The sequence below is a fragment of the Pseudomonas sp. A39 genome, assembly GCF_058145955.1.
Window position 1 is genome coordinate 1 of record NZ_JBYVMD010000034.1, and the last position, 57671, is coordinate 57671.

Sequence of the window (57671 nt, forward strand, 5' to 3'; positions counted from 1 at the left end):
TGGCCAACGACTTCAAGTCGAGCATCGTCGACATCCCGCTGCTGGAGTCCTACCCGGACCCGCAGGACCAGGGCAAGCTGCTGGCCTTGGACTACCGCAAGTTTTCCCATGAACTGGAAGACAAGATCCGCGACAAGTTCGAAGTCCAGAACCCCAACGTCAAGATCCACATTGTCGGTTTCGCCAAGAAAGTCGGTGATTTGATTGATGGGCTGGTGATGGTGGTGCTGTTCTTCGGCGTTGCATTCGTCATTACCTTGATCCTGTTGCTTTGGTTCACCAACTGCCTGCGCAGCACGGTCGCGGTGTTGAGCACCACGCTGGTGGCGGTGGTCTGGCAACTCGGCTTGATGCACTTTTTCGGTTTCGGCCTGGATCCGTATTCGATGCTGGTGCCGTTCCTGATCTTCGCCATCGGTATTTCCCACGGTGTGCAAAAGATCAACGGTATCGCCCTGCAATCCAGTGACGCGGACAACGCGCTGACGGCTGCGCGGCGCACCTTCCGGCAACTGTTCCTGCCGGGGATGATTGCGATCCTGGCCGACGCGGTGGGCTTCATCACACTGCTGATCATCGACATCGGCGTGATCCGTGAACTGGCCATCGGCGCGTCCATCGGTGTCGCGGTGATCGTGTTTACCAACCTGATCCTGCTGCCGGTAGCGATTTCCTATGCCGGCATCAGCCAGCGCGCCATCGCCCGGAGCAAGAAGGACGCACACCGCGACCATCCGTTCTGGCGCCTGCTGTCGAAATTCGCCAGTGCCAAAGTGGCGCCGGTCTCGATTCTGCTCGCGCTGGTCGCCTTCGGCGGCGGCCTCTGGTACAGCCAGAACCTGAAGATCGGCGACCTCGACCAGGGCGCGCCGGAACTGCGTCCGGACTCGCGCTACAACAAAGACAACAACTTCATCATCAGCAACTATTCCACCAGTTCCGACGTGCTGGTGGTGATGGTCAAGACCAAGGCCGAAGGCTGCTCGCGCTATGAAGCCATGGCGCCCATCGATCAGTTGATGTGGAAGATGCAGAACACCGAAGGCGTGCAATCGGCGATCTCGCTGGTGACCGTGTCCAAGCAGATGATCAAGGGCATGAACGAGGGCAACCTGAAATGGGAAACCCTGTCGCGCAACCCGGATGTGCTGAACAACTCCATCGCCCGTGCCGATGGCTTGTACAACAACAATTGCTCGCTGGCGCCGGTGCTGGTGTTCCTCAACGACCACAAGGCCGAAACCCTCGACCGCGCCGTGCATGCGGTGCAGGACTTCGCCAAGGAAAACAACAAGGACGGCCTGGAATTCATCCTCGCCGCCGGTAACGCCGGCATCGAAGCCGCCACCAACGAGGTGATCAAGGAGTCGGAGCTGACTATCCTGATCCTGGTGTACCTGTGCGTGGCGACCATGTGCATGATCACCTTCCGCTCCTGGGCGGCGACCCTGTGCATCGTGTTGCCGCTGGTGCTGACCTCGGTGCTCGGTAACGCGCTGATGGCGTTCATGGGCATCGGTGTCAAGGTCGCGACCTTGCCGGTGGTGGCCCTGGGCGTGGGGATCGGCGTCGACTACGGCATCTACATCTACAGCCGCCTGGAAAGCTTCCTGCGCGCTGGCTTGCCGCTGCAAGAGGCGTATTACCAGACGCTCAAATCCACCGGTAAAGCCGTGCTGTTTACCGGCCTGTGCCTGGCAATTGGCGTGTGCACTTGGATCTTCTCGGCCATCAAGTTCCAGGCCGACATGGGCCTGATGCTGACGTTCATGCTGCTGTGGAACATGTTCGGCGCGCTGTGGCTGCTGCCGGCGCTGGCGCGGTTCCTGATCAAGCCCGAGAAGCTGGCGGGGCAGAAGGGCAACTCGTTGTTTGCCCACTGAGCCCTGTGGTGAGGGTGTTCACGCCCTCACCACAGAGAGGCCGTATCACTGGCTTGCGCGCTGTCCTGGCGCGATCGCCAGGAAAATGCTGTCGACGGGTGGGGTGATCAAGACGTAGATGATACGGCTGAGCGGCACGCCGCCGGGTTCTTGCTGGTGGCGCAAGGCGTCTTGGACGTGTTGTTTAAGCAGGTCCTTTTGCGTGTATTTGCGCTGCTCCGGCAGTTTTAGGTGCGCACGGGTGTAGCGATTGGGGGCTGCGTCGGCGGTTGCGTAATGGAAGTGGGCGTACCACAACACCTGCGCGGGTTTTTTGGCTGTGTCGTACACGGCGTATTCGGTGAAGAAGTCGCCACTGAGGGTCGGACGTTCCGGGTCCGCCCGGCTCGTCAGGTTGATATCGATCTGTTGATGTTCCCACAAGTAATTGAGGCTCTCCTGCGTCGGCCATTGCCGCTTGTAGGCCTCACTGCACACGCGCTCCGCCAGCCGCGTGATGTCCCGGGCTTGCGCCAGGTACTCATCGATCAGGCGCTGGACCGCGGGTTTGCCGGCAAGGTGATCCCGTTTCAGTTCATCGGCCAGGGCCGTGAATTTATTCGCGTGCCGGGTCAACAGTTCATCCCAGTCTGCTGGGTTGACCTGTTGTCGGGTGAGCTGGGCGTCGAGTTTCAGCTGGTCTGCGCTGATCACCTGCTCAATGCCTTTGCGTTGCGCTGTCAGGTCCTGCGCCAGACCTTTGAGCGTGGCCAGCGTGCGGGCCTGCGGTTGGGGTTTCGCTGGAGGAGAGGGGGCATCGGTCTTCGCTGCCCAGCCGTCTGCATGTGGGCTGAATGAAGCAATGGTTTCGCCGGTCAGCGTATCGGTGAGGGTGAACTGTTCCTCGGCACCCGGTGTATCGGCCGGCTTGAAGTCACCGATGAGGTACGCCTTTTTCCTGGTTTTGAACACCCGCTTGGCCGGACTTTTGGGCCGTAGGGTTTTTGACAACGGCAGCTCGACGTCCAGCGCTTCCTGCTTGCGCACCACTGACTCCAGCTCGCGTTGCGCCAGCGCCTGGGCGTATTCAAGCCCCTCCAGCAGGCGGTCGGCCTCCGGGCGCAGACGCCGTGGGTTGAGGGCCTTGAGGGCACGAATGGCATCCTCATAGCGGCGGTACTGCTCGAGGATGGTCTCATACACATTACGCTGCTCGGCCAGCGTGAATTCGACGCCGCTGCGTACTTCGACGTGAGACTGCAGGGCTTGGATCAGGTCGGTCTGCTCAAGGCGATTGAGGTAAAAGTCTTCTTGGGGTGGCAGCAGCCGATCGGCGGTCGCCACACTGGCGGCGGCGAGATAGTTCAGCGCATTGAGTTTCAGGTTGTCGGAGAAAAAATTCTGCGGGTACTGGATCTGCGCCAGGCATTCCTGGCGCAGTGCGCGGCCTGCCGACGAGTCTTGCTCCAGTTGTTCAAGGGTGGTTTCCATCGCCGCGGACACCTCGGCCATGTGTTGGCGGATGTTCGCCGACTCCACGGTGTTGCTGATGTATTCGTCGTAGATCGTGGAGTCGCCCAGCAAATGGTCGATAAACATTCTGCCCCCCATCTCTGCCATCGGTTCACCGGCGATGGAAAAACGCATGGAGTTCAACCGGCCCAAGAGCAGGGTACTGATGAGCAATTGCTGGTCCCAGATGGTTTTGAGGATTTTCGCCCGGTCATGCACATGCACGCTGGCGCCTCCGACTCTTTCCAGTTCCTGGCCAAGCTTGACCATTTCCAGGCGTGGGGTCAGCGATTGGGCAAATTGCACTTCCAGGTTGTGCAGCAGAACCTGAAACTCGGTACGCAGTTCCCGGTGCTTAAGTGCCTCCTTCATGTGGCGCGATTCAAGGGCCGGCTGTTGTGCTTCAGTGGCTTTTTGCAGCAGATTCCACACCAGTTGCGCGGTTTTACGTTGCTTTTTCAGGGCCTCAAGCGCCGGTGATATTCGGCTGATTGACGACTGGAACGGCGCCATCACTTCCGTCATTTCGGCGTTGAGTGCGTACATGTGTGCGACCAGTTGGTCCTTTCTACGCAGGTTTTCCTCGCGCAACGCCGCCATTCGCTTCGGGCCGCCGCCTATCAGCTTGATCCCACGGTCCAGGGACCAGTGGCCTTTGCCATCGGATTTAAGCTTGATGCCCGGATGGTCTATTTTCTCTGGATGAATGATGAAGACTTCGTTGAAGCCCGGAACAATACTGACCCTGAACAACAGCGCCGCGACCGAGGCATGCCATCGGCCGTTGATAGTGTACAAACCCTGATGGGGGCCGATTTGGATCGGCTCCGGCGCCGGCACAGGCCAGGGGACGTTGACCGCCCGCAGCTTTTTCAGCAGTTTTGCCGAAGCGCCGTCGCCGGCCAGGGAGTGGTCAAAGTCCAGCAGCGTGCGGCCGCCGCCCGGCGGTTCGGCGGGCAGGCCGACGGCGCCCCGTTCAACCACCGGCGCCCGGCTCGCTCCCTGGCCGGGCACGGGCTGGCGAATGAGGGGCTGCTCATCGAGCGCGGCGCTTTCGTGGGGCGTGCTGGGGAACCCATGATGCAGCATCAGCATGCCAATGTTGAGCAGCAGATCGACCCACGCCAGCTCCCGAGCGGTGGGGTCGTGACTCTCGAGTGCCGGCAGGTCGTGCTGCAGGCCTTGCGCCAGTTGCATCAGCCAACCGACGGCCGCGAGCGGTCCGCGCACGGCGATCAACAGCGTGTTGAACCCTAACTGCATACCTTCGAGAATCAATGCCCAGCGGCTTTCGTTGTTGGACGTTGACTCACGTGCGGCCTGGTCCAACAGCTGCCGGGTTTCACTGCCAAACAGGTACTCCATGAGTGTGCCATTGCCGAGGGCCTGACGGATTTCGTCGCCCGTCTCGTCATCCGCCTGGGCCAGCTGTGCGGGCGCCGGCACCCTGGGCAGGCTGTCGAAATCCGAACCGATGCCGACACGTACGTAGTGGGGCTGGGTAAAGCCGCCGTTGCTGTAGATCGCCCTGGCGAGGTCCGGCAGCCACGTCAGGATACTGTCCTGCAGTGGGCCAGGTTGCACGATGGCGGCGAGCAGTTGCTCGCGGCTGGCAAACTCCTGCAGCGAATCGCGATAGGCTGGGCGATAAAGCAGGTGCGGCCCCTGCCGGGTATCAAGCGGCTCGATGATGAACATGTTTTGCACCACGTCCGCCGTAGCGCCGGGTTTGCGCACAAACGCCAGCGGGCGGATGACGATGTCGTCGCCGTCGACCTGGCGCTCAGCGGGGTCCAGGTTGACCACGGCATTCACACAACGAACCCCGCGCAGCGTCAGGCCCGCTTCGGCCTTGATCTTGTGTTCCAGTGCCTGGGTTTTCAGGTGCACAGGCCGCTGCTGCTGAAACAACTGCCGGCGTTTTTGCGCCGCCTCGGTGTCGCTCATCAATGCTTGGCGCAGGTATTCAGGGTAGTTTTTGCCGATGTCGACACGCTGTATCAACCTCAGGATATAGTCGGCGGTCAACCACGCTTCCAGCGCTCTGCCGGTGCGATGGCTGAGTGTCAGGCGGCCTTTGGGTTTCCCTGAGAGGTTTTTCAGCGCCAGCTCTACCAGGCTCATGGAAACCGGCTCGACATAACCGCCTTCAAGGCTGCCCACTGCAACGTGAAAGGTCAGCACCAGGTCGTCGGCACGGTACCCGCTGGACAGTGCGCCGGCATCGCAGGTGCGCTGGCCGCGCAGGGCGCCGGCGCGGTCCAGGCACAGTTGGTGGTCCAAATGCTGGGCTGCATAGCTGCGCAGTGTATCCAGGCCATCGAAGTCTGAGTCGCCGAGTGTCAGGCGCCGGATACCGGCTTGTTCAAGCACGCATTGGCGGTAGGCAATGCGGTCACCGGCGCTGGCGTTTTTCAGCCAGTCGGGAAGAGCTGCCTGGAGGCGCGGCAGGCCGGACAGGGGCAGGGCGGATGCTTGGGTGAGCAGCCGTGCCGGATCAGTGACCCGCGCAAACAACTGCTCCAGCGCCTCTACGCTGGAACGCGCCGGAAGTTGGAGGGCCGCGAGATCTTCCAACTGCTGGTTCAGTATCAGCCCGGCTTGGACTTCGAAAATATCGCCATCGGGTTCGTATTGCTGCCAGGTGATTTTGTCGGCGCTGAAGCGCTGTTGCAGGGCGTCGCCCCATGCTTTGCCGAAGGCATCCAGGTCGGGGAATGGCGTGACTTCCCCTGATAGGCGACACAGCAAGACGTGCTCGCGGCAGACCAGCAAAAGGTCGCAGGCTTGCCGGGCGAGTTGAGTGCCCGCCTGAGTCACCTGCGTTTCCAGGGTATAGGCGCGGACCGCGTTATCGGGCCAGGGTTGGCGGGCGCGTGTGCTTCGGTCAGGGTAGCGGTTCAATGCGCTGATGACGTTCAGGTACTTGGCGTTGGCGCCCACCTGGCGAATGGCTGAGTCGAGCAGCGCGCCTTGCAGCACCACGGCCAGCCACTTCCAGCGGCTGCCACCGGCGTCGCTGTCCTGGCTCCAATAGTTGGCCAAGGCGTCTTGGAAGCTGACGAACAGAATCAGTGGCAGCTCTCTGATGACCGCTTCGATGACCTCCAGATCATAGTCGCGAGGTCCATTGGCGTCGTAGCGGAGCCGAGTGCCGGTGGCGTCGCTCAAGTAGCTGTCCAGGCCACCGCGTGGCGACACGTCGGGAAAGCTGCCGTCCGCCATATGGGTGAGCGCCACGTCCAGCAGCGGAAGCAGCGCCCGGCCGCCACCCTCCCGGGGCACGGCCAGCCGCAGGTCATCGAGGAGAGCCGTCAGGGGAGGGTATTTTTCCGCCAGGTGGAGGGCCAGCAACTGCGTGGTGACGGAGCGCACTGTCGGTCGCGTGAGAAATTGAGCCTCAACCACTTGTCGGGTTGGGTGTGCAGGCGGGAACGAGTTCGGGTCTGTCATGGGTATTCCTTTACAGGGGATAAAGACGCGCCAGCCCAAAGTAAAGGGTTGCGTTGCCGCGAGGCGGTAGCCCGTTATGGTCTTAGGCCTTGGCGGCAAACTGGCCTATGATTAGCCCTTTGAACCTGATGAAAGACTGTGATGACTGAGAATTTGCCTGCCGTCCTGGAAACGTCCGACATGCTTGAAATCGACGGGCTGTACGCCTTCGACTTCGAACTCGATAACGAAAAACTGCTGATCACCGCCATGGACGGCCGTGCGGAAAAACGTTGGCGCTTCAGCCTGGAGCAGGTACAGGCCGCCACCTTCGATGACACCTTGCAAAGCTGGACCCTTACCGGTGAGTCGGGCGAGCACCGCCTGATCTGCATGAGCGCGTTCACCGGCAACAATAACGACGAGGATCAAGCGGATGATGATGCGTAAATTCTGGCCCCTGCTGATGGCCGGCAGTGTAGGTGCCATGTCGGTGCAGGCCGCGCCGGTCGACACTTATGAACTCTTGGTGGGCAGCTACACCGCCGGCAGCAGTGAAGGGATCTACCGCCTGCAATTCGACAGCCGTACGGGTAAGTTCAACGGTCAGCCGGTATTGGCCGCGAAGGCCGCCAACCCATCGTGGCTGACGGTCTCCAAGGACCAGAAGCATCTGTTCGTGGTCAACGAGAATGGCCCAGGCCAAAAAGACGCGGTAGGGCGCGTCAGCAGCTACCGCATCGACCCGAACAGTCACCAACTGACCCTGATCAATCAGGTGCAAAGCCTGGGCAATGAGCCGACCCATTCCAGCGTGGCCGCTGACGGGCGCTACCTGTTTGTCGCCAACTATTCGGTACTGGAAGATCCGGGCGGCAGCCTGGCGATCCTGCCGGTGGATGCCGAGGGCAAGCTGTCGGCGCCCGTTCAGTTGAGCGGGCACCCGGCCAGCCGGGTGAATCCTGAACGCCAGGCGTCCAACCATGTGCACTCGGTGGTATCGTCGCCGGACGGCAAGTACGTGTTTGTCCAGGACCTGGGGGCGGACAAAGTGTTTGCCTATCGCTACGACCCCAAGGCCAACCACGAGCTGCCATTGACCCCGGCCAACCCGGCCTCGGTGCAACTGCCACCGGGCAGTGGCCCGCGTCACCTGTTGTTCAGCAGCGATGGCAAACACGCCTGGCTGACCACCGAGATGAGCGCCCAGATTGCGGTGTTTGATTACAAGGACGGCCAACTGACCCAGACCCAGTTGGTGGAGTTCGCCGCCGGGCAGCCGGTATCAGATAAGGCGGGCGCGGCGTTGCATGCGTCCAGTGATGGCAAGTTCTTGTACGTGAGCAACCGTGGTACGGCTAATCAGCTGCTGGTGTTCAGCATCGACCCGGCTACCGCGCACCTCAAGGAACTGCAACGCCGTTCCGTGGAAGGCGACCACCCGCGCGAGTTCAGCCTGGACCCGAGCGGCAGGTTTTTGCTGATCGCCAACCAGAAAAGTAACGAAATCGTGGTGGTTGAACGCGACCCCAACACCGGTCTGCTGGGTAAAACCGTGCAGAAACTGGCGATCGACGCCCCCAGTGACCTCAAATTCCTGGTGCGTCAATAAGCCACAGGCCCCGCACTGCGGGGCCTGACCCGGAGTATTAATTCTATTAATAGCGGCTAATGTTTCAAAGCATTTCTAAGGTTCAACCCTCGGGCGTAAGTTGGGTTCCAAGGCCTTCCCAGGCCACCCAACCAAACGAACACAAGGGTTACCGACATGAACTTGAATCTCTTCTCCATCATTGCCGCTTCCGCTGTTTCCGCCACTGTCGCCCTGCCAGCGGCGGCCAGCGTGGAAGTTTCCGGCAAAAAATCCAGCACCAGCGCCTACACCCAGAAATACCTGCAACAAAGTGCCAACTTCTACGCCGCACTGGATCACAAGACTCAGCAATAACCTGCACAAAAGCAGACGCCAAACCACTGGAACGAAGCCTGGCTCGTTCGAGTGGTTTGGCGTTTGTGCATCTGCAGAATAAAAATGATTGATATCACATTGCCATGTGTTTAAATTTGACGCTCAAATATTGACGCATTTATTCCTGGAATCGACAGCATGGCACTCCGACTCGCCGCACTCATCCTGGTTCTCTACTCCGCCCCCATCCTGTCTTCCGTACAAGGGGTGGACGGTGAGCCGGAGATTGCCCGTGAGCGGTTGCTTAACCTGGTTGAAGGCTAAACCGAATCCCAGTAGTGAGCGGGCTTGTCCCGCGCTGGGCTGCGAAGCAGCCCCAAACCAGGCGCCGAGGAATACCTGACACCGTGCGGCGTTTTCGATGGGGCCGCTTCGCAGCCCAGCGCGGGGCAAGCCCGCTCACTACAGAGCCCTGTCGGGTCAGGTCTTTGCCATTACGGCAATGAACAGCGGCGATTGCAGGAAGCACTCCAGCCACTGCTGTAACCGGGGATACGGTGCACCGGCAAACCATTCCCGATCCACATGGGCGAACTGACGCACAAACGGCGCCAGGGCCATGTCTGCCAGGCTTGGGTGATCGGCGAATAAGTACTCGCGATTCGCCAATAATCCCTCAAGTGTGCGCAAGAACACCTCGCCCTCGGCCCGATAATGTTCCATCGGTTGTTCCGGGTAGCGTTCGGCATACTTGTATCGATTCAAGTGATACTTGAAGCCCACATCGTTCTCGGCAATCAACGCCAATACCGCCGGGTCACCCTGCAGCAGCCAATCATCCGGGTCGTGCTGCGCCAGCGCCCACTGCATGATCGCCAGGCTTTCATCGATCACCACGCCATTCACACTCAACACCGGCACCGTGCCTTTGGGTGACAGCGCCAGCATTTCGGCCGGCTTGGCCTTGAGGCTCACTTCGATAATGCGCACGGGCACGCCGCAATAGCGCAACGCCAGGCGCGCACGCATCGCATACGGGCAGCGTCGAAACGAATACAGCAGCGCCTCGCTCACTTGACCTCCAGGGTGCTCAAGCCATTGCCTTGGCGCTTGACCTGGATCTGCACCGGAATGCGCTCGTGCATTTCCTGCACGTGGGAGATCACCGCCACTTTGCGGCCCTGGGCCTGCAAACCGTCCAGTGCGTCCATCGCCAACTGCAGCGACTCGGGGTCCAGGCTGCCGAAGCCTTCGTCGATAAACAGCGACTCGATCTTCAACGTGCTGGAGGCCATCGACGCCAGGCCCAGCGCTAGCGCCAGCGACACCAGGAAGGTTTCACCACCGGACAACGAATGCACCGAGCGCAGTTCATCGCCCATTTCCGTGTCCATGACCAACAGGCCCAGCATGCTGCCGCCGCGCTTGAGGCGGTAGCGGCGCACCAATTGGCGCAGTTGCACGTTGGCGTGGTGCACCAGCAGGTCGAGGTTGTAAGCCTGGGCGATCTTGCGGAAGGTGTCGCCGGTGGCTGAGCCGATCAGCGCATTCAGGCGTGCCCAGCGTTGCCATTCGTCATAGGCCTTGGCGATCTGTTCGGCGAAGGCCTGATTGGCATCCTGGCGGCGCTGGTCTTCGGACTGGCGCGCGCGCAATTCGGCGCAGGTTTTTTCTCCCTCAGCCAACTGTTGGTTGAGCGTAGCCAACGCGCTGTCCAGTGCTTCGGCTTCAAGGTTGCCGTTGTGCAGGGCTTGGTGCTCGGCCAGGCGTTGCTCGCGTTCTTGCAGCAGGACCTTGGCTTGTTCAACGGCTTTTTCGCTGTGCTGCAACTGCTGGCGCAATTGGCTGACCTGGGCGTCATCGTAGGCCAGCAAGCGGTTGAGGCCATCGTTATCGAGCTCCGGGTGCCGGGCTCGCCACTCGCCGAGGCGTGTGTCCAGCGATTGCTGTTCGGCCTGTAACGCTTGCTGGCGCTCCTGCTGGGCCTTGAGATCGGCGGCCAACTGGATCAATGCGTTGTGGATCTCTTGCAACTGCTTGTTGGCGTCGGTTTCACTCTGGCGTGATTGGGTCACGGCCTGATCCAACTGCTGTTGCCAGTGTTCGGCACTGCCGTGCTCGCCAAGCAACGCGCCGAGTTTTTCCTGAGCTGCTTGTTGCTGGGCGGCCAACTCGTTGACCTGCTGATTCAGCGCATCGAGTTGCTGCTGGCGGTGCTGCTGATGCGTCTGTTCTTTCTCGATCGCCTGTTGACGCTCTTGTTGCTCGGCCAGCTCATCGCGTTGATGGCCCAGCTGTTCGAGACGCTGGCTGACCTGTTGGTCCAACTGCATGAAGGTGGCGGCGGGCTCGGCGCGTAAACCCTCCAGGGTGTCGGCGGGCAACAGGCTGGTAAAGGCATTCAGTTCCTGCTCAAGACGTTCACGGTCGCTGGCCAATTCGCGTTGCTGATCCACCAGCAACTGACGGGCCTGCTGGCTCGCTTCCTGGGCGGCCTGCACTTGCTGCTGCAAACGCCCGGCGTTTTGTTGCAGGTTGAGCAGGGCAGCCTGGCGTTGTTCGTCCTGGGTGATGCTCTGGGTCAGTTGGCTCAGCTGTTGGTCTAGCCAGGCACTGCGCTTGGCGGCGTCCTGGTTGAACAATGTGGCGGCCAGCGGGTGCGCCTCCAGGCTGGGCTTGAGTGCTTGCTGGTGCGTCGCCAGTTGCTCCTGCTGTTGCAGGTATTCCTTCTGCTGGGCGATCAAACCGCCCACTTCGCCACGTAGCTCGGTGAGTTTTTCCTTGAGGGTATCGACAGCTTTCTGCGCCGTGGCTTCTTCGTTTTCGTCATGGCGACCGAGGCTTTGCAGCAGTGCTTCGGGCTGGTGATACGGGTGCTCATGACTGCCGCACACCGGGCAGGGTTGGTCGTCCTGCAACTGCGCGCGCAACTCCTCGACGCTGGCGCTACGGGCCAGGCGCTGGCGTTCCAGCAGTTGCTTGGTCACGGTCAGCGTCTGTTCGGCAATCGCCAGTTCAGCCTTGGTGTGCAGGCCGGTCTGGTTCAGTTGCTCGCGCTGCTGTTGGGCATCGGTGAGCTTTTGCGTCAATGCGCTGGCTTGCTGATCCAGCTGTTGCTGGCTGTCCCACAGGCGCGTCAGGTCTTCGAAGGCACGTTGCTGCTTGCGATTGTCCTGCAGCAGGCTGGCGAGCAACTGGATCTGCTCGGCCACGGCATGCGGCTCGGCACCGGCTTCCTGGTACAGCAGGTCCAGGGCCTCGCGTTGCTGAGTGAACTGTTCGGCGGCGGCGGTGGCGCGCTGTTCCAATTGCGGCAGTTCTGCCTGGCCTTTGTTCAAGCGATTGCCGATCAACATCAGCTGTTGCAGGCGATCGCGGTAGGCGGACCAGGCATCGCTCAGCGGGGCGAGGGCAGCGCTGCGATCAAGCTCGGTCGCCAGGCGTTCCAGGCGTTCGGCGACTTGGCGTTGTTTTTCCAGCAAGCCGTTGAGCTGGGACTGGCCTTCGGCGCAGGCAGTTTCGTGCTGCTGTTTGTCCTCGGTGCGCTTGGCCAACGCTTTGGTCAAGTGGGCGAGGGTGCTCTGTTCTTCGAACGCCTGACGCAGCAGTGGCGCCGCGTCGCCTTGATGTTTCAAGGCCGCAGCCAATGCGGTTTGCGCGCTGGCCTGTTGCTGCTGTGCCTGTTCCTGGCGGGTATGCAGTTCGGCCTGTTGTTGGCTATGCGATTGAATCTGCTCGGCCAACGGCGCCAGCACGGTATTGAGTTCCGACTGGCGCGCGAACTGATGACGTTGCGGTGCCAACTGCTCCAGGCGGCTGAGGTCCTGGCGTTGCGGGGCCTGGGTGTCCCACTCCGCCTGCGCGCGCCGCAGCTGTTCGGTCGCGGCGAGTTGGCGTTCCTGCCATTCGCGCAGCTCCTTGAGCCACGTGTGCTGCAGCTCCAACTGCTTGAGCTGGGCCTGCTGGGCCTTGAGCTGCTGTTGCGCCGCGTCGAATTGCTGATCCAGTTCGGCGCGGGCTTCGGCGGCCAAGGGCACCACGCCGGTGGCCTGGTCCTGCAACTGCTTGTGCGCGTCCCTGGCGTCTTTGGCCTTGTCAAAGGCGCGCCGCCCGAGCTGGGTGTAAAGCGCGGTATCGGTGAGCTTTTCCAGCAGCTCGCTGCGCTCGTTGTCATTGGCCTTGAGGAACGCGCTGAACTCGCTTTGCGCCAGCAACACGGCGCGGGTGAATTGTTCGAAGTTCAGGCCCAGGGCCAGTTCCAGCTGGGTCTTGTATTCTGTTTTCTGGCTGGCCAGCAGTTGATCGCTGTCCAGGTCGATCAGGCTCTGGCGGCTGTTCTGCAACTTGCCGCTGGCCTTGTCGCGGGCGCGGTTGGCTTCCCAACGCGCCCGGTAGCGACGGCCGCTGACGCCGACAAAATCCACTTCAGCATAACCGCCGCCCGTGCCGCGCCGCAGCAGGGTGCGCGGGTCGCCGATGGAAATATCGCTGTCGGCATCCGGCATCTTCGCCTGGCCGGTATCGCCCAGGCGGGGCACCGCGCCAAACAGCGCCAGGCACAAGGCATCGAGCAAGGTGCTTTTACCGGCGCCGGTCGGCCCGGTGATGGCAAACAAACCGGCACTGGCCAGGGGCTCGGCGGTGAAGTCGATCTCGAACGGGCCAGCCAGGGAGGCGAGGTTTTTCAGGCGGATGGCGAGGATCTTCATGGCTGTTCGCCCTCCTGTTGCACTTCCTGGAGCAGCACGGCGAAGTCCTTCAAGGTTTGTTCATCCACTTCACTGCCGTAGCTGTCCTGCCAGGCGCGGCTGAACAATTCCTGGGGCGTGAGCTGGTCGAGTTCGATCAGGCGCTCCTCACAGGTGTCGTCGCTGCCGCGCGTGCCGGCGTATTCGGCGGCGATGCGCACCAGGCGCACGGCCTTGCCTTGCAGCGCAGTTTCAATCTGCTGGCGCAGGTCGGGCTGCGGCTCGTCGAGGCGCACACGGACTTCGAGCCAGGGGTGGCGCTGGGTCTCGGCGAGCAGGTCGACGTCCGGCAACTCGGCCAACGCCTTGAGGATGTCGGCCAGGGGCGCGGCTTCCAGGCGTTGCAGGTCGACCGAGCGGGGGATCAGCAGCGGTTCGACACTCACCAGGCATTGGCCCTGGAACGTCACGTCAAGGATCTGATGCTTGTAGCCGATTTCGGAAAACGACAGCGGAATCGGCGAACCGCTGTAGCGAATGCGTTCTTCGCCATTGACCTTTTGCGGCTTGTGCAAGTGGCCGAGGGCGACGTACGCGACGCTTCTATCGAACAGACTGGCCGGCAGCGCCTCGGCATTGCCGATGATCAGGCTGCGTTCGGAGTCTTCCGACACCGAACCACCGGCCATGTGCGCATGGCTGATGGCAATCAGCGCCTGGCCTTTTTTGCGTTTGGCGTTGGCGGCGGCGATCAGCCATTCATGGACCTGGCCGATACCGCGCAGGTAATCGTCACCCAGGTGCGCGCCGGTGACTTCCGCCGGCCGCAGGAACGGCAGCGCCAGGCACCACGCGGCGACCTTGCCTTTGGCATCCGGCAGCGGGATCAGCAGGCGCTCGGCGTCGAGTTCGCCATCATCCAGCCACAACACCCGGCCGAGGGCGTGGGTGCGCAGACGGCGCATCAGCGGCGCGGGCAGTTCGATACGCGAGCCGGAGTCGTGGTTGCCGGCGATCATCACGATGGTCAGCTTCGGGTTTTGTTCATGGGCGCTGATGATGAAGTCATACAGCCGCTCCTGCGCCTTGAGCGGTGGGTTGACCGTGTCGAAAATATCGCCGGCGATGAGCAGTACATCCGGGCTATGGGCGTTGAGTTGGCCCAGCAGCCACTCGAGGAAACAGGCGTGTTCGAAGTCGCGTTCCTGGCCATGGAGGTTTTGGCCCAGGTGCCAGTCGGAGGTGTGAAACAGACGCAAGGCGAACTCCGTAGAAAAGATGAAAAGGAGGGGAGTTTACCTGTAATGCGACCATGCTGCCCCCAGGCGACACAGATTCAATGTGGGAGGGGGCCTTTTAACCATCCAAGACACAACGTAGAGATTGATTGCGCAGCGCTGTTGTGGGGAGCGGGCTTGTTGTGGTGAACGGGTTTGTTGTGGTGAGCGGGCTTGCCCCGCGCTGGGGTGCGAAGCAGCCCCAAAACCTGCCAATGAGGTCTGGCTGAATGATTGAGTCGTCTGGATGGGGGCCGCTTCGCAGCCCAGCGCGGGGCAAGCCCGCTCACCACAGCAAGCCCGCTCACCACAACAGGCCGGCTCACCACACAAGACGGTTTTAGAGTGGGCTATTTGGGGTACAGCGGCGGCAAACTGGTGGTATCGGTCGTGGGGTCCAGTTCACGCTCAGCCACCGGAATGGCCTTGACCGCGCGCCACAGGTCTTCGCCCAGCCAGAAATGCCCGCTCTCGCTGTACAGCGCGCCATTCAACCCATCAAGCGCATCCGACAGCGGCACGAACCGCGCCGCCATATCCGCCAGGGTTTCCGGCTGTTGCCGCGCCCAGGCATCGAGGGCCTGGCGGGTGGCCTGGGGGTCGTTGGCTTGGGTGGCGCGCTTGAGGTCGTCGAGCAGGGTGCGCGGGCTCGGGCCGGTTTGCGCGGCGCGTTGTACGGCCGGTTGCCGACGTGCGCGCCACCACAGGCCAAAACCCAGCAGGGTCGTGCAGGCGAGGATCAATGTGCTCAGCTGCCACAGCCACAGGCGTTCATCGTCCGGGGCGGTGATCACGGTCGGCGTGGCGGGGGTATCCACGGCCAGGCTCGGGTTGATGGCGACCTGCAACGTGCGGGCCGGCAAGCTGGTGCGCTCAAGGTGGTCTTCATGGGTGTTCCACCACACCACGTCCACGGCAGGCAATTCCAGTGCGCCGGCGCGGGTCGGCACCAGCGCTTCGCGGTCTTCGCGGCTGCCGATCAGGCCACGGTCACTGGTCTGGTTGCTGAGCACCGGTTGGTCCGGGTAGCGGCGCAGGCCGTTGATGTCGGTGCTGGGCAGGGCGGGCAATTGCGCGCTGGACAGGCCTTCGGCCTTGACCGTGAGGCTACGGGTCAGGGAGTCGCCGACCTGCACATGCTCAGGCTCTGGGTTCCAGTTTTCGCTCAGGGTCAGGCTGCGTGCCGGCAACCAAGGCGTATCGGCGGGATACAGCGCGGGCTTGGGCTTGACCGTCAGCGGCGACGGCGCCGAGCTGACGTGGATGAGCTTGCCGGGCTTGGTGCCTTGCAGGGTGTTTTCCTGCGGCGGACGCGATTCCACCAGGGTTGCACTGAACGTCTGCGCGGGGACCTCCAGGGTGCCGCTGTGCTGAGGGTAGATCGCGTAGCGGGTTTCGATCACGCCATGGCGGATGCTGTTGATGACCTTTTCGTAGGTGCGCGACTCGCCCAACTGCTCCACGCGTGCATCGGCAATCTGCAAGGGCGTGAGGCTGCTGTCGTCATACAGCGACACCGAGTGGTACACGCGCACGGTCAGCAGCGCCTGGGCCTGGACGTAGACGCTGGACTGGTCGAGGTTGGCCTCGACGAACACCGGCGCCAGTTCGGCGGCGGTGTTCTGGCTGGCGGTTTCCACCACTTGCAGGCTGATCGGCTGGGTCTTGTACTCGCCCACTTGCAGGGGCGGGATGACCACCGTGCCGTTTTCCTTGGGCAGCAGGGTGATGATCCAGCGCGTGGTGGCGTGGTTATCGCCGTCCAACGTGGTGAGTTGGTTGATCTGGCGGGTGCCGCTGACTTCGAACTGCGCATCCAGCGGCGACAGGTCGGGCTTGCCGAACTGCGTGACATCGCTGGACTCCACCGTCAATTCCACGGTTTCTCCGGAATTGACGCGGCTGCGGTCGACGCTGGCCACCAGGTTCGCCGCCTGGGCATGGCCTGTCGACAGGGCGAGCAGGAACAGTAGGGTGGTGCGGCGGCTCATCGCGTCTTGTCCTGATGTTGTTGCTGTTCGTACCAGAATTTGCGGCGCAGCAGTTCGCCGGGGTTATCCGGGATCTGCTGCAGCCATTGCTCCAGGGCCTGGCGATGTTCACCGTCGAGGCTGGCGTCAGTGGGGCGCAACGGCGGGGTGGTGGTGTGTTCGTCGCCCAGTTCGCTGCCCGGTACTTCATTGCCTGCGGTTTGCGGCGTATTGCCGGTCTGGGTGTCACCGCTGCCGGCTTCACCCTGGCCCTGGGACGACTGCTCGCCGCCTGTGGTGCTTTGCCCGCTGGCGCCCGGCTGCGCAGTTTGGCCGGGTTGGGTGGTTTCGTCATCCTCGTTTTCGGCAGGTTTGCTCGGCTCCGGCTGTGCCTGTTCCTGCATCAGGGTTTCCACCAGCGCTTTGTTTTTTAACGCGGGTTGCAGGTCGGGCTGGGCTTCCAGGGCCTGCTCGTAGGCGTCGATCGCCGCTTCCAGTTCACCGGACTTGGCCAGGGCATTACCCCGATTGTAGTGGGAGTAGGCGTCATTGCCCTCGGCGAAACGCTTGATGGCTTCGGCATAGTTGCCGGCTTCGTACAGCGCTACGCCTTGCCACTGCGGGTCTTCGAAATGCTCGGCGGCTTCGGCGGGGCGTTTTTTCTTCAGCAGGTACTGGCCTTGCTGGTCGGGACGCAGCCACAAATCCTGCAGGCCGAAGGCATAGCTGGGTTGCGGTGCGCTCAACAGCAGCAGCGGCAGGCAGAACAACCAGCCACGCCGCCCGGCGCAGGCGGCGAGCAGCAATAATGGCAGAAGCAGCCAGTAACCCTGGTCAGCCCAGGTGTCCAGGTGCAGCAGTTGACCGTCGTTGCGCAAGGCTTGCGGCGGGTCCAGCACGCCGAGTTGGCGCAGGTCCTTGTCGTCCAGGCGCGCAGCACGGTAGCGGCCGCTCATTTCACTGGCGAAGGCCTTCAAGGTGGGGCTGTCGAGGCGTGGCACCAGGATTGCGCCTTGCTCGTCCTTGAGAAACTCACCGTTTTCCTGGGTCACCGGCGTGCCTTCACGGCTGCCGATGCCGAGGATCGACAGGGCCGGCGCCTGGCCGCTTTGCAGCAGCAGGCGGATGCCCTGGCGTTCCTGTTTGGACAGCGAGGAACCAATCAGCAGCAGGCGACCCTGGCCGAGGCCACCTTGCTTGAGCAGGCCCAGGGCTTTCTCGACAGCCAGGTCGGCACGGTGGCCGGGCTCGGGCATGATCGACGGGCGCAAGGCTTCCAGCAAGTTGCGGCTGGTGCCGAGGTCATCCGATAACGGCACCAGGGTGTGGGCGCTGCCGGCGTACACGACGATGGCGGTTTGCGCATCGGTGCGCGCCTGCAACAGGTCGTACAGCTTGCGCCGCGCCTGCTCCAAGCGGTTCGGCGGGCTGTCGGTGGCGAGCATTTCCGGGGTCAGTTCCAGCAGCACCACCAACGGGTCGGACGGCTTCTGGCTGGACTGCTCGACTCTTTGCCAGCTGGGGCCGAGCAACGCCAGCACCGCCAATAGCCAGGCAATGCCGAGCACCACCCAGGGCGATTTGCTCTCACGGCCGTTGCCACCACTGAGTAACACAGCGTGGAAGGCCGGGGGCAGGATCACCTGCCAGCGCCCGGCGCGCTTTTGCCGGTGCCACAGTTGCCACAGCAACCAGCCGAGCAACGGCAGGAGCAACAGCCACCAGGGGCGGAACCAGTGCGGCCAGAGGTCGATCATCGACGCCTCCGCAAGCGCAGGCGTTTAAGGCGTTGGCGCCATTCCGGGTGTTGTTGCAGGAAAATCCCCTTGCTCGACCATTTGTTGAACAACCGTTGCAAGGCGTTGTTCGGCCAGCGTTCTTGAATCACCAGCAGCATGCTCAGTACCAACGCCAGGGCCAGCGGCGCGCTGTACAGCGCCAGCGCCGGGCGTGCCTGGGTGGGCTGTTGCTCGACGGGTTCGAGGGTGTCGAGGGTTGCCTTGATGGCCTGCAATTCTTCGCCATCACGGGCACGGAAATACTGGCCACCGGTGGCCTCGGCGATGGCTTTGAGCGCCGGTTCGTCGAGGTCCAGGCTCGGGTTGACGCCGAGGATACCCAGGGAACCGGTTTGTTCCGGGTCGGCGCCGATGCCGATCGGGTAGATTTTTACGCCTTCTTCGGCGGCCAGGCGCGCGGCGGTCAGCGGGTCGATCTGCCCGGCATTGTTGGCGCCGTCGGTGACCAGGATCAGCACGCGGCTCTGCGCCGGACGCTGGCGCAGGCGCAGGCGTTTCAGGGCCAGGCCAATGGCATCGCCGATCGCGGTGTTTTTACCGGCAATGCCGATCCGCGCTTCATCCAGCCAGGTACGCACGGTGCGGCGGTCGAAGGTCAGCGGCGCTTGCAGGTAGGCCTGGCTGCCGAACAGAATCAGGCCGACGCGATCCCCTTCGCGACCTTCAAGGAAATCGCCGAGCAGGTGTTTGACCAGGCTCAAGCGACTTACGTCTTCGCCCTGCCAATTCATGTCGGGGAAATCCATGGAGCCGGACACGTCCACCGCCACCAGCAGGTCGCGGCCACTGGCGGCGATCGGCAACGGCTCGCCCAGCCATTCCGGGCGCGCGGCGGCGGTCAGCAGCAGCAACCACAACACCACGAACGGCGCTTGCTGGCGCCAGCCGGGCAGGTTGACACGGGCGCGGCGACGGGCCAGGCCTTCGAGGTCGCTGAGGTAGCTGACTTTCAAGGCGGGCTCGCCGCTGTCGGCTGTCGGCAGCACCAGGCGCATCAACCAGGGCAATGGCAACAGGACGAAGACCCACGGCCAGGCGAACTCAAACATGTTTGCGGATCCAGGTGTCGACCGCTTGGGTCAGGCCGGCGATGGCCTTGTCGTCGAGTTTGCATTCGGGTTTGTAGGCGCCTTCTACCAGCACCATCCAGCGCGTCAGGCCCGCGGCCGGGCAGCGGTTATCCAGGAACGCCAGCCATTTGCGACCATTTAACGTATGGCTTTGGCTGTAGGGGTAGTCATTGCGGCACAGGCGCTTGAGCAGCCCGTTGAGTTGCTGCAGCCAGGCCCCGGCGGGGGCGCCATCGTAGGGTTTGGGCATCAGCGCCAGTTCCGCCAGGGCGGCGATGCGCAGCGGGTCCAGCGGTTGTTCGGCGCGGGCGATGGGGCGCCGTGCAGGCAGGAAACGGCGCAGTGACCACAGCCCCCAGCCGAGCAATGGAATCACCAGCAGCAACAGCCACCAACCCGGCGCAGGCGGCCAGAAACCGATGGCCGGCGGCGCGATCAGCGGTTGCAACTGGTCGAGGCTGCTCATTGCTTTTTAACCGGGCGTTGCGGGTTGAGGTATTCGCGCAGTTGCTCGACCATTTCGCTTTGGGTGCTTAACGGCATCAGCAGGATTCGCAGTTTCTGTGCAAGCAGTTCCCAGCGGGCGATGCGCGCTTCGGCCTGGGCTTTGTAGGCCTGTCGCAAATCGTAGTTCAGTGTGTCCAGTTCCAGCTGGGCGCCGCGTTCGGCAAAACGCAGCAGCCCGGCAGCGGGCAGGGCGTGGTCCAGCGGATCGGAAATCGGCAGCAACAGCAGGTCGCAATGCCGTGACAACAGGCTCAATTGCTGCTCGGCACCTTCGGTGAGTGCGCGTTCATCGCAGATCACGATCACCAGGCTGCCGGGGCGCAACACTTCGCGGCCACGGCGCAGGGCCATGCCCAAGGCGTCGGCTTCGGGGCGGCTTTCGGTGTTCAGGCTCTGGTTCACCCGCACCAGGCGATTGAGCAATTGCAGCAGGCTCTGCTTGCTGCGCCGGGGCTTGATTTCGTAGTGCTCGCTGTCGCCAAACACCAGGCCACCGACCCGGTCGTTGTGCCCCAGCGCCGCCCAACCAATCAGGCTGGCCGCTTGGGCCGCCAGCACCGACTTGAACATCTGCCCCGAGCCGAAAAACAGCCGGCAGCTTTGCTCGACCATGATAAAAATCGGCCGCTCGCGCTCTTCATGGAACAACTTGGTGTGCGGCTCCTGGGTCCGCGCCGTCACGCGCCAGTCGATGGTGCGCACATCGTCGCCAGCCTGGTACACGCGCACCTGATCGAAGTCCACCCCGCGTCCGCGCAGCTTGGAGTGGTGCAGGCCGATCAGCGGGCTGCGTTGGCTCGGCGTGGAAAATAGCTGGACTTCGCGCACGCGGTGACGCATCTCGATCAATTCGCTGAGCGTGACGCGGATCCCGTCGCTGGCATTCATGGGGTTCAAGCGACGGCAACGACGTCGAGAATACGTTGCACCACACGGTCCTGGTCAATGCCCGCGGCTTCGGCTTCGAACGACAGAATGATGCGATGGCGCAGCACGTCGAACAGCACCGCCTGGATATCTTCCGGGCTGACGAAGTCGCGACCGGCCAGCCAGGCATGGGCGCGGGCACAGCGGTCGAGGGCGATGGAGCCGCGTGGGCTGGCGCCGTAGGCGATCCACTCGGCCATTTCCGGGTCGAACTTGGCCGGGGTACGGGTGGCCATGACCAGTTGCACCAGGTACTCCTCCACCGCATCAGCCATGTACAGGCCGAGGATTTCCTTGCGCGCGGCGAAGATCGCTTGCTGGCTGACGCGGCGCTCAGGCTTGGTTTCGCCGTTGAGCGCTTCGCCACGGGCCTGTTGCAGGATGCGCCGCTCGACGGCGGCGTCCGGGAAACCGATTTTTACGTGCATCAGGAAGCGGTCGAGCTGGGCTTCGGGCAGCGGGTAGGTGCCTTCCTGCTCGATGGGGTTTTGCGTGGCCATCACCAGGAACAGCGGCGACAGGTCGTAGGTGCTGCGCCCGACGCTGACCTGGCGCTCGGCCATGGCTTCCAGCAGTGCCGACTGCACCTTGGCCGGCGCGCGGTTGATTTCGTCCGCCAGCACCAGGTTGTGGAAGATCGGCCCCTGTTGGAACACGAAGCTGCCGGTTTCCGGGCGATAGATCTCGGTGCCGGTGATGTCGGCGGGCAACAGGTCGGGGGTGAACTGGATACGATGGAACTGCGCTTCGATGCCTTCGGCCAACTCTTTGATGGCCTTGGTCTTGGCCAGGCCCGGTGCGCCTTCCACCAGCATATGGCCGTCGGCGAGCAGCGCGATCAGCAGGCGATCGATGAGTTTTTCCTGGCCGAGAATCTGCGTAGAAAGAAAGGTTCGCAGCGCAAGCAGCGCTTCACGATGTTCCATCGATGACGGTTCCTGGAAAGATGAGCCCGGTGATCGAGAGCAAACGCCGGGCTAGGGAGGCTTACTTTAATGCATGGAGGGGTGTGGCGACTAACGGCGTGACGGGTATTTTTGGCAAAACTTGTAGGAAATTTGTGTGGGAACACGGTCAATGTGGGAGTGGGCTTGCCCCCCGATAGCAGTGGGTCAGACACAGATGCAGGAACTGGTCCGCCGCTATCGGGGGCAAGCCGCCTCCCACATGTGATCGTGGGTGCCGCTTAAATTCGGGTGAAAGTGCCGGTGCCGTTGAGGATGTTTTGCAGGGTTTGCTCCACCTCGGCCAGGTCGGAGGCGGTTGTGGCGTGGGTGATCTGCAATTGGTCCTTGCCGCCCAACGCATCCGCATCCCCGGCAGCCAATTCGATCAGCAGGGTGGTATCACTGAGCGTGACCTTCAGCCCATCCAGGGTCGACGGCTCGTAATCCCAGGTCAGCTCCACTTCGTCTTCATCCGGGTAGCGGGTCAGCATGAACATCTCGCCGCCTTTACCGTGACAGCAGAGCATGGCCATGTTGTCTTCTTCTTCTTCGCACGGTGTAACCATGAGGGCGTCGGTTTTCAGCTGCAGCATGGGGAATCCTGTCTGGGGTAGGGCGTGATGCGGGCAATTGTGCCATTGCGGCGAATTTTGTGCTGCATCCTGTGTCAGACCTCGTGCATGACCTGACAGTCAATACCAGTCATTTTCGGTACTCTGGGCCAGGAAAACAGCTGGTTTTAGTGCCCTGAAATCCGGGTTGCCCAAGTCGCAACCCCAACCCTGCTTACCGATGACCGAATATGTCGCAGCACCGCAAGCAGCGGGCTTCCTACACTCGTTAAGCTGCGCAACGGATGTGCCCTGTGCCGGGAGTCTGACCTGCCCGTCGTACCGTCGCCTGGCAAGGTGTACCTCCAGTGGAAGTTGTATGTGACCTGACTGTCTTGTCCAGCTTCACCCACCTGTCACCCTGATTCGTTTATGGTGTTTATCATCGTTACCAGCGAACAGAGCTGACGGTCTCCCCGCAAGGGGATAACACGCGACGCTTCCATCAATAACAAGCCCAAGCGGAGTACCACAGATGGCGTTCTTCACCGCAGCCAGCAAGGCCGACTTCCAGCATCAACTGCAAGCGGCACTGGCGCAGCACATCAGTGAACAGGCACTGCCACAAGTGGCGCTGTTCGCTGAGCAATTCTTCGGCATTATTTCCCTGGACGAACTGACCCAGCGTCGCCTTTCCGACCTGGCCGGTTGCACCCTGTCTGCCTGGCGCCTGCTTGAGCGCTTTGACCACACCCAACCGCAAGTGCGGGTCTACAACCCCGATTACGAACGTCATGGCTGGCAGTCGACCCACACCGCGGTCGAAGTGCTGCACCATGACCTGCCATTCCTGGTGGACTCGGTACGTACCGAGCTGAACCGCCGTGGCTACAGCATCCACACCCTGCAGACCACCGTGCTCAGCGTACGCCGTGGCGCCAAGGGCGAGTTGCTGGAAATCCTGCCCAAAGGCACCCAGGGCGACGGTGTCCAGCAAGAATCGCTGATGTACCTGGAAATCGACCGTTGCGCCAATGCCGCCGAACTGAACGTGCTGAGCAAAGAGCTTGAGCAGGTACTGGGCGAAGTGCGCGTGGCCGTGGCCGACTTCGAACCGATGAAAGCCAAGGTCCAGGACCTGCTGGCCGGTATCGACGCCAGCCCGTTCAGCATCGACGGCGAAGAAAAAGCCGAGATCAAGAACTTCCTGGAATGGCTGGTGGGCAACCACTTCACCTTCCTCGGCTATGAAGAATTCGTGGTACGTGACGAGGCGGATGGCGGTCATATCGAATATGACGCCGATTCCTTCCTCGGTCTGACCAAGCTGCTGCGCGCCGGTCTTACCGCCGACGACCTGCGCATCGAAGACTACGCCGTGGCCTACCTGCGTGAACCGACCGTGCTGTCGTTCGCCAAGGCCGCGCACCCAAGCCGTGTACACCGTCCGGCGTATCCGGACTACGTGTCGATCCGTGAGATCAGCGCCGACGGCAAGGTCATCAAGGAACACCGTTTCATGGGCCTGTACACCTCGTCGGTGTATGGCGAAAGCGTGCGGGTCATTCCGTATATCCGTCGCAAGGTCGCGGAAATCGAACGCCGTTCCGGCTTCCAACCCAAGGCTCACCTGGGTAAGGAACTGGCTCAGGTCGTGGAAGTGCTGCCGCGTGACGACCTGTTCCAGACCCCGGTCGACGAGCTGTTCAGCACCGTGATGTCGATCGTGCAGATCCAGGAGCGCAACAAGATCCGCGTGTTCCTGCGCAAAGACCCGTACGGTCGTTTCTGCTACTGCCTGGCCTACGTGCCGCGCGACATCTATTCCACCGAAGTGCGCCAGAAGATCCAGCAAGTGCTGATGGATCGCCTGAAGGCCTCGGACTGCGAATTCTGGACCTTCTTCTCCGAATCCGTGCTGGCCCGTGTGCAGCTGATTCTGCGGGTAGACCCGAAGAACCGCCTGGACATCGACCCGCTGCAACTGGAAAAAGAAGTGGTGCAGGCCTGCCGCAGCTGGCAGGACGACTACTCCAACCTGGTCGTGGAAAGCTTTGGCGAAGCGCACGGCACCAACGTGCTGGCCGACTTCCCGAAAGGCTTCCCGGCGGGCTACCGCGAGCGTTTTGCCGCGCATTCGGCTGTGGTCGACATGCAGCATTTGCTCAGCCTGACCGAAGCCAACCCGCTGGTCATGAGCTTCTACCAGCCGCTGGGCCAGGTTTCCGGCCAGCGCGAGCTGCATTGCAAGCTCTACCATGCGGACACCCCGCTGGCGCTGTCCGACGTGTTGCCGATCCTGGAAAACCTCGGCCTGCGCGTGCTGGGCGAATTCCCGTACCGCCTGCGTCACGCCAATGGTCGTGAGTTCTGGATCCATGATTTTGCGTTCATTGCCGCCGAAGGCGTGAACCTGGATATCCAGCAGCTTAACGACACCCTGCAAGACGCGTTCGTGCACATCGTGCATGGCGACGCCGAGAACGATGCGTTCAACCGCCTGGTACTCACCGCCGGCCTGCCATGGCGCGACGTCGCGCTGCTGCGTGCCTACGCCCGTTACCTGAAGCAGATCCGCCTGGGCTTCGACCTGGGTTACATCGCCAGCACCCTGAACAACCACACCGACATCGCCCGCGAGTTGACCCGGTTGTTCAAGACCCGCTTCTATCTGGCGCGCAAGCTCACCGCCGAAGACCTGGAAGACAAGCAGCAACGCCTGGAGCAAGCGATCCTCACCGCCCTGGACGATGTTCAGGTGCTCAACGAAGACCGCATCCTGCGTCGCTACCTGGACCTGATCAAGGCCACCCTGCGCACCAACTTCTACCAAACCGACGCCAACGGCCAGAACAAGTCGTACTTCAGCTTCAAGTTCAACCCGCACGCGATTCCTGAGCTGCCTAAGCCAGTGCCGAAGTTTGAAATCTTCGTGTACTCGCCACGCGTCGAAGGCGTGCACCTGCGCTTTGGCAACGTCGCGCGCGGCGGCCTGCGTTGGTCCGACCGTGAAGAAGACTTCCGCACCGAAGTGCTTGGCCTGGTAAAAGCCCAGCAAGTGAAGAACTCGGTGATCGTGCCTGTGGGCGCGAAGGGCGGCTTCCTGCCGCGTCGCCTGCCATTGGGCGGCAGCCGGGACGAGATCGCGGCCGAGGGCATCGCCTGCTACCGCATCTTCATTTCCGGGCTGTTGGACATCACCGACAACCTGAAGGACGGCGCCCTGGTGCCGCCGGCCAACGTTGTGCGTCATGACGGCGATGACCCGTACCTGGTCGTGGCAGCGGACAAAGGCACGGCAACCTTCTCCGACATCGCCAACGGTATCGCCATTGACTACGGCTTCTGGCTGGGTGATGCGTTCGCTTCCGGTGGTTCCGCCGGTTACGACCACAAGAAAATGGGCATCACCGCTAAAGGCGCGTGGGTCGGTGTGCAGCGTCACTTCCGTGAGCGCGGCATCAATGTGCAGGAAGACAGCATCACGGTTGTGGGCGTGGGCGACATGGCCGGCGACGTGTTCGGTAACGGCCTGTTGATGTCCGACAAGCTGCAACTGGTCGCGGCCTTCAACCACTTGCATATCTTCATCGATCCAAACCCGAACCCGTCGACCAGCTTCGTCGAGCGTCAGCGTATGTTCGAGCTGCCGCGTTCGGCCTGGACCGACTACGACACCAGCATCATGTCCGAAGGCGGCGGTATCTTCTCGCGCAGCGCGAAGAGCATTGCCATCTCGCCACAGATGAAAGAACGCTTCGACATCTCGGCCGACAAGCTGACCCCGACCGAACTGCTGAACGCCTTGCTCAAGGCTCCGGTGGACCTGTTGTGGAACGGCGGTATCGGTACCTACGTCAAGGCCAGCACCGAAAGCCACGCCGATGTCGGCGACAAGGCCAACGATGCGCTGCGCGTGAACGGTAACGAGCTGCGCTGCAAGGTGGTGGGCGAGGGCGGTAACCTCGGCATGACCCAGCTGGGTCGTGTGGAGTTCGGCCTCAATGGCGGCGGTTCCAACACCGACTTCATCGACAATGCCGGTGGCGTGGACTGCTCCGACCACGAAGTGAACATCAAGATCCTGCTCAACGAAGTGGTGCAGGCCGGTGACATGACCGACAAGCAGCGCAACCAGTTGCTGGCGAGCATGACCGACGAAGTCGGCCACCTGGTGTTGGGCAACAACTACAAGCAGACCCAGGCCCTGTCCCTGGCTGCGCGCCGTGCCTACGAGCGTGCCGCCGAGTACAAGCGCCTGATGAGCGACCTGGAAGGTCGTGGCAAGCTGGACCGCGCCATCGAGTACCTGCCGACCGAGGAGCAGCTTGTGGAGCGCGCCGCGAACGGCAAGGGCCTGACCCGTCCGGAGCTGTCGGTGCTGATCTCGTACAGCAAGATCGACCTCAAGGAAGCGCTGCTCAAGTCGCTGGTGCCGGATGACGAGTACCTGACCCGTGACATGGAGACCGCGTTCCCACCGAGCCTGGTGGCCAAGTTCTCCGAGGCCATGCGTCGTCACCGCCTCAAACGCGAGATCGTCAGCACCCAGATCGCCAATGACCTGGTCAACCACATGGGCATCACCTTCGTTCAACGACTCAAAGAGTCGACCGGCATGAGCCCGGCGAACGTGGCGGGCGCTTATGTGATCGTGCGTGACATCTTCCATCTCCCGCACTGGTTCCGTCAGATCGAAGCGCTGGACCATCAGGTCTCCGCTGACGTGCAATTGCAGTTGATGGACGAACTGATGCGCCTGGGCCGCCGCGCTACGCGCTGGTTCCTGCGCAGCCGTCGCAACGAGCAGGACGCTGGCCGTGACACCGCGCACTTCGGTCCGCACCTGGCCGCGTTGGGCCTCAAGCTCGACGAACTGCTGGAAGGCCCGACCCGCGAAGGTTGGCAGAACCGCTACCAGGCCTACACCGAAGCGGGCGTGCCTGAGCTGTTGGCGCGCATGGTTGCAGGCACTACCCACCTGTACACCTTGCTGCCGATCATCGAAGCCGCCGACGTCACCGGGCACGACGCCGCCGAAGTGGCCAAGGCCTACTTCGCCGTCGGCAGCGCCCTGGACCTGCCGTGGTACCTGCAGCAGATCAGCGATCTGCCGGTGGCCAACAACTGGCAGGCCCAGGCCCGTGAAGCGTTCCGCGATGATGTGGACTGGCAGCAACGCGCGATTACCATCTCCGTCCTGCAAATGGCCGACGCGCCAGAAGACATGGAAGCCCGCGTGGCCCTGTGGCTTGAGCAGCACAAGGACATGGCCGATCGTTGGGTCGCGATGATGGTGGAGATCCGTGCTGCGGTCGGCACGGACTACGCCATGTATGCGGTGGCCAACCGTGAGCTGCTGGACCTGGCGTTGAGCGGTCAGTCGGTGCTGTAACAATGTGACTGAACGTTAGCGCTTGAAAACATCCCCGAATCGAAAGGTTCGGGGATTTTTATTGGGCGCAAGATCAATCGGTCAATACGGCAGGTGGATCGCTATTTCGCGGTGCCCGGAATGATCAACTCCTCCAGGCGAACGAACAGCTGTGGCGTGTTGCTTTCAACGGCGGCCAACGCCAGTTTTGCCTGTTCGTGATCTTCCAGGCTCATGCGCATTTCGATCTTATGGATGTCCGCTGGAAGCCTTGGTGGGATAGGGGCCGGCATGCTTTTTTGGACGTGCTTCAACAGGGCGTAGGCGAGGGGGAGGTTTTTTTCCAACCCGTATGGGTTTGTAAAAGGCGGTTCGCTACCGTCCTCGTCCGGTGCGGGCCGCTCGCGCAATGGCATGTTAGCGAGGGCATGCCCATATTCCATCATCGCCTCCACGTGGCCCAAGTCGGCCAACCGGGCAAGGCGAGTGCGCTTTTCCGCCATGCTGGCGGTGGAGTCCCCGAAGAAGACCCGTGCGTACAGCGCCAATGGCAGGCCTGCGTCGGCAGATTCTTGATACAGCTCTTCGATTCGCGCCAGGCGCAGTGCGTCGTTAGCAATCAATTTCGGGTGGCGTTGATACTGTTCGGCGAGTTTGAACTGGGCCAGGCTGAAGCCGGCGGCGGCGGATTTTTCCAGCCAGCTGACGTCATCGGTGATGAGGTACTGGTAGTACATACCTTCGGGCTCTTTATACGCCGGGAACGTGCTCACCAGTGTCTTGGCTGTTTCCAGCGACTCGGTATCCCCCAACTGTATAAGTGCCGGAATGTAGTTCTGCGCTGCGGCGAGTTTCAGCCATTTCTTGGTTTCTTCACTGGCGTAAGAAGACAGTTTTCCGTGCTCGCTGTGCCAGATGCCGTCTCGGTAAACGTTACACGTGGCCATGCTGAACTGACACTCAGGAAACTGGGCGGCCGAGGCTATGGTCAGAAAATGCTCGGCCTCTTCGGTGTTATTGAGCCAGAACATTTTCATTCCGGCCCTTGCCGCACTCTGGTTCAGCTCATCCAGGGCTGTTGTCATCGGGAGTGACAAGGTCTCTTTTTGAGCATTCAGTTGGGACAGCACATTGAACAGTGCGGACCTGACAGTTGATTCGGCGGACATGATCTATACCTGTAATAAGCACTGAAATTGTGCGAATTCAGGTTATGGAAACGCAGTTCCTCACTGTCGCTACATATCTATCATCCGTCATGGCCGACCGGATCAATGCCGCAAGTGATGTGCCAAGTGATGCTCCAGGTGCTTCAAATGCCGGGCCATCAGCGCCTGCGCGTGAGCAATGTCATTGCACGCCAGAGCGTCGACAATGGCCAGGTGTTCTTGCCATGCACACCCGTTGCGCGACTGCGTCTCACAGTGCGCAATCATCAATGAGGTTAACGGCACCAGGCTGTTGAGGAACTGCTCCAAGGGCTTGTTGCCTGCGATGACCGCCAACCGCAGATGAAACTCGCCGGACAGGCGAATAGCTGCCGCGTGTTGGTCGCGTGCAAGGCTTTCCTGTTCCCGCAGGATGAGTTCGCGCAACTGGCGCAGGTGTTCCGGGGTGGCGTTGGCGCAGGCCAGTTGCACCACGGTCATTTCTGTCAACCGCCGGGCTTCCAGGATCTGCTGCGCTTGTTGTCTGTCCGGTACCGCGACCTCGGCCCGTTGGTTGGGACGCAGGATGATCACGCGCTGCAGGGAGAGCTTGGCCAACACGCGGCGAATCACGCTGCGGCTCACACCGAAGGTCTCGCCCAGGCCTTCTTCGGTAAAGCGGCTGGACGGGACGATGCGTTGCTCGAGGATGGCGTCGAACAGCCGTGGGTAGATGTCGTCCACCGACGGTTTTTTACCGGCGACCAGGCGCAGGGCAGGGAGGATAGGGTCGTATTGCAGGGCGTGGGCGGTCATGGCCTGTCTCCAAAAAATCAACTGCCCAGATGGTCATCCGGGATGTTCAGGCGAATACCCATGCGCAGGCCTTCCTGGAGGATATGCCGACGCATCTCGGCACTGGCCAAGGCGCTGTTCTTATTGCGGATGGCACGCACCACCGCTTCATTCTCCTGCAGGCGCTCAGCCAGGTGCTCGGGGGAGTTGCGCAGCACCTGGGCGCTTTGCTTGAGGGCATTGCTGGTTTGTTGCACCACGTTCTGGAAAATCGGATTGGAGGTGAGGGCGAATAGCTCTTCGTGGAAGCCGATGTAGGCGTTCATCCCGGCTTCGGCGTCGCCGGCGTCGAGGGCTTCGCGCATGTCCATCAGGGTCAGGCGCAGTTGGCCGACCTCCTTGCTGCTGATGGACTGGGCCACCAGGCCGACAATGAACGGTTCGAGGGTGTAGCGCAGTTGCAGGATGTCTTCCAGGCTGGCGTCGGCCACCGCATCGCTGGATTGCGGTTCGCTGACACTGGTTTCCAACACCACCACGCCTTTGCCCGGCATGGAGCGCACCAGGCCGAGGGTCTCCAGCACGATCACCGCTTCGCGCAGGCTGGGGCGGCTGATGCCCATTTGTTCGGCCAGTTCACGCTGGCCGGGCAGCATTTCCCCACGGCGCCACTGGCCACGCGCCAAGGCGGCACGGAGTTTTTCTACCACTGAATTGACGACGGTTGAGGTGCTGATCACGTCGATGGCTCCTTGATGTTGCACATACGGTGGTGAATCCAACGAAGATCTACTGTGGGAGCTGGCTTGCCGGCGATGGCGGTGTGTCAGTCGCCGGGTGTGCTGGCTGATTCACCGCTATCGGGAGCAAGCTCCTTCCCACCTTTAGCCGGCGGTGCTCATTAGAATTCCTGATGCGCCGGCAACACCGGCTTCTTGGCCTGGAAGGCATAACCTTGCTGGCCGTCCAGCACCTTGTTGGCACGCTGGATATCGATGTCTTTCTCCCAGCGCGCAATGGCCACGGTCGCCACGCAGTTGCCGATCAGGTTGGTCAATGCGCGACCGATGCCCATGAACCAATCCACCGCCAGTACCAGCACCAGGCCCACCACCGGAATCGCCGGGATGGCGGTGAGGGTCGCTGCCAGAATCACCAGCGCTGAACCGGGGATTCCGTGGGCGCCCTTGGACGTGATCAGCGACACCAGCAGGATCGTCATCAGATCGGTCATCGACAGCGGCGTGCCGGTAGCGTTGGCGATGAAGACGATGGCCAGGGTCAGGTAGATCGAGAAACCGTCGAGGTTGAACGAATAGCCCGTCGGAATCACCAGGCCCACGGTGGAGCTGCCGATACCCAGGTGCTCAAGCTTGCGCATGATCTGTGGCAGCACGGCGTCGGAGGAGGCGGTGCCCATCACGATCAGCAGTTCTTCGCGCAGGTATTTGAGCAGCGGCAACATGCGCAGGCCGGACAGGCGCATCACCAGGCCAAGGATCAGCCCGACGAAGGCAAAGCACGTCAGGTAGAACAGGCCCACCAGGCTGCCCAGGTGTTGCAGGGAGTCCAGCCCGTAGGTGCTGGTGGTGAAGGCGATCGCACCAAACACACCGATGGGCGCCAGGCGCACGATCATGCCCATGATGCGGAAGATCACATGGCTCAGCTCATTGATCAGCCGCGAGATGCCTGAGGCCGCTTCGCCCACGAGGTTCAACGCACTGCCGAACAGCACTGAAAACAGCAGCACTTGCAGCACGTTGTTGTCGGCAAAGGCGCCGATCACTGAGTTGGGGATCAGGTCCATCAGGAATTGGCTGGTGCCGCGGATATGCTGGCCCTTGTCGGCCAGTTCATTGAGGCCAGCGGACGACAGCTGCTCCAAATGGATATTGGCGCCGGTGCCGATACCGGTGCTGAAGGCCATGACCAGGCCGATCACCAGCGCGACGGTGGTCAATACTTCAAAGTAGATCACCGACTTGAGGCCGATGCGGCCGACTTTCTTCAAGTCGCCGGCACCGGAAATGCCGCTGACCACCACGCAGAATACGATCAGGCCGATGAGCATTTTGATCAGCTTGATAAAGCCGTCACCCAAGGGTTTGAGTTGCGAGGAAAATTCGGGAAGGGCCAGGCCGCAGACTACGCCTAGCATCAGGCCAATCACGACTTGCAGGAAAATCGAACGCGAGCACCATCTGAGCATGGGAGGGATCTCTATTCGGTGCCCTGGTGGTTCCAGGGCTTAATTGTTGTGGTCATACCGGTAAGTCCAGTGCGTCGCCAGTCTAGGCCAGGTATTTTTGAAATAACAAGTCATTATTCATCGGTTGACGGTTCCCGGTCTGACCAGTTGGTCGCCGAAGGCGATGCTTGAGCGGTTGGCGACGTGGAATTTTTTTCGCTTATCATCCGTCGCTCGGCACAGGAGGTGATGGATGGACACACTAGGACTGACCCTTGATGAAACCGGGCAGGCCCACTGCACCTGGCGCACGGCCGCGCCGGAATACCCGCGTTATCACGACGCGGAGTGGGGCGTGCCGGTGGCGGATGATATCCAGTTGTACGAGAAGATCTGCCTGGAAGGCTTCCAGGCCGGCATGGCCTGGATCACCATTTTGCGCAAGCGCGAGCAGTTCCGCGTGGCGTTCGAAGGGTTTGATTTTCGCCGGGTGGCGCAGTATGGCGACGCGGATATCGAGCGGCTGATGCAGGACCCAGGCATCGTGCGCAATCGGGCCAAGATCCTCTCCACGATCAACAATGCGCGCCGGGCGTGTGAGTTGGTGGATGAAACCGGTTCGCTGTCGCGCTGGCTGTGGGCGTTCGAGCCTGGTGAGGAAGAGCGTCCGGCGGTGGTGGACATGGCGTATTGGACGGGGAATCCCACGTCGCCGGCTTCGGTGCGTTTGTCCAAAGCGTTGAAGAAACGGGGTTGGACGTTTGTGGGGCCGACCACGATGTATGCGTTGATGCAGGCGATGGGGATGGTCAATGATCATCTGGAAGGGTGCGCTTGTCGGTCACGGATCGAAGACCTGCGCCGCCAGTTTGAACGGCCCTGATTCACTGGCCCTATGCGATGAAACCTGGGGCTGGCCTGCCGGCGATAGCGGCGGGTCAGCCGACCTGGGTGTGGGATCAGACCGAGTACATATCCATTATTTAGGTTACGGCTGCTATGGGTTCCGCTTTTACAGCGGCTCACTTTGGAAAAGCCCCAAAGTAAGCAAAGGGCTCTTGCCCCACCACTCGGCACCTCGCCCAGGCTCGGTGTGCCCGTAATCCGACATTGATTTGGGGGGCCGCCGCCACGCGCCATCCATGGCGCGGGGCGGCTAAACCGGCATCCCTGCCGGTTTACCCCCCAAATCAATATCGAATTCCGGCCAGCGTGGTTGACGGGGCGCCTGAGATCAAAAGCACGATCAAGATCAAGATCAAGAGCGGCTCGCTTCGCATCGTGGTTAGCGTGGTTGCTGCAGCGTTGTGTAGATACATTATTTTGGTAGGGGGGTAAGCACTTCCGCCTTGTCATCCAGCACCATCACCACCAGCAACTTGGCCGGTTGGGTCTGGCTGGCATTGCTCGATTCGAAGTGCCGCGAACCTGCCGGTTCGTAGAACGATTCACCGACCTTGTAGGTTTTCGCCTTCTCGTCATTCACCCGCGAGGTGATCGCGCCTTCGAGTACGTAGGCCACGGCGGTGCCGGTGTGGCTGTGGGGCACGGTGGCCTGGCCGGGGGCGTAATCGACGGTGAGCATGATGGTTTTCTTGCCGGGCACATGGGGCAAGGCGTGCTCTTGGAGCACGTTGATCGACTCTTGGTTGTACACCGGTTCGTGGGCAAAGGCGCTGAGCGAGGCGAGCATCAGCGAGGTAGCGAGCAGTCGTTTCATGGCGAAGTTTCCGAATCGTTCGAGACCGCTTCACCCTACGCCGCGATGCCTGGGTGACCAATGACCAATCCCGGCGAAGACCAGGAGACCAATGCCTCAATGGTCGAAATCCAGGCGCCACGCCAGGTGCTCGCCGGTCAGTTCGATAAACCCTTGCAGGGCCGGCAATCGGAAGTGTGCAACCAACTGGTCGGCACAGGTCCAACGGCCGCTGACGGTCCATAGGTCGAGGTCCTGCGGGTCGCGCTGAACGGCGTAGTCCAGGCAGCCGGGAGCGGTGCGCACGGCGTTGGCTATCTGCTGCAGGCGCTCGCCCAATTCCCTTGAGCGCCCGGCCGCCGCGCGGACATGGACAGTGTTGCAGGCACAGGCTGGCATGGCGATGGTCTCCGAGGTCAGGTGTCAGTGCACAGGCTAGGGCCTCGTTGCGACAGGACCAAGGACCAATCCGGCGGAAAATCCGCTAGCCAATCTGCTGGAGAATATCGCGGACTTTGTCCAGCGCCGGGTCGATATCGAGGGTTTCGATGGCGCCGAAGCCAATGATCAGGCCGGGACGTACGGGCGCATCGTGGAAGAATACTTCCAGCGGGTACACACCCACTTCCACCCGGCGCGCCAGTTCCATCAGCAGCGGGATATTCACCGGCACCTTGCACAACGCGGCCATGTGGAACCCGGCCACGGTAGGCACCGCTTCGAACCACGGCGACAAATCCCCCGCGAGGCGCTGCAGGATGCGTTCACGGCGCCCGGCGTAGACCGTATGGCAGCGGCGGATATGTTTGAGCAGGTAGCCCTCGCTGATGAATTTGGCCAGGGCCCATTGCGGCAGCGTCGAGCTGTGCTGGTCGGTGAGTTGCTTGGCCTTGAGCACCGCGCCGTAAATCGCCGGTGGCAGCACCGCGTAGCCCAGGCGCAATTCGGGCAGCAGGGTTTTCGAGAAGGTGCCGACATAGGTCACCACACCGTGGGTGTCCATGCTTTGCAGGGAGTCGGTGGGCCGGCCTTCGTAGCGGAATTCGCTGTCGTAGTCGTCCTCGATGATGATCGCGCCCAACTCGAAGGCCCTTGCCAGCAGGGCTTCGCGGCGTGGCATGCTCATCGGCATGCCGAGGGGGAACTGGTGGGAGGGCGTCACGTAGATCAGTCGTGTGCCATCGGGTATCCGGTCGACCTGGATGCCCTCGGCATCCACCGGCACACTGGCGACATTCGCCCCCATCGCCACGAACAACTGGCGCGCAGGGCTGTAGCCGGGGTCTTCCATGGCGACCATGCTGCCCGGCTCCAGCACCACGCGGGCGATCAGGTCCAGCGCCTGCTGTGCGCCGTTGGTGACGATGATGTCGCTGTCGCGGCAGTTGACCCCGCGTGAGAACGCGATATGCCCGGCGATTGCGCTGCGCAGTGCGGGCAGGCCTTCGGGTTGGCTGTAGAACCCGCTGTTTTGTGCAATGCGTCGCAGCGCGTCCTGGGTACAGCGCCGCCATTCATCCTGGGGGAACTGGTTGCGGCTGGTGGCCCCGCCGATAAATTCATAGCGCAGCGTGCTGTCGCGGGTGGGGTGGCGCATGGGCGAGGGCAGCGATTGCCACTTCGCCAGGCGGGCGGCGCAGGCCAGGTCGGTGGAGGCTTGCAGGCGTTCGGACTGGGGGGCGCGGGCGTTGACGAAGGTGCCACGGCCGGTCTTGCCGACCAGCAGGCCTTCGTAGGTGAGGGTGGCGTAGGTGTCTGACACGGTCTTGCGCGACACGCCCAATTGTTCGGCGAGCAAGCGGCTGGGCGGCAGTTGCGCACCGGCGGCCAGGCGCCCGGAACCGATGGCTTCGCGCAGCTGTTGGTAGAGCTGTTCGGCCAGATCCTTGCGGCCATTGATCACAACGTGCAGTTCCATGGGGTATCCCGGGGCATTCAATCTGCGCCCAGATTACGCGCCTGCGTAACAGGCTCAAAATGGTCTCTGTATAAACCGGCTGATTGGCTATAGGGCTTGTGCCGCATGGCCCCTAGGCTGGACTGTGATTGCATTCGCCGCCAGAGAACCGCCCCATGGAACCCCGCCTGGATTACTACACCGCCTCGCCGCAAGCGCTCAAGGGCATGTTGATGCTGGAGGCGACGACGTTTGGTCTGTCCATCGACGCCCCCTTGCTGGAGCTGATCAAGATTCGCGTCTCGCAGCTCAACCACTGTGGTTTCTGCACGGACATGCACTCGATGGCGGCACGTCAGCGCGGCGAAACCGAGCGGCGCTTGTTCGCGTTGTGCGTGTGGCGTGATTCGCCGTTTTTCACGGCGCGGGAAAAGGCCGCATTGGCCTGGAGCGAGTCGGTGGCGACGCTGCCGACCTCAACGGTGTCGGATGAACTGTTCGCCGCCGTGCGGTTGGAGTTCAGCGAGCAGGAACTGGTCGACCTGACCATGGCGGTGTCCAGCATCAGTGGCTGGAACCGCCTGGCGGTGAGCTTTCGGCAGCAACCGCCGAATGCTTGATCAGGACAGGAAACCGCCGTCCACATTCAGCGACACACCCGTGGTGTAGCTGGACGCGTCACTGGCCAGGAACAGCACCGCGCCCGCCATCTCGCTCGGGTCTGCCACGCGCTTGAGGGGGATCTGCGCCAGGGCCATTTTCAGGATCGCGTCGTTCTTCACCAGCGCCGAGGCGAACTTGGTGTCGGTCAGGCCTGGCAGCAGGGCGTTGCAACGAATGCCGAACGCCGCGCATTCCTTGGCGAACACCTTGGTCATGTTGATCACGGCGGCCTTGGTCACCGAGTAAATACCCTGGAACACACCCGGCGAAATCCCGTTGATCGAGGCGACGTTGATGATGCTGCCGCCACCGTTTTCACGCATCAGCTTGCCGGCTTCCACCGACATGAAGAAGTAGCCACGGATGTTCACGTCAACGGTCTTCTGGAACGCACCGAGATCAGTGTCCAGCACATTGCAGAACTGCGGGTTGGTCGCGGCGTTGTTGACCAGGATATCCAGGCGGCCGAACTGCTCACGGATACCGGCGAATACTTGGGTAATTTGCTCCATTTCGCCGATATGACAGGCCACGGCCGTGGCCTTGCCGCCGTCGGCGATGATCGCATCGGCCACATGTTGGCAGCCTTCCAGTTTGCGGCTGGAAACGATCACATGGGCGCCTTGCTGGGCCAGCAACTTGGCGATGGCTTCGCCGATGCCGCGGCTGGCGCCGGAGACAAAAGCAATCTTGCCGTCGAGGTCGAACAGGTGGGTCTTGGACATGGGGGTTCCTTGTGGTCGGCGATCAGAGCGTGGATTTGCTGATGACGTTCAGGCTCATTTGCTCCAGCAGTTTGTTCATCTGAATGAACTGCGCAAAGCGTTTGTCCTGGGTCTGGCCATGGAAGAAGCGGTAGTAGATCTGCTGCACGATGCCGGCCAGGCGGAACAGGCCGTAGGTGTAGTAGAAGTCGAAATTGTCGATCTGGATGCCGGAGCGCTCGGCGTAATAGTCGACGAACTCACGGCGAGTGAGCATGCCGGGCGCGTTGCTCGGCTGGCGGCGCATCAACTGCACCGGCGCGGGGTCCGCCGCTTCGATCCAGTAGGCGAGGGTGTTGCCCAGGTCCATCAGCGGGTCGCCGAGGGTGGTCAGCTCCCAGTCCAGCACGCCAATGATCTGCATCGGGTTGTGCGGGTCGAGGATCACGTTATCGAAGCGGTAGTCGTTGTGCACAATGCTCGACGTCGGGTGATCGGCTGGCATCTTGTCGTTGAGCCAGGCGCGCACGGCTTCCCAGTGTGGCGCGTCGGGGGTCAGGGCTTTTTCGTAGCGATCGCTCCAGCCACGGATCTGGCGTGCCACATAGCCCTCGGGTTTACCCAGGTCGGCCAGGCCGCAGGCGCTGTAGTCCACCTGGTGCAGTTCGACGAACTTATCGATGAAGCTTTTGCACAGCGCCTCGGTCTTGACGGCGTCCAGGCCCAGCTCGGCTGGCAGGTCGGAGCGCAGGATGATGCCGTTGACCCGCTCCATCACATAGAACTCGGCACCGATCACCGACTCGTCGGTGCAATGCACGTAGGCCTTGGGGCAATAGGGGAAGCCGTCCTTGAGCTGGTTGAGAATGCGGTATTCGCGGCCCATGTCGTGGGCCGACTTGGCCTTGTGGCCAAAGGGCGGGCGGCGCAGCACGAATTCCTGGCTCGGGTATTCCAGCAGGTAGGTCAGGTTGGACGCGCCGCCGGGGAACTGGCTGATCGTGGGCGTGCCGCTCAGGCCCGGGATATGGGCCTTGAGATAGGGATCGATCAGGCTGGCATCAAGTTCTTCACCTGGGCGAATCTGGGTCGATTGGTCGTTCAGCGCCATGCTTATCCCTTCTGCTTATTCTAAAGGCCTCGGACTATTTCCTAATCTAATGCGCACCACCGCCCAGCGACAAGGTCGGGGCGGCTTAATAGGTTAGCGTGTTGGATGATGATCAGCGTGCCTGATCGGTCATTTAGTGGCCGGGGGCAGGGCGACCGGGGTGAGTACCGGGCGCCCGGCGAAGTGCTCTACCAGGTTGTCGGCCACCCTTTGCACGGTGTCATGGGCGGCTTCCGGCGACAGGCCGGCGACGTGGGAGGTGAGCACAGTATTGCCGAGTTTCTTGAGCGCGTCGGGGACCTTGGGCTCATCGTCGAACACATCCAGCGCGGCGCCACCGATGCGACGCTGTTCCAGGGCGGCGACCAGGTCGGCGGTGACCACCACGCTGCCACGGCCGATGTTCACCAGGTAGCCATTCGGGCCCAGGGCATCCAGGGCGTGCCGATCGATCAGGTGGCGTGTGCTGGCGCCGCCGGGCGTGGCCAGGATCAGGAAGTCCGAGGTGCGCGCCAGCTCCACCGCCGTCGCACAGTAGGTGTAGTCCACATCATCGCGTGGCTGGCGGTTGTGGTAACTCACCTCCATGCCGAAGCCCAGGGACGCACGCTTGGCGATCTCCAGGCCCACCGCACCGAGTCCGAGAATGCCCAACTGCTTGCCGCCCAGTGACGGGCGCATCACTTTCGGCCATTCATGGCGGCGCACGGCGGCGTCGGTCTGCGGGATGCCGCGTACCAGCGACAGCAGCAGCGCCATGGCGTGATCGGCCACCGACGGCGCATTCACGCCGGCGCCGTTCGTGACCACGATCCCGCGGTTGCTGGCGGCCTGCAGGTCCACGTGTTCGTAGCCGGCGCCAATCACGCAAATGATTTCCAGCAGGGGCAGCGCGGCGATTTCCTCGGCGTACAAGCCCAGTGGGCCGCGGGTGAGCACCGCCTTGATCTGGCTGCCGTGGGCCTTGATGGCCGCGGTGCGCTCGGCGGGTGTGGGCGCGAGGATCACGTGAAAGTCATTGCTCTCGATGATGGGCAGGTATTCGTTGATGGTTTCAACCAGGACCAGAACAGTAGCGGTCATCGGAAGGCTCTTCCTGAAGGGTTTGAGGGAAGGAGTATGCCGTATTTGAGCGTTTAGAAGCTGATCTCGACGGCGCTTGTGAGCTTCACAAATGCCCCGGCCAGGGTCGCGTTGTGATGCTCGATAATCACCTCGGCCTTCAGCGTCGGCGTGTCCATGCAGGTATGGCCGTCTTCGGGCAGTACCACTGAAAACCCCAGTTCCACCGCGACCTTGCACGTGGTGTCGATACAGAACTGGGTTTTCATGCCGACGATCACCAGTTCCTTGACGTGCGCCGCTCTCAATTGCGCTTCCAGGTCTGTGCCCAGGAAGCAACTGGGACGGGTCTTGTTGAACAGGTGATCACGCGACTCGTCTACCTCCAGCGCATGCCATAGCTGCCAGGGCGGGCTGCCGACTTCAATTGGCGAACCTGCCGGGCCAGTGTGCCGGGCCACGAAGATTGGGGCGCCAGCAGTGCGTGCACGTTGAATCAACTGATTGATGCTTGCGAGTAGGCGTTCGCGCGCGAAGGGTTTTTCTGGGCCATCGTACAGGCCAGCTTGCATGTCGATGATCAGCAGGGCGTCAGCCATGGTGTTGCTCCTTGTCATTGCCGAACGGGCGGAGCAATAAAAAGGCCCCGTCCATTGCTGGCGGGGCCTTGGGTTGAATCTGTGAGGTGTTTAGCGTGAACACCCACAGCAACCGCACGACCCGCCTGAGGCGGTCGTGGTGGTGGTGCGGGTGAGGTTCAGCTGAATACGGTTCATGGCTGGATCATGCTGAGAGCGGCGCCAAGTTGTCAACGAATGTGTTTGAATTGTGCGCGGCGCGTCGATGTACCACGCCACCGTTCCTCAGCTAAGTCTTTGCTTCTTCACAAGAATCCCGGACAATCCGGCCCCTTCTATGGTCGGGGCGCTGCCTGTCAGGTTTTTCTGACTCGTCCCGGCCGTGTAAATGCGGAGATCCGACTGGATGAATGATCAGGCCAATAGCGTCGACGAACGCTATGAGACGACACCTGCAACCCTCACGACCTGGAGCCGCCAGGACACCACCTGGATGCTTGGCCTGTTCGGCACCGCCATTGGCGCCGGCACGCTGTTCTTGCCGATCAACGCGGGCCTGGGAGGCTTCTGGCCACTGGTGATCCTCGCGCTGCTGGCGTTCCCAATGACGTTCTTCGCCCACCGTGGCCTGACCCGTTTCGTGCTGTCCGGCCGAGAAGGCTCCGACATCACTGACGTGGTGGAAGAACACTTCGGCATCAAGGCCGGTGCGCTGATCACCTTGCTGTACTTCTTTGCGATCTTCCCGATCCTGCTGATTTATAGCGTGGCGTTGACCAACACCGTCGGCAGCTTTATGGAGCATCAACTGCACATCATGCCGCCACCACGGGCGATCCTGTCGTTGGTGCTGATCCTCGGCCTGCTGGCCGTGGTGCGTTGCGGCGAGCAAGTGATCGTCAAGGCCATGAGCCTGATGGTGTATCCGTTCATCGTCGCCTTGCTGTTCCTGGCGGTGTACCTGGTTCCGCATTGGAATGGCGGCATCCTCAGCACCGCCAGCGTAGTCCCGGCACCGTCGGCACTGCTCAATACGCTGTGGCTGGCGATTCCGGTGATGGTGTTCTCGTTCAACCATTCGCCGATCATCTCGGCCTTTGCGGTTGATCAGAAGCGCCAGTACGGCGTCCATGCCGATGAACGCAGCTCGCAGATCCTGTCTCGCGCGCATCTTTTGATGGTGGGGATGGTGCTGTTCTTCGTGTTCAGCTGCGTGCTGACCCTGTCGCCGGCGCAGTTAGCCGAAGCGAAGGCGCAGAACCTGTCGATCCTGTCCTACCTGGCCAACCACTTCGATAACCCGACCATCGCGTTTGCCGCTCCGTTGATCGCGTTTGTGGCGATTGCCAAGTCGTTCCTGGGCCACTACATCGGCGCCAGCGAAGGCCTCAAGGGCCTGGTGCTGAAGACCGGCCGTCGTCCGAGCGCCAAGCGCCTGGATCGCATGACTGCCGGGTTTATGCTGGTGGTGTGCTGGATCGTGGCGACGTTGAACCCGAGCATTCTCGGCATGATTGAGGCGCTGGGCGGTCCGATCATTGCCTCGATACTGTTCCTGATGCCGATGTATGCCATCCGCAAGGTGCCGGCCATGGCCAAGTACCGTGGGCAGGCGTCCAATGTGTTTGTCACAGCGGTTGGCCTGGTGGCGATCACGGCAGTGGTCTATTCGTTTTTTGCTTGAGCTCGCCTAGGCTCGGTGTGCCCTCACTCCGGAGTGTTTGATGGGGCGCCTCAGATCAAAATCAAAAGCAGATCAACAGCAGTCTGATATCTACCTGATGTATGGAGATCAAACTGTGGGAGGGGGCTTGCTCCCGATGGCGGTGTGTCAGTTGATGCATCTGTGACTGTTCCACTGCTATCGGGGGCAAGCCCCCTCCCACATTTGGACCGCGATCGACAGATGCAACATCGGTCGGCTCTAAGGCCTCCGCGCTTTTGCTTTTGATCTTAGCCGCCCCCCCAATCAATGTCGGATTACGGGCACACCGAGCGTGAGCAAGGTGCCGAGTGTTGGGGCGATGCGTTTTAGCGCTCTTCTTTTCCAAGGTGACCCGCCGTAAGGGCGAAGGCCCTATCAGCCGTTACCCCAATAACGGATATGTACCCGGTCTGACCCAACATCCAGCCCGGCCGCCAGAGGGAACCACCGTCTACACGTGCCGTAATCCAGGCATAAAAAAACGCCGCGTACCTTGCGATACGCGGCGTTTTTACATCGCTAAACCCTTAGGCTTGAATCACCGGGATGTTAGCGCTCGCTGCAATCTTACGGAACTCAGCAATCTGGTCGAAGTTCAGGTAGCGGTAGACGTCACTGGCCATGGTGTCCAGTTTCGCTGCGTAGCCCATGTACTCTTCGACGGTCGGCAGGCGACCGAGGGTAGACGCCACGGCCGCCAGCTCGGCCGAAGCCAGGTAGACGTTAGCGCCGTCACCCAGACGGTTCGGGAAGTTACGGGTCGAAGTCGACACCACGGTCGAATTCGGCTCTACACGTGCCTGGTTACCCATGCACAGCGAGCAGCCCGGCATTTCCATGCGCGCGCCAGCCTTGCCGTAGATACCGTAATAGCCTTCTTCGGTCAGTTGGTGAGCGTCCATCTTGGTCGGCGGCGACAGCCACAGACGCGTTGGCAGCTGGCCCTTGACCTGCTCCAGCAACTTACCGGCAGCGCGGAAGTGACCGATGTTGGTCATGCACGAACCGATGAACACTTCGTCGATCTTCTCACCGGCAACACTGGACAGCAGACGGGCGTCGTCCGGGTCGTTCGGTGCGCAGAGGATCGGCTCGTTGATGTCGGCCAGGTCGATCTCGATGATTTCGGCGTATTCCGCGTCGGCATCGGCTTCCATCAGCTCAGGGTTCTTGACCCAGGCTTCCATCGCTTGGGCGCGACGTTCCAGGGTGCGCGGGTCACCGTAGCCTTCACCGATCATCCAGCGCAGCAGGGTGATGTTGGAGTTCAGGTACTCGGTGATCGAGTCTTTCGACAGCTTGATGGTGCAACCGGCAGCCGAACGTTCAGCCGAGGCGTCGGACAGCTCGAAAGCTTGCTCCAGCGTCAGGTCGTTGAGGCCTTCGATTTCCAGGATGCGGCCGGAGAAGGCGTTCTTCTTGCCTTTTTTCTCTACGGTCAGCAGACCCGATTGGATCGCGTAGTACGGAATGGCATGAACCAGGTCACGCAGGGTGATGCCAGGTTTCATTTTGCCTTTGAAGCGCACCAGGATCGATTCCGGCATGTCCAGTGGCATTACGCCAGTGGCTGCGGCGAACGCGACCAGGCCAGAGCCGGCCGGGAACGAGATGCCCATCGGGAAACGGGTGTGGGAGTCACCACCGGTGCCGACGGTGTCCGGCAGCAGCATGCGGTTCAGCCAGCTGTGGATGATGCCGTCGCCTGGACGCAGCGATACACCGCCACGGGTCATGATGAAGTCAGGCAGGGTGTGGTGGGTGGTCACGTCGATCGGCTTTGGATAGGCCGCGGTATGGCAGAACGACTGCATTACCAGGTCGGTCGAGAAGCCCAGGCACGCCAGGTCTTTCAGTTCATCACGGGTCATAGGACCGGTGGTGTCCTGGGAGCCCACGGTGGTCATCTTCGGTTCGCAGTAGGTGCCAGGACGAACGCCTTTGCCTTCTGGCAGACCGCACGCCTTGCCGACCATTTTCTGTGCCAGGGTGAAGCCTTTGCCGGTGTCGACAGGCGCTTCAGGCAGCTTGAACAGGTCGGTAGGGCCCAGGCCCAGCTCAGCGCGGGCCTTGTCGGTCAGGCCGCGACCGATGATCAGCGGGATACGGCCGCCGGCACGAACTTCGTCCAACAGCACCGGGGTCTTCATTTCGAAGGTGGTGATGACTTCGTCGGTACCGTGCTTGCAGACTTTGCCGGCATGCGGGTACAGGTCGATCACGTCGCCCATGTTCATGTTGGAGACGTCGAACTCGATGGGCAGTGCGCCCGCGTCTTCCATGGTGTTGTAGAAGATCGGAGCGATTTTGCTGCCGAAGCAGAAACCGCCGGCGCGCTTGTTCGGCACGTAGGGAACGTCGTCGCCGAAGAACCACAGCACGGAGTTGGTCGCGGATTTACGCGAGGAGCCGGTACCGACCACGTCGCCGACGTAGGCGATCGGGAAGCCTTGGCCGCGCATCTCTTCGATCTGCTTCATCGGGCCGGTCTTGCCTTGCTCGTCCGGCACGATGCCTTCACGGGCCATTTTCAGCATGGCCAGGGCGTGCAGCGGGATGTCAGGACGGGACCAGGCATCCGGCGCAGGGGACAGGTCGTCGGTGTTGGTTTCGCCGGTGACCTTGAACACGCGCAGGCTGATTTTGTCGGCCAGGGTAGGGCGGTTGCGGAACCACTCGCCGTCAGCCCAGGACTGAAGCACGCCTTTGGCGTGTTCGTTGCCGTTCTTGGCTTTTTCGGCGACGTCGTGGAACGCATCGAACATCAGCAGGGTGTGCTTGAGTTGGGCGGCGGCGACCGGTGCCAGTGTGGCGTCGTCCAGCAGCTCAACCAGGGTCACGATGTTGTAGCCGCCTTGCATGGTGCCAAGCAGTTCAACAGCGCGTTTCTTGTCGATCAGGGGGGAAGTGGCTTCGCCCTTGGCCAGGGCAGACAGGAAACCGGCCTTGACGTAAGCGGCTTCGTCAACGCCTGGTGGAATGCGGTTGGTGATCAGGTCAACGAGGAATTCTTCTTCGCCAGCCGGAGGATTTTTCAGCAGCTCGACCAGGCCTGCGGTTTGTTCGGCATTAAGCGGCTGGGGAACGATACCCAGGGCTGCACGCTCTTCGATATGTTTGCGGTAGGCTTCAAGCACAGTTATTACCCTCATCAGTGGTCCCACGGGACGCTCATCCAGAAATGAACGGCACGCATGCGCTCGGGGGCTTTTTGGGCCGCAAAGCCAGCGCTGCCGGCATTCCTCACAGAAGCTGCTTTCAAAGTTTTACGCCTGCAGAACGGAGCTGATGAGGGTTGGCGAGGGCTCTGACCTACCGAGTCATTAACCATCGCCAACACCGTTCTGAAGGAACGACTGTGCTCGTGACGCTTTGAAAACAGCTTCCAGCGGATTATTGGCGCCTTACAAGGCCGGATGATTCTACGGCAAAAAAATTCTAAAGGTAAGTTGCCTCGCCAAGTTTGCAGGGTGATGAAGGTTAGACAAAGGGCTAACATGGCGCATTGTTTCGCTGATCTGCGTGTTGTTGCCCATGTCCAACCAAACCATCAAGACCCCCTGCGTCGGCCTGTGCTCCACGGTCTACGGCGATCTCGTGTGCCGTGGCTGCAAGCGCTTCCACCACGAAGTGATCCTGTGGAATGGCTATAACGAAGAAGAAAAACGCGCGGTCTGGCTGCGGTTGGAGCAATTGTTGGTGCAGGTTATGGCCGGAAAGCTCGAGGTTTTCGACCCCAAGACCCTGCGCGGCCAGTTGGAACAGCGCAAGATCCGCTTCGTGCCGCACCAGTCCGAGTACTGCTGGGCCTATCAATTGATCGCGCGTGGGGCGCGGGTGATCAATAACCTGGAGGCCTACGGCATGGTGCTGTTGCCCGAATTTCGTGACTGGGCCTTGCCGGAATTACGCGATGCCATTGATCGGGAGTTCTTTATCCTGTCCGAGGCGCATTACCAGCGCTATATCGCACCGGGTTTCCTGCGCGATGCGCTTTCCAACTGACAACGGATAACCCCTGTGGGAGGGGGGTTGCCCCCGATGGCGGCGTGTCAGCCCAGGATTTATCAACTGGAACGCCCTCATCGGGAGCAAGCCCCCTCCCACATTTTGATCTCCATCGTTCATAAGGTTGGATCAGGGCTTGCTGGCGAGTTCTTGCAGGTGATCCATCAACGCCTGCGGCTTGAGCACCAGCACATCACTCTCCACCGCATCCAGTATCACCTCTGCCGTATTGCCGATCAGTGCCCCGGAGATCCCGGTGCGCGCCACGGTGCCGATGATCGTTACCGCCGCTTGCAGGGTGTGAACTAGATGGGGGATCAACACATCCGCGGGGCCTTCCTTGATATGCAGGTGCGATTCGTCCACATCGAACTCGGCCTGAAACGCCTTGCATTGCTCGCGATAGCGCGCCTCGATGGTTTCCTTGAGCTGGAACGTCGGGTCCGCCGCCGACAACATCGGCGACGGATGGGCGCTGATCACGTGCAACTGCGCCTTGGCCAGGCTGGCGATATCAAAGCCATGGTCGATGATCGAAGTGTGCAACGAGCGGTGCTCGCCATCGGTATTGCCCACATCGATCGCCGCGAGGATCACGCCGCCAGCCCACGGCGTGGCCGTCTTGACCAGCAACACCGCCGTCGGGCAATAGCGCAGCAGCTTCCAGTCCGCAGGCGTCAGCAGGGCTTTTTTCAACGGACTGTCCGGGAAGTGCTGCTTGATCACCAGCCCACAGCCCTCGGCTTGCTGCACGTCGATAATGGTATCATGCAGGCTGTCATTCCACGCTTGCTCGGTGGTGACGCTGTAGCCGTCCTCCTGCAAGCCCGACTTAAGCAGGGCCAGCAGCGCCGAGTGCTCATGCTTCTTGTCGCAGACCAGTAAATGCAGGTGTGCGCCGGTGACCCCGGCGATCAGCTTGGCACGCTTGAGGGCCAGGCTTTCCGAATGCTCGGGCTCGATGACCACCAGGATGCTGCGGATGGCTTGCATGATCGGGATCTCCAAAAAGGGTGGGGGCTGCAACAACTATAGTTGCTGGCTGGCGCACGTCATGTTGATGCACATCAAGACCGGTGGCTGGTGGTCTGCGGCGGGGTCGGTATAATCGCCGGCCTTTTGTGATCCTTTTGCCCGTGAGCCCGATGAACCTGCCAGAAATCCACGAATTCCTCGGTTGCCGTACCCCTGATGCCTGGGTCCAGGCCGCGCTGGCCGATCAGGACACCCTGCTGATCGACCACAAGAATTGCGAATTCAAAGCCGCCAGCACCGCCTTGAGCCTGATCGCCAAGTACCACGGCCATGTCGACCTGATCAACATGATGTCGCGCCTGGCCCGCGAAGAGCTGGTGCACCACGAACAAGTCATGCGTTTGATCAAAAAGCGCAAGGTCGAGCTGCGCCAGCTGCACGCCGGGCGCTATGCCTCCGGTTTGCGCAAAGTGGTGCGCAGCCACGAACCGGTCAAACTGGTGGATACCCTGGTGGTCGGCGCCTTTATCGAAGCGCGCAGTTGCGAGCGTTTCGAAGCGCTGGTGCCGCATTTGGACGAAGAACTCGGCAAGTTCTACTTCGGCCTGCTGAAAAGCGAGGCGCGGCACTTCCAGGGTTACCTGAAGTTGGCGTACCAGTACGGTGACGCCAAGGACATCGCCCAGGTGATCGAGCGGGTGAGGGCGACCGAGCAGGAACTGATCGAGTCACCCGACATCGAGTTCCGCTTTCACAGTGGCGTGCCAGCCTGAGGCCACGGCCACGCCGATCAAGGCGGTGATCGCGGCCAGCAGCAGGATCACCGTCTGCGTGCCCAAGGGCGCCGCCAGCAGCGCAACCGCCAGGCCTGCCAGGGGCTGCGGCAGGTTATTGAGCAGCGTGATCACGCCCACGGTCTTGCCAAAGTCCTGCACGGGGATGACCCGCTGACGGGTGCTGCGCAGGTAGACGTTGAACATCTTGTCGAAGCCGGTGACCAGCAGGAAGCCCACTACGTATAGCCACACGTCGGGGCTGATCGCCATGATCACTGCGCCCACGCCGATCATCGAATAAGACAGTCCGCCGAGCACCTTCAGGGGCAGGCCGGCCCGTGCCAGATAAAACAGAATGCCGATGGTCACCAGCGCGCCCGCCGCCTGGAGCAGGGCATAGGCGTCCTTGCCCGCCGCAAACTGGCCGGTCACCATGGCCGCAGAGGTGGCCAGCGTGACGCCAATGATCAGGTTCACACCCACCGCCAACGTGATGACCCGCTTCAACTCCGGCAGGCGGCGGATATGTCCGAAGGCAATCTTCAGCGGCCGCAGCCAGATATCTCGATGTTGCTCGAAGGTTGCCAGGCTGGCCGTGCTGGAGCGTTGCCACACCCGCATCGCCAGGTCTGCGAGCAGGAACAGCCCGGCCACGCCCAGCACCACCCAGTGCCACGCCCATACCTCAAGCATCAGTGCGGCCACCAATGGCCCCAGCACCAGCCCGCTCTGGTCGGCGATCTGCGAATAGGAGAGGGTCTTGGCATAGCTGTACTGCGCGAAGATATGCGGCATCAGCACTTCTCGCGCCATGATGCCTTGGGTGGTCAGTACCCCGCACACTGCCGAGAGCAGCACGACCCAGTAAATACCGTCGAACACCCCGTACAGGGCAACCGCCAGCACACAGGCCAGCGCCCGGTAAACCTGGCTGATATGCAGGATGCGCACCGGCGCGAACGTGTCGCACACTGCGCCGCACACCGGGAACGCCAGATAGCGCGGCAGCGACTCGACAAAGAACGCCAGCCCGGCCCAGGCCACACTTTGAGTGGTCTGAAACACGATCAATGGCACGATAAACAGTAGGATCTGGTCCGCCAGCCGTGACAGGAACAGCGAAACAAAGAACGCCAGGTAATCCTTGCGCATACAACTCCCTGTACATGGCGTTAAAGATTGCAGCTTATTTGTTAAAAACTCTTAAAAGCATGAAGCTTCGTCGGCCGGTGCTGGCCAACGGCTTAAGTTGCCCAGCTTGCCACCTATAATGCCCGCTCTTCAATCCGCGTCTGCACATTGGGAACTTATGGAAAACCTGGGGCTGGGCAAGGTCTTGCTCGTTGAGGATGACGAGAAACTGGCGGGGCTGATCGCGCACTTTCTGTCGCAGCATGGTTTTGAGGTGCGCGTGGAGCACCGGGGTGACAAAGCCCTGGCGGCGTTCCTGGAGTTCAAGCCAAAGATCGTCGTACTCGACCTGATGCTGCCCGGCCAGAGCGGCCTGCACGTGTGCCGTGGGATTCGCACGGTGTCCGACACGCCCATCGTGATCCTCACCGCCAAGGAAGACGACCTGGACCATATCCTCGGCCTCGAGTCCGGTGCCGACGATTATGTGATCAAGCCGATCAAGCCCCCCGTGCTGCTGGCACGCCTGCGCGCCCTGCAACGGCGCCAAGCCCCGGAGCCGACGGTGCGCGGGGCCCTGGCCTTCGGGCGGCTGGCCATCGATCGCAGTTGCCGCGTGGTCAGCCTGGGGGACGAACAGATCGACCTCACCACCATGGATTTCGAGCTGCTGTGGCTGCTGGCCAGTAACTCGGGCACGATCCTGTCCCGCGATGACATCCTCAACCGCATGCGCGGCATCGCCTTCGACGGCCTTAACCGCAGCGTCGATGTGTACATCAGCAAGCTGCGCGGCAAACTCAACGACAACCCCCGCGAACCGGTGTGCATCAAGACGATCTGGGGCAAGGGCTACCTGTTCAACCCCTTCGCGTGGGAGGTCTAGATGCTGCGGCTCTACATTCGCCTGTACATCATCCTGGCGCTGGGCCTGGCGGGGGCGATCTGGCTGGTCAACTACACCTTCGATGAGTTGCTGCCCGAAGCCAATGAAACCTATAACCGCGAAGCCCTGCGCGGCCCGGCTTATGGCTTGGTGGAACAATTGCGACCCTTACCGGGCGATGCCCGCGCGGCGCGCCTGAGCGAGCTGCAACCCCACTACGGCCTGCACCTGAAACTGGTCCAGCGCGATGACTTGGCGCTCGACCCGCGTGAACGACAGTTGCTTGCCGCCGGAAAGCTGGTGGTACGCGGCGACTTCATGGAGTTCATCGCCAATATCGATGGCGGCCCGCAGCTGCTTAATATCAAACTGCCCGAAGAACCGAAATGGCTGTACCTGTGGGCCTATTGCCTGCTGGGATTGAGCCTGGCGATCGTGCTGTATTTCTGGGTGCGCCCGCACTGGCGTGACCTGGAACATATTCGCCTGGCGGCACAACGTTTCGGTGACAACGACCTCGGTTCACGCATTCTGCTGCCACGCCGTTCCACGGTGCGCGAGCTGGCCGGGCACTTCAACCAGATGGCCGAGCGTATCGAAAGCCTGATCGCCAACCAGCGCGAACTGACCAACGCCGTGTCCCACGAACTGCGCACGCCGATTGCACGCCTGTCGTTCGAGCTCGACCAGTTGAAACAACAGACCGACCCGCGCCAGCGCAGCGAATTGATCACCGACATGTATGCCGACCTGGGCGAGCTGGAAGAAATGGTCTCCGAACTGCTCACCTACGCCAGCCTGGAGCGTGGCGCCACCCAGGTCACCCGTGAGCGCATCGAGGCCCACAGCTGGCTCCACAGTGTGATCGGCAGCGTGGCCCTGGAGGCCGAGGCGGCCGGCATCCAGCTGTCGTTGCGCACCTGCGAGGTGGACGTTATCCAGATCGAGCCGCGCTTTATGGCGCGTGCGGTGATCAACCTGCTGCGCAACGCCGTGCGCTACGCCGAGCGCCGCGTGGAAGTGTCGCTGGTCAAGTTCGGCAGCGGCTATGAAGTGCGTGTGTGTGACGATGGCCCCGGCGTGCCGGAGGAAGGCCGGGCGAAGATCTTCCAGCCGTTCACGCGCCTGGACGCCAGCCGCGACCGCCGCACCGGCGGTTTCGGCCTGGGCCTGGCGCTGGTGCAGCGGGTGTCGCAGTGGCACGGCGGCCAAGTGCAAGTGCTGGATTCGGAATGGGGCGGGGCGTCGTTCCGGATGACCTGGGCGTATGCCGAATAACGAGCTTGAAAGCAAGACAGATCAACTGTGGGAGGGAGCAAGCCCCCTCCCACATTTTTAATTCGGTTCTCAGGTCAGAAGCTGTGTGCGAGCAAACACACTGAGGTAAGGGACAGGCACAGGCTTTTGCAACGCATCAGGGGTTTCATGGGGTCAGAAACTCAGGGGGGCATGGGTGCGTTTGAAGGTGCAGCCCGAGGCGCTCATGCCATTGGGCGATGGACTCTTCGGGGTACTCATCGAACTGCAGATCGCCTTGGCGCAACGTCACTTCCACCCACGGCGCCTTCGAGCCCAGCATCAGGTGCGTATGTTCCGGCGGCACCGGCAATGGCGTGTCGATGGCCGAGGCAAACGGATGGATCAACGCCGGCCACTCGGGGCTGAACAGCCACAAGGCGCTGCCGCATTGCGAACAGAAGTGCCGTTCAGCGCTGCTCGCATGGGCCCGGCTGGCCCCCTCGGGCTTGAGCCTGGCGTGGTAGATCGAAATCAGTTTGCGCCCGCGCACCTTCAAACTCTGGGCATCGCCGGCCAGGTTGATCGCATAACCGCCGCCGCCCTGGGTCTTGCGACAGATCGAGCAGTAGCAACGCTGGTAAGGGTAGGGGTGGGCACTGGTGAGGCTGAACGTCACGGCGCCGCAATGGCAGGATCCTTCAAGCTGCATGGGCTGACTCCTGATATGAGTATGTAACAACGCTTTGCTAATACCTTAGCCTCAGGCAAGATTCCCCGCTTTGGTTTCAGGGAAGACACCCATGATTGCTCAGTTGCAGAGCGCTGCCGCGCAAATCCGCCACGCCGTGCGTGCCGCTACCGAAGGCTTGGTCGGGCGCGAGCAACTGGCCGAATTGATTGTGCTGGCAGCCGTGGCCCAGGAGCACATCCTGGTGATCGGGCCGCCCGGCACTGCAAAAAGCGCGGTGGTGCGGCGTGTCGCGCAGTCCATGGGTGGGCGTTACTTCGAATACCTGCTCGGACGTTTCACCGAGCCGTCCGAACTGTTCGGCGCGGTAGACCTGAAAAAGCTGCGCGAAGGCACGGTGGAAACTGACGTCAGCGGCATGCTGCCGGAAGCCGATATCGTGTTTCTCGACGAAGTCTTCCTGGGCTCTACCGCGATCCTCAACACCTTGCTGGGCGTACTCAACGAACGCCGATTCCGTCGTGGCCATACCCAGGTGCAATGCCCGCTGCGCGTGTGCGTCGGCGCCGCCAACGGCCTGCCGGATGATGAGGCGTTGGCGGCCTTCGGTGACCGTTTCCTGTTGCATCTGTTTGTCGAGTCGGTGCCGGACAATCAATTGGAAGCCATGCTGGCCGGCGGCTGGCAGTCGGAGCAGCGCCCGGTGCAACAGTTGCTCGGCCTTGCGCAACTGGACACGCTCGGCCAGGCCCTGAAACACGTCGACCTGACCGCTGTGCGCCCAGCCCTGGCCCAAGCCATTCGCCGCCTGCGCGAAGCCGGGATCCAGTTGTCTGACCGGCGCATCGTCAAGTCCCAGCGCTTGATCGCGGCCGCTGCATTGCTCAGTGGTCGCCTGGAAGCCAGCGACGCCGACTTGTGGCCGCTGCTGTACGTGTTGCCGACCCAGGCTACCCAGCAACACGGCCGCGAAGTATTGCGCGACCTGTTTGCTGCCTCCAGCAACAGCCATTTGTTCAGCGCGGTGGAAGAGGCGACGTTGCAGCCGATGTCACGTGTGAATCGGCTGCTGGAAACCGCCGAAGACTACCTCTCCCGTGCAGAACCGCCGGCCAGTAGCGTGCTCGAAGGCCTGTTGCGCGAGATCGATGCCAATTTCAATAGCCAGACCCTGCCCGAACCTCTGCAGCAGGCGCGGGGACAACTCACTCGATTGCTGACCCCCAGCGAATGAGTGCGCTGACCCAGCCTTGGGCCTGGCGTTCACGGCCGGTGCCCGCCGAGGCTCAGGCCGCCGTGGCCTGGGGCGATGCTGCCCGGCGCCTGCACGCACGCCTGGCGCTGCTCGCGGCCGACCATGCGGCGCGGCTGCAAGCCACTGCCAATGGTGATGTACTGGTGGTGACGGGCGTAATGGCTGACCTGCCTTGGGTCGACGGTGTTGCTTACGCTGCGCCCAGCACCAGCGCGCCGCACCTCTGGCTGCCGACCAGTTGGGAACCGCAGGTGCCACAGGACCTGTTGGGGCAGGCTTTGTCCGCTCGCTTCAAACGCGCGCCCTTGTTGGTGTGGCACGACCCGCGGGCGGTGATCCCGCTGGACCGCCTGCTGGCCGTGTCGCCCGCGCATCTGCAACGTATCGCCGCCTATTGGGGAGTCGCCCATGCAACTGCCTGAGGCGCTGCAACCCTGGCGGCAGTGGCTGGAGTGGTTTGCCCCGCAACACCTGCCCCTGTTCGCCGACCTGCTCGGTCGACTCAACCCTCTGCTCGGACCGCTGCGCGGCCTGCACCAGGGCGGAGTGCCGGAGCCCGATGGCCTGGGCGACCTGCATCGGCGCGGCCCCTATGAGCGACTGCTGTCCAGTGAATGGCTGCTGGCCGATGAAGTGCCTGACGAGTTCCTGCGCCGGGCGGTCGGCGGTGAGCATATGTTCCTCGCCCCGCACTACCGTGCCCGTGAAGCGAACCGCCTGATCGTGGTGCTGTTTGATGCGGGCCCCTTGCAACTGGGGGCTGCGCGCCTGGTGCACCTGGCGCTGTTGATGCTGCTGGCGCGGCGTGCCGAAGAGGCGGGGGCGCAATTGCGCTGGGGCATTCTGCAAGCCACGCCCGAGTTGCATGAGCTGGACTCATCGGCGCAGCTCAAGCGCCTGCTCGACGCCCGCACCTACGAGGTCGTGAGCGACGGCCATTGGCTGGCCTGGCGTGACGTGCTGGCCGACCACGCCGTTGGAGAATGCTGGGTGGTCGGCCAGCGCTTGCCGCCCACGGATCCCAAGGTCTGCACCCACCGCGTGCAGATTACGCGCAACCTGGATGGGCGCAGCCTGACGTTCGCCTTGCAGTCGCGGCGCGTGTCGCTGCCGCTGCCGGAGGAGCAGCAGGCCGTGCGCTTGCTCAAGGGCCAGTTCGATAACGCCGTGCACACGCCGGCACCGACCGCTGCCGGCCGGGTGGCGCGGGTTGCATTGACCCTGCCGCCGGTCATCTCCGGTTCCGGCAACTATGTCGCCTTGCGCTTGCTCGATGAGCACGGCATGGTGGTGATCAAGCTGCCGCACAAGAACCAGAAAAAAAACCTCGAAGTGCGACGTCGCCTGTGGGGCAAACATCAGCACGTGCTCGCGGCCACCTTTAACTACCGCAGCCTCGGTGCGGTGCTCGGTGATGGCAATATCCTGACCTTCTGGAACATCCCCAATCTCGTTTCGGTCAACAAGCCCACACGCGAAGAAATGCACCTGCCGCCGGGCACTGCGACCTTTCTGCCCGCGGTGTGGCTGCGCGGCGAACAGGCGGAACGCCTGTATTTACTCGATACAAACGGTCAGCTCGCTCACTGGCAGCGGCCTGGCCACGCGCCGAGGGAAGAATGTTTCTCGGTGACGGACAATGTCATGGGGCTGGCGCAGTTGGATGCCTTATCGTTGGTCTACGCCCGCATCGAGGGTGGGCAACTGGTGGCTTACCCCGCGACGTCCTCCGGTGCCCGCAGTCACGGTTATGCAGTCGGTGCGGCTGCCGGTGTAAGCCAGATACTGTTCGCCAGCACCCCGCATTGGAAGTACGCCTTTGGTGGCTGCGCATTACTCACTCACCAAGGTGGCCGCCAGAGTTGGCGCCTGGTGACCCACGACAGTTTTCCCGCGAAAAAGGTACAGATTGACTTGGCGCCCGGCTGGAGCGCCATCGGTCTGCATCACCACGTGGCGGCGCAGGAACGCTATTCGCTGGTACTGCTGGGGCCGAACCAGCACACCATTGGCCTGTACACCGAGGGCCAACAACAGACGCTGTTCACCACGACGGCACCGATTGCCCGTGCGAGTTTCTGCCCCATGAGCGGCCTGGTGGCGGTGCTGACCACCGCCCGGGAATTACTGGTGTTCAACGTCGCCGAGCGCGCCATGCGTTTGCAAGTGATGTGTGACCTGAAACATGAGCCTGCCCATGCTTGAGCAAGAATCCCCTTTGATCCGCCGGCCGTTGTTGACCGGGCATCAATCCATCGACGGCATGTGGTTGCCCGCCGAGCGCTTTGCGCTGCAGGAACGGGCTCGCTTGATGCTGGAACACTGGCGCACGGGCGCGATGGCCTACCGTTTTGCCGACGGCGATTTAGTGCAATTCAGCACGCCGGTCGCGCTGGATTGCCAGGCCCTTGCCGGCTGGCCGCTGGTGCGTCAGGGTCGTGGCCTGTGTTCGGCCCAGCTGAGCGCCGAGGAGCTGCGCGCTTTACCGGCCGCCGACCTGTGGCTGGTGCGCGGCAGCCAGGTGCACGCTTTGCAGTTGCGCGATGCCCAGGCCCTGGAACCTGGGCAGTGGCTTGATATCAGCGCCTACACCTTGCTCGATACCTTCGATTGTCATGCGCCCGTCGTGCTGGCCCTGCCTGAGCCGGTGATCACCGATGTACGCGAGATCCTGGGCGGATTGGCGCCGGTCAGCCCCGAGCAGGAGGGCGTGATCCGGGCCTTGCTGGAGCGGCAATCACCCGCACCGAAAGCGCCGCCCCCCAAGGCTGCACGCCAATGGGGCAACGAGGAGTCCGCACCCTATCCGGCGTTGAAACTGGGCGTCACCCTGGCCCTGGTTGCAGGGTTGACCTGGATGGCCACCCAGGGCCAATCCGTGCCGCTGACACCGGTGTCTGCCACGACCACCGAAGACATCAGCGGCGTGATCCTGGGCATGTTGCTGAGCGCCATTGTCTTCACCGCCTTGCTGGTAGCGCTGAACACATTCCTGCGCCGAGGTGCGCGGCCTATCGGCGCAGTGCCGCAAGCCCCGGACACCCCAAGCATTCCCCAGCGCGCCAAACCAGCTCGTCATAAGCCGGCGGCCTGGCGCCGCTGGCTGACCCGCCTGACCGAGCATTCAAAGCTTTCCAGGCTGTACGGCAAGCGTCAGGCGGCTTACGTGCAGCGCATGCTGGAGATGTTCGAGGACGGCGATTTCGCCGAAGCGTTGCGCCATGCCATCCCCTTGGGTGACCAGCACTCGAATGCCGAACAGCACTTCGGTACGCCGCAGCGGCGCCAGGACCTGACCCTCAGCCAACAGCACGGGCCCAGCCGTACCTACCGCTTCGAGGAAGGGCTGACCGAGCACCTGCGCCAGATCTACCGGCGCTCCTATGAGCGCCTGGCCCGCGAAAACCGTATCGAAGAAGCGGTATTCGTACTCGCTGAACTGCTCAAGGAACGCCAGGAAGCACTCGATTACTTGGAAAAACACGCGCGCTACCAACAGGCCGCCGACCTCGCTCTGGCCTGGGACATGCCGTCTGCGGTCATCGTGCGCCTGCTGTGCCTGGCCGAGAACTGGCAGCGCGCCTTGCTGGTGGCGCGTCGTGATGATGCATTTGCCGATGCGGTGGTGTTGCTTCAGGCCAAGCAGCCGCAGATCGCCGACCGTTTACGCCTGGAATGGGCCGAGTCGCTGATCGCCAAGGGCCTGTGGTTGCAAGCCGTCGAGGTGGTGTGGAGCTTGCCTCAAGAGCGCCCGCGCGCCGCTCAATGGCTGCTCGATGCCGAAGCGGCCGGTGGGCGCCTGGCGATTGGCGCCTTGGTAAAGCGCGCCATATTGCTGCCCCAAACCCTGGAAGCTTACGGACCCTGGATCGAACAGCTGCGTGACGATCCCAGCCGTTGCGCCGAGCGGGATGCCCTGGCGCACACGTTGTTGGCGCACAAGTCCGACACCGTGGCCCTGGCCTGGCTCGCCGGTGCCACCGTGCACGCGGTGCTCGCCGACCAGCTCAGTGGGCGCGGGGGGCTCAACTTCAACCAACTGCAGTCGCTGGTCAAAATGAGCCGGGACAAATGTTTGCAGGCGGACTTGCCTGGCCAGTCACTCAAACGTCCCGTCGTGCGCTCGCTGGAGCGCGCGGGCGAGGCATTGCAGTGGTCAGCCCCCGTCCAGGGCAGCCGCTCCGTATACGATGCGGTGTCGCTGGATGACGAGCGTTACCTGGTGGCGCTGGGCGAGGCCGGTGCGGTGGTGACGGATGCCAGCGGCACGCCGCTGTTCCATTTCGCCGTGCCGGCCCAGCGGATTGTCTTGGCGCACAGCCGGCAAATGGCGCTGGTGCTGACCCGGCGCGACACGGTGTGGCGCATCAGCAAGTTGGACTTGGTCAACCGCGCTGCGACCGACTTGGGCGTGCAGGTGCTCGACGTGTTCGCCGATCAGTTTGATGGCAGCACCTGGACCCTCGGCCAAGGCCGGCAACTGCGTGTGGTGGACGTGGATCGCGGCTTTGAAACCCTGTGGCACGTCAGCGACTTGCCAGGCCCGGTTCGCGCCCTCAAAGGTGATGAACGCAATGAGTTCCTGTGGCTCCATAACCCGCTGGAAGGCTTTGAGCGCTGGCATTATCGCCTGCCTGAGCGGCGGTTGGCGGGGCGTGAGCCGGTGTCGCCGCAGTCAGAGGAAAGCCACGCGCTGTTCTGTGCGCTCGATCAAACCGTTGAGTACCTGATCCGGTACAGCGACGACGAAGAGCCCGTGCTGATCCTGGATGTCGACGGCAACCGCAAGGGGTATCGCCTGACGGGCTGTGATGAGGGGTGCTTCGATAGCGACCCGGTGCGCATCGTCGTCGACGCGGATTGGTTGGTATTCGGCTATATCGCCAGTGACCGCGACACCCGCTGGCACTTTATCCGTCGTGGCAGTGACACCGTGTGTGCTGTGCTGCATTGGCCGCGCTACGAGGTGAATATCCGTCGCACCGGCGATGGCTGGTTGTTATTCGATGACCAGGGACGTTTGAGCCACATCACGGTGGAAGACGCCCGCCAGCGCAACCTCAGCCTCCATTGACCGAGTCCGGCATCAACGTGGCGATCAACGCACGAATGGTGCCGGGCAACGCCTCCAGCTCCCGCACCAGGATGCTGCGTTCGCGAATCGCCCACGGCTCATCGAGCTTCACCGCCACCACGTGCATGGTGCGACTGTGGCGCACGGCGGCGGACTCCGGAATGATGCCGATGCCCACACCGGCTTCGACCATCCGGCAGATCGCCTCGAAACTCGACACCTGGATACGCAGCGACAAGTGCTTGCCCAGCCGCTCCACGT

The 57671-nt window shown here is 62.0% G+C and carries 44 protein-coding genes (1 of these 44 running past the window's edge); 17 read left to right on the forward strand and 27 right to left on the reverse strand.

The features are described 5' to 3' along the window. Positions 1-1883, forward strand: a 1883-nt coding sequence (locus AC3ZU9_RS22625; protein WP_490091364.1) for an efflux RND transporter permease subunit, incomplete at its 5' end; no start/stop codon positions are given. A gap of 45 nt (positions 1884-1928) precedes the next feature. Here AC3ZU9_RS22625 and AC3ZU9_RS22630 read toward each other — a convergent pair. Then, complete coding sequence (locus tag AC3ZU9_RS22630) at positions 1929-6827, reverse strand: dermonecrotic toxin domain-containing protein (RefSeq protein ID WP_490091365.1); 4899 nt, start codon at positions 6825-6827, stop codon at positions 1929-1931. A gap of 141 nt (positions 6828-6968) precedes the next feature. Here AC3ZU9_RS22630 and AC3ZU9_RS22635 point away from each other — a divergent pair, with 141 nt between their 5' ends. The 4 genes from AC3ZU9_RS22635 to AC3ZU9_RS22650 all read left to right on the forward strand — a co-directional run bounded on the left by AC3ZU9_RS22635 (position 6969) and on the right by AC3ZU9_RS22650 (position 9039). Further along, positions 6969-7256, forward strand: a complete 288-nt coding sequence (locus tag AC3ZU9_RS22635) for a DUF5629 family protein (protein WP_490091366.1) — start codon at positions 6969-6971, stop codon at positions 7254-7256. Continuing rightward, positions 7243-8418 (forward strand): lactonase family protein, encoded by a 1176-nt coding sequence (locus AC3ZU9_RS22640; protein WP_490091367.1) that lies wholly within the window; start codon positions 7243-7245, stop codon positions 8416-8418. Before AC3ZU9_RS22635 ends, AC3ZU9_RS22640 begins: the two co-directional genes overlap by 14 nt. A gap of 156 nt (positions 8419-8574) precedes the next feature. Beyond that, positions 8575-8754 (forward strand): hypothetical protein, encoded by a 180-nt coding sequence (locus AC3ZU9_RS22645; RefSeq protein ID WP_016980181.1) that lies wholly within the window; start codon positions 8575-8577, stop codon positions 8752-8754. Between the two features lie 159 nt (positions 8755-8913). After that, positions 8914-9039, forward strand: a complete 126-nt coding sequence (locus AC3ZU9_RS22650; RefSeq protein ID WP_256530428.1) for a hypothetical protein — start codon at positions 8914-8916, stop codon at positions 9037-9039. 156 nt (positions 9040-9195) lie between these two features. On the opposite strand, the gene AC3ZU9_RS22655 is transcribed toward AC3ZU9_RS22650, so the two are convergent. From AC3ZU9_RS22655 to AC3ZU9_RS22700, 10 genes are all read right to left on the reverse strand, one after another. Beyond that, complete coding sequence (locus AC3ZU9_RS22655; RefSeq protein WP_093541800.1) at positions 9196-9789, reverse strand: glutathione S-transferase; 594 nt, start codon at positions 9787-9789, stop codon at positions 9196-9198. Then, a complete protein-coding gene (locus AC3ZU9_RS22660) occupies positions 9786-13424 on the reverse strand; it encodes an AAA family ATPase (protein WP_490091368.1) in 3639 nt (1212 codons plus the stop codon). The genes AC3ZU9_RS22655 and AC3ZU9_RS22660 overlap by 4 nt, the downstream gene beginning before the upstream one ends. After that, complete coding sequence (locus AC3ZU9_RS22665) at positions 13421-14662, reverse strand: exonuclease SbcCD subunit D C-terminal domain-containing protein (RefSeq protein WP_490091369.1); 1242 nt, start codon at positions 14660-14662, stop codon at positions 13421-13423. The genes AC3ZU9_RS22660 and AC3ZU9_RS22665 overlap by 4 nt, the downstream gene beginning before the upstream one ends. Before the next feature lie 368 nt (positions 14663-15030). Further along, positions 15031-16671 carry a BatD family protein gene (locus tag AC3ZU9_RS22670; protein WP_490091370.1) on the reverse strand — a complete coding sequence of 547 codons (1641 nt, stop codon included), beginning with the start codon at positions 16669-16671 and terminating at the stop codon, positions 15031-15033. Further along, positions 16668-18407, reverse strand: coding sequence for a tetratricopeptide repeat protein (locus tag AC3ZU9_RS22675; RefSeq protein ID WP_490091371.1), 1740 nt, complete (start codon positions 18405-18407; stop codon positions 16668-16670). Before AC3ZU9_RS22675 ends, AC3ZU9_RS22670 begins: the two co-directional genes overlap by 4 nt. Next, a complete protein-coding gene (locus AC3ZU9_RS22680) occupies positions 18404-19498 on the reverse strand; it encodes a vWA domain-containing protein (protein ID WP_490091372.1) in 1095 nt (364 codons plus the stop codon). The genes AC3ZU9_RS22675 and AC3ZU9_RS22680 overlap by 4 nt, the downstream gene beginning before the upstream one ends. Next, the gene (locus tag AC3ZU9_RS22685) at positions 19491-19985 is read right to left on the reverse strand and encodes a DUF4381 domain-containing protein (protein ID WP_012724659.1); all 495 of its coding nucleotides are present in this window, start codon (positions 19983-19985) and stop codon (positions 19491-19493) included. The genes AC3ZU9_RS22680 and AC3ZU9_RS22685 overlap by 8 nt, the downstream gene beginning before the upstream one ends. Then, positions 19982-20914, reverse strand: a complete 933-nt coding sequence (locus AC3ZU9_RS22690; RefSeq protein WP_046034784.1) for a DUF58 domain-containing protein — start codon at positions 20912-20914, stop codon at positions 19982-19984. The genes AC3ZU9_RS22685 and AC3ZU9_RS22690 overlap by 4 nt, the downstream gene beginning before the upstream one ends. Positions 20915-20919: 5 nt before the next feature. Further along, positions 20920-21879, reverse strand: a complete 960-nt coding sequence (locus tag AC3ZU9_RS22695; RefSeq protein ID WP_003174327.1) for an AAA family ATPase — start codon at positions 21877-21879, stop codon at positions 20920-20922. A gap of 260 nt (positions 21880-22139) precedes the next feature. Next, positions 22140-22493 (reverse strand): hypothetical protein, encoded by a 354-nt coding sequence (locus AC3ZU9_RS22700; RefSeq protein ID WP_490091373.1) that lies wholly within the window; start codon positions 22491-22493, stop codon positions 22140-22142. Positions 22494-22986: 493 nt separating this feature from the next. On the opposite strand from AC3ZU9_RS22700, the gene AC3ZU9_RS22705 reads away from it, so the two are divergent. Beyond that, positions 22987-27846 carry an NAD-glutamate dehydrogenase gene (locus AC3ZU9_RS22705; RefSeq protein ID WP_490091374.1) on the forward strand — a complete coding sequence of 1620 codons (4860 nt, stop codon included), beginning with the start codon at positions 22987-22989 and terminating at the stop codon, positions 27844-27846. Between the two features lie 101 nt (positions 27847-27947). Here AC3ZU9_RS22705 and AC3ZU9_RS22710 read toward each other — a convergent pair whose 3' ends face one another. The 4 genes from AC3ZU9_RS22710 to AC3ZU9_RS22725 form a co-directional block, all read right to left on the reverse strand. After that, positions 27948-28994 (reverse strand): SEL1-like repeat protein, encoded by a 1047-nt coding sequence (locus tag AC3ZU9_RS22710; RefSeq protein ID WP_046034786.1) that lies wholly within the window; start codon positions 28992-28994, stop codon positions 27948-27950. Positions 28995-29096: 102 nt separating this feature from the next. Continuing rightward, positions 29097-29789, reverse strand: a complete 693-nt coding sequence (locus AC3ZU9_RS22715) for a GntR family transcriptional regulator (RefSeq protein WP_012724654.1) — start codon at positions 29787-29789, stop codon at positions 29097-29099. 17 nt (positions 29790-29806) lie between these two features. Continuing rightward, positions 29807-30508 carry a FadR/GntR family transcriptional regulator gene (locus tag AC3ZU9_RS22720; protein ID WP_012724653.1) on the reverse strand — a complete coding sequence of 234 codons (702 nt, stop codon included), beginning with the start codon at positions 30506-30508 and terminating at the stop codon, positions 29807-29809. A 161-nt stretch (positions 30509-30669) separates the two neighbouring features. Further along, positions 30670-31995, reverse strand: a complete 1326-nt coding sequence (locus tag AC3ZU9_RS22725) for a C4-dicarboxylate transporter DctA (protein ID WP_173390405.1) — start codon at positions 31993-31995, stop codon at positions 30670-30672. Between the two features lie 217 nt (positions 31996-32212). On the opposite strand from AC3ZU9_RS22725, the gene AC3ZU9_RS22730 reads away from it, so the two are divergent. Beyond that, positions 32213-32842: a DNA-3-methyladenine glycosylase I gene (locus AC3ZU9_RS22730; RefSeq protein WP_490091375.1), complete on the forward strand. Its 630-nt coding sequence runs from the start codon at positions 32213-32215 to the stop codon at positions 32840-32842. Between the two features lie 435 nt (positions 32843-33277). Here the strand turns inward: AC3ZU9_RS22730 and AC3ZU9_RS22735 are convergent, their stop codons facing one another. From AC3ZU9_RS22735 to pdxR, 3 genes are all read right to left on the reverse strand, one after another. Beyond that, positions 33278-33679: a cupin domain-containing protein gene (locus tag AC3ZU9_RS22735; RefSeq protein WP_012724650.1), complete on the reverse strand. Its 402-nt coding sequence runs from the start codon at positions 33677-33679 to the stop codon at positions 33278-33280. Positions 33680-33775: 96 nt separating this feature from the next. Next, positions 33776-34057 (reverse strand): putative quinol monooxygenase, encoded by a 282-nt coding sequence (locus tag AC3ZU9_RS22740; protein ID WP_012724649.1) that lies wholly within the window; start codon positions 34055-34057, stop codon positions 33776-33778. 85 nt (positions 34058-34142) lie between these two features. After that, the gene (pdxR, locus tag AC3ZU9_RS22745; RefSeq protein WP_320399215.1) at positions 34143-35576 is read right to left on the reverse strand and encodes a MocR-like pyridoxine biosynthesis transcription factor PdxR; all 1434 of its coding nucleotides are present in this window, start codon (positions 35574-35576) and stop codon (positions 34143-34145) included. 155 nt (positions 35577-35731) lie between these two features. On the opposite strand from pdxR, the gene AC3ZU9_RS22750 reads away from it, so the two are divergent. Further along, the gene (locus AC3ZU9_RS22750; protein ID WP_012724647.1) at positions 35732-36175 is read left to right on the forward strand and encodes a carboxymuconolactone decarboxylase family protein; all 444 of its coding nucleotides are present in this window, start codon (positions 35732-35734) and stop codon (positions 36173-36175) included. Here the strand turns inward: AC3ZU9_RS22750 and AC3ZU9_RS22755 are convergent, their stop codons facing one another. The 4 genes from AC3ZU9_RS22755 to AC3ZU9_RS22770 form a co-directional block, all read right to left on the reverse strand. Next, positions 36176-36943, reverse strand: coding sequence for an SDR family oxidoreductase (locus tag AC3ZU9_RS22755; protein ID WP_010210056.1), 768 nt, complete (start codon positions 36941-36943; stop codon positions 36176-36178). A 22-nt stretch (positions 36944-36965) separates the two neighbouring features. Then, a complete protein-coding gene (locus AC3ZU9_RS22760) occupies positions 36966-38033 on the reverse strand; it encodes a phosphotransferase family protein (RefSeq protein ID WP_012724646.1) in 1068 nt (355 codons plus the stop codon). Positions 38034-38162: 129 nt separating this feature from the next. Continuing rightward, positions 38163-39116, reverse strand: coding sequence for a 2-hydroxyacid dehydrogenase (locus tag AC3ZU9_RS22765; protein WP_012724645.1), 954 nt, complete (start codon positions 39114-39116; stop codon positions 38163-38165). A gap of 53 nt (positions 39117-39169) precedes the next feature. Continuing rightward, on the reverse strand, positions 39170-39694 hold the full coding sequence (locus tag AC3ZU9_RS22770; protein ID WP_490091376.1) for a cysteine hydrolase family protein: 525 nt from the start codon (positions 39692-39694) through the stop codon (positions 39170-39172). A gap of 385 nt (positions 39695-40079) precedes the next feature. On the opposite strand from AC3ZU9_RS22770, the gene AC3ZU9_RS22775 reads away from it, so the two are divergent. After that, positions 40080-41357, forward strand: coding sequence for a serine/threonine transporter (locus AC3ZU9_RS22775; protein WP_012724643.1), 1278 nt, complete (start codon positions 40080-40082; stop codon positions 41355-41357). Positions 41358-41905: 548 nt separating this feature from the next. Here AC3ZU9_RS22775 and acnB read toward each other — a convergent pair. After that, positions 41906-44515 carry a bifunctional aconitate hydratase 2/2-methylisocitrate dehydratase gene (gene acnB, locus AC3ZU9_RS22780; RefSeq protein WP_490091392.1) on the reverse strand — a complete coding sequence of 870 codons (2610 nt, stop codon included), beginning with the start codon at positions 44513-44515 and terminating at the stop codon, positions 41906-41908. 397 nt (positions 44516-44912) lie between these two features. Here acnB and AC3ZU9_RS22785 point away from each other — a divergent pair, with 397 nt between their 5' ends. After that, entirely contained in the window at positions 44913-45383 is a 471-nt protein-coding gene (locus AC3ZU9_RS22785) for a DUF1289 domain-containing protein (RefSeq protein ID WP_046034796.1), read from the forward strand. 132 nt (positions 45384-45515) lie between these two features. Here the strand turns inward: AC3ZU9_RS22785 and AC3ZU9_RS22790 are convergent, their stop codons facing one another. Next, complete coding sequence (locus tag AC3ZU9_RS22790) at positions 45516-46379, reverse strand: universal stress protein (protein WP_012724640.1); 864 nt, start codon at positions 46377-46379, stop codon at positions 45516-45518. Between the two features lie 152 nt (positions 46380-46531). Here AC3ZU9_RS22790 and AC3ZU9_RS22795 point away from each other — a divergent pair, with 152 nt between their 5' ends. Then, positions 46532-47134, forward strand: a complete 603-nt coding sequence (locus AC3ZU9_RS22795) for a MiaE family protein (protein ID WP_046034797.1) — start codon at positions 46532-46534, stop codon at positions 47132-47134. On the opposite strand, the gene AC3ZU9_RS22800 is transcribed toward AC3ZU9_RS22795, so the two are convergent. Then, positions 47090-48289, reverse strand: a complete 1200-nt coding sequence (locus AC3ZU9_RS22800; protein WP_093541828.1) for an MFS transporter — start codon at positions 48287-48289, stop codon at positions 47090-47092. The genes AC3ZU9_RS22795 and AC3ZU9_RS22800 overlap by 45 nt on opposite strands. Positions 48290-48446: 157 nt before the next feature. Between AC3ZU9_RS22800 and AC3ZU9_RS22805 the strand changes: the two genes are divergently transcribed. After that, positions 48447-49154 carry a winged helix-turn-helix domain-containing protein gene (locus AC3ZU9_RS22805; protein ID WP_490091377.1) on the forward strand — a complete coding sequence of 236 codons (708 nt, stop codon included), beginning with the start codon at positions 48447-48449 and terminating at the stop codon, positions 49152-49154. After that, positions 49155-50432, forward strand: coding sequence for an ATP-binding protein (locus AC3ZU9_RS22810; RefSeq protein ID WP_490091378.1), 1278 nt, complete (start codon positions 49155-49157; stop codon positions 50430-50432). A gap of 145 nt (positions 50433-50577) precedes the next feature. Here the strand turns inward: AC3ZU9_RS22810 and AC3ZU9_RS22815 are convergent, their stop codons facing one another. Further along, positions 50578-51102: a GFA family protein gene (locus AC3ZU9_RS22815; RefSeq protein ID WP_122810972.1), complete on the reverse strand. Its 525-nt coding sequence runs from the start codon at positions 51100-51102 to the stop codon at positions 50578-50580. 91 nt (positions 51103-51193) lie between these two features. Between AC3ZU9_RS22815 and AC3ZU9_RS22820 the strand changes: the two genes are divergently transcribed. The 4 genes from AC3ZU9_RS22820 to AC3ZU9_RS22835 are packed head-to-tail and all read left to right on the forward strand — an operon-like array spanning position 51194 to position 57410. Then, complete coding sequence (locus tag AC3ZU9_RS22820; protein ID WP_012724634.1) at positions 51194-52315, forward strand: AAA family ATPase; 1122 nt, start codon at positions 51194-51196, stop codon at positions 52313-52315. Beyond that, complete coding sequence (locus AC3ZU9_RS22825; RefSeq protein WP_012724633.1) at positions 52312-52758, forward strand: bpX5 domain-containing protein; 447 nt, start codon at positions 52312-52314, stop codon at positions 52756-52758. The genes AC3ZU9_RS22820 and AC3ZU9_RS22825 overlap by 4 nt, the downstream gene beginning before the upstream one ends. Beyond that, complete coding sequence (locus AC3ZU9_RS22830; RefSeq protein WP_490091379.1) at positions 52745-54541, forward strand: hypothetical protein; 1797 nt, start codon at positions 52745-52747, stop codon at positions 54539-54541. Before AC3ZU9_RS22825 ends, AC3ZU9_RS22830 begins: the two co-directional genes overlap by 14 nt. After that, positions 54534-57410, forward strand: coding sequence for a bpX6 domain-containing protein (locus AC3ZU9_RS22835; protein ID WP_490091380.1), 2877 nt, complete (start codon positions 54534-54536; stop codon positions 57408-57410). The genes AC3ZU9_RS22830 and AC3ZU9_RS22835 overlap by 8 nt, the downstream gene beginning before the upstream one ends. Here AC3ZU9_RS22835 and AC3ZU9_RS22840 read toward each other — a convergent pair. Beyond that, positions 57397-57671, reverse strand: the final stretch of a protein-coding gene (locus AC3ZU9_RS22840) for a LysR family transcriptional regulator (RefSeq protein WP_102060673.1). 625 nt of this gene lie beyond the right edge of the window; the window shows 275 of its 900 coding nt (coding positions 626-900); its start codon lies beyond the right edge, outside the window — the gene reads right to left on this strand; its stop codon occupies positions 57397-57399. The genes AC3ZU9_RS22835 and AC3ZU9_RS22840 overlap by 14 nt on opposite strands.

What these genes read in the sequence shown, in the direction of transcription:
- AC3ZU9_RS22800 (WP_093541828.1), bottom strand. Translation starts at nt 48,289, where the DNA reads ATGCGCAAGGATTACCTGGCGTTCTTTGTTTCGCTGTTCCTGTCACGG.
- AC3ZU9_RS22715 (WP_012724654.1), bottom strand. Translation starts at nt 29,789, where the DNA reads ATGACCGCCCACGCCCTGCAATACGACCCTATCCTCCCTGCCCTGCGC.
- AC3ZU9_RS22730 (WP_490091375.1), top strand. Translation starts at nt 32,213, where the DNA reads ATGGACACACTAGGACTGACCCTTGATGAAACCGGGCAGGCCCACTGC.
- AC3ZU9_RS22735 (WP_012724650.1), bottom strand. Translation starts at nt 33,679, where the DNA reads ATGAAACGACTGCTCGCTACCTCGCTGATGCTCGCCTCGCTCAGCGCC.
- AC3ZU9_RS22785 (WP_046034796.1), top strand. Translation starts at nt 44,913, where the DNA reads ATGTCCAACCAAACCATCAAGACCCCCTGCGTCGGCCTGTGCTCCACG.
- AC3ZU9_RS22640 (WP_490091367.1), top strand. Translation starts at nt 7,243, where the DNA reads ATGATGATGCGTAAATTCTGGCCCCTGCTGATGGCCGGCAGTGTAGGT.
- AC3ZU9_RS22790 (WP_012724640.1), bottom strand. Translation starts at nt 46,379, where the DNA reads ATGCAAGCCATCCGCAGCATCCTGGTGGTCATCGAGCCCGAGCATTCG.
- AC3ZU9_RS22750 (WP_012724647.1), top strand. Translation starts at nt 35,732, where the DNA reads ATGGAACCCCGCCTGGATTACTACACCGCCTCGCCGCAAGCGCTCAAG.
- AC3ZU9_RS22650 (WP_256530428.1), top strand. Translation starts at nt 8,914, where the DNA reads ATGGCACTCCGACTCGCCGCACTCATCCTGGTTCTCTACTCCGCCCCC.
- AC3ZU9_RS22680 (WP_490091372.1), bottom strand. Translation starts at nt 19,498, where the DNA reads ATGTTTGAGTTCGCCTGGCCGTGGGTCTTCGTCCTGTTGCCATTGCCC.
- AC3ZU9_RS22820 (WP_012724634.1), top strand. Translation starts at nt 51,194, where the DNA reads ATGATTGCTCAGTTGCAGAGCGCTGCCGCGCAAATCCGCCACGCCGTG.
- AC3ZU9_RS22645 (WP_016980181.1), top strand. Translation starts at nt 8,575, where the DNA reads ATGAACTTGAATCTCTTCTCCATCATTGCCGCTTCCGCTGTTTCCGCC.
- AC3ZU9_RS22760 (WP_012724646.1), bottom strand. Translation starts at nt 38,033, where the DNA reads ATGGCGCTGAACGACCAATCGACCCAGATTCGCCCAGGTGAAGAACTT.
- AC3ZU9_RS22805 (WP_490091377.1), top strand. Translation starts at nt 48,447, where the DNA reads ATGGAAAACCTGGGGCTGGGCAAGGTCTTGCTCGTTGAGGATGACGAG.
- AC3ZU9_RS22695 (WP_003174327.1), bottom strand. Translation starts at nt 21,879, where the DNA reads ATGGAACATCGTGAAGCGCTGCTTGCGCTGCGAACCTTTCTTTCTACG.
- AC3ZU9_RS22815 (WP_122810972.1), bottom strand. Translation starts at nt 51,102, where the DNA reads ATGCAGCTTGAAGGATCCTGCCATTGCGGCGCCGTGACGTTCAGCCTC.
- pdxR (WP_320399215.1), bottom strand. Translation starts at nt 35,576, where the DNA reads ATGGAACTGCACGTTGTGATCAATGGCCGCAAGGATCTGGCCGAACAG.
- AC3ZU9_RS22795 (WP_046034797.1), top strand. Translation starts at nt 46,532, where the DNA reads ATGAACCTGCCAGAAATCCACGAATTCCTCGGTTGCCGTACCCCTGAT.
- AC3ZU9_RS22765 (WP_012724645.1), bottom strand. Translation starts at nt 39,116, where the DNA reads ATGACCGCTACTGTTCTGGTCCTGGTTGAAACCATCAACGAATACCTG.
- AC3ZU9_RS22660 (WP_490091368.1), bottom strand. Translation starts at nt 13,424, where the DNA reads ATGAAGATCCTCGCCATCCGCCTGAAAAACCTCGCCTCCCTGGCTGGC.
- AC3ZU9_RS22675 (WP_490091371.1), bottom strand. Translation starts at nt 18,407, where the DNA reads ATGATCGACCTCTGGCCGCACTGGTTCCGCCCCTGGTGGCTGTTGCTC.
- AC3ZU9_RS22690 (WP_046034784.1), bottom strand. Translation starts at nt 20,914, where the DNA reads ATGAATGCCAGCGACGGGATCCGCGTCACGCTCAGCGAATTGATCGAG.
- AC3ZU9_RS22630 (WP_490091365.1), bottom strand. Translation starts at nt 6,827, where the DNA reads ATGACAGACCCGAACTCGTTCCCGCCTGCACACCCAACCCGACAAGTG.
- AC3ZU9_RS22835 (WP_490091380.1), top strand. Translation starts at nt 54,534, where the DNA reads ATGCTTGAGCAAGAATCCCCTTTGATCCGCCGGCCGTTGTTGACCGGG.
- AC3ZU9_RS22810 (WP_490091378.1), top strand. Translation starts at nt 49,155, where the DNA reads ATGCTGCGGCTCTACATTCGCCTGTACATCATCCTGGCGCTGGGCCTG.
- AC3ZU9_RS22755 (WP_010210056.1), bottom strand. Translation starts at nt 36,943, where the DNA reads ATGTCCAAGACCCACCTGTTCGACCTCGACGGCAAGATTGCTTTTGTC.
- AC3ZU9_RS22670 (WP_490091370.1), bottom strand. Translation starts at nt 16,671, where the DNA reads ATGAGCCGCCGCACCACCCTACTGTTCCTGCTCGCCCTGTCGACAGGC.
- AC3ZU9_RS22710 (WP_046034786.1), bottom strand. Translation starts at nt 28,994, where the DNA reads ATGTCCGCCGAATCAACTGTCAGGTCCGCACTGTTCAATGTGCTGTCC.
- AC3ZU9_RS22740 (WP_012724649.1), bottom strand. Translation starts at nt 34,057, where the DNA reads ATGCCAGCCTGTGCCTGCAACACTGTCCATGTCCGCGCGGCGGCCGGG.
- AC3ZU9_RS22825 (WP_012724633.1), top strand. Translation starts at nt 52,312, where the DNA reads ATGAGTGCGCTGACCCAGCCTTGGGCCTGGCGTTCACGGCCGGTGCCC.
- AC3ZU9_RS22770 (WP_490091376.1), bottom strand. Translation starts at nt 39,694, where the DNA reads ATGGCTGACGCCCTGCTGATCATCGACATGCAAGCTGGCCTGTACGAT.
- AC3ZU9_RS22635 (WP_490091366.1), top strand. Translation starts at nt 6,969, where the DNA reads ATGACTGAGAATTTGCCTGCCGTCCTGGAAACGTCCGACATGCTTGAA.
- AC3ZU9_RS22685 (WP_012724659.1), bottom strand. Translation starts at nt 19,985, where the DNA reads ATGAGCAGCCTCGACCAGTTGCAACCGCTGATCGCGCCGCCGGCCATC.
- AC3ZU9_RS22700 (WP_490091373.1), bottom strand. Translation starts at nt 22,493, where the DNA reads ATGCTGCAGCTGAAAACCGACGCCCTCATGGTTACACCGTGCGAAGAA.
- AC3ZU9_RS22775 (WP_012724643.1), top strand. Translation starts at nt 40,080, where the DNA reads ATGAATGATCAGGCCAATAGCGTCGACGAACGCTATGAGACGACACCT.
- AC3ZU9_RS22705 (WP_490091374.1), top strand. Translation starts at nt 22,987, where the DNA reads ATGGCGTTCTTCACCGCAGCCAGCAAGGCCGACTTCCAGCATCAACTG.
- AC3ZU9_RS22830 (WP_490091379.1), top strand. Translation starts at nt 52,745, where the DNA reads ATGCAACTGCCTGAGGCGCTGCAACCCTGGCGGCAGTGGCTGGAGTGG.